This window comes from Curtobacterium sp. RIT-PI-V (genome assembly GCF_025642935.1).
Lineage (GTDB): Bacteria > Actinomycetota > Actinomycetes > Actinomycetales > Microbacteriaceae > Curtobacterium.
The window spans coordinates 54,648-96,318 of the sequence record NZ_JANZKM010000014.1 but is presented as its reverse complement, the minus strand read 5'-3'; the positions used below and the strand labels follow the sequence as shown (position 1 = coordinate 96,318).

Annotated in this window: 46 protein-coding genes; 20 read left to right on the top strand and 26 right to left on the bottom strand. The window is 71.9% G+C overall.

Annotated features, from left to right (window positions below; translation table 11 throughout):
- On the bottom strand, positions 1-217 hold a 217-nt coding region (locus OGL88_RS10565), incomplete at its 3' end, for a hypothetical protein (RefSeq protein WP_263091325.1).
- A gap of 111 nt (positions 218-328) precedes the next feature.
- Here OGL88_RS10565 and OGL88_RS10560 point away from each other — a divergent pair.
- A complete protein-coding gene (locus OGL88_RS10560; protein ID WP_263091324.1) occupies positions 329-760 on the top strand; it encodes a GNAT family N-acetyltransferase in 432 nt (143 codons plus the stop codon).
- Positions 761-773: 13 nt separating this feature from the next.
- On the opposite strand, the gene OGL88_RS18030 is transcribed toward OGL88_RS10560, so the two are convergent.
- Both OGL88_RS18030 and OGL88_RS10550 read right to left on the bottom strand, forming a co-directional pair.
- Positions 774-1,301, bottom strand: coding sequence for an Lrp/AsnC family transcriptional regulator (locus OGL88_RS18030; RefSeq protein ID WP_123292064.1), 528 nt, complete (start codon positions 1,299-1,301; stop codon positions 774-776).
- A gap of 9 nt (positions 1,302-1,310) precedes the next feature.
- Complete coding sequence (locus tag OGL88_RS10550; protein WP_205462818.1) at positions 1,311-1,877, bottom strand: TetR/AcrR family transcriptional regulator; 567 nt, start codon at positions 1,875-1,877, stop codon at positions 1,311-1,313.
- Between the two features lie 112 nt (positions 1,878-1,989).
- Here OGL88_RS10550 and OGL88_RS10545 point away from each other — a divergent pair, with 112 nt between their 5' ends.
- Together OGL88_RS10545 and OGL88_RS10540 are read left to right on the top strand one after the other, a co-directional pair.
- Positions 1,990-3,465 carry an MFS transporter gene (locus OGL88_RS10545; RefSeq protein WP_205462819.1) on the top strand — a complete coding sequence of 492 codons (1,476 nt, stop codon included), beginning with the start codon at positions 1,990-1,992 and terminating at the stop codon, positions 3,463-3,465.
- A gap of 197 nt (positions 3,466-3,662) precedes the next feature.
- Positions 3,663-4,103, top strand: coding sequence for a phage holin family protein (locus tag OGL88_RS10540; protein ID WP_263091323.1), 441 nt, complete (start codon positions 3,663-3,665; stop codon positions 4,101-4,103).
- A 20-nt stretch (positions 4,104-4,123) separates the two neighbouring features.
- On the opposite strand, the gene OGL88_RS10535 is transcribed toward OGL88_RS10540, so the two are convergent.
- Complete coding sequence (locus tag OGL88_RS10535; RefSeq protein WP_263091322.1) at positions 4,124-4,630, bottom strand: hypothetical protein; 507 nt, start codon at positions 4,628-4,630, stop codon at positions 4,124-4,126.
- 39 nt (positions 4,631-4,669) lie between these two features.
- The gene (locus OGL88_RS10530; protein ID WP_111084320.1) at positions 4,670-5,059 is read right to left on the bottom strand and encodes a DUF5997 family protein; all 390 of its coding nucleotides are present in this window, start codon (positions 5,057-5,059) and stop codon (positions 4,670-4,672) included.
- A 33-nt stretch (positions 5,060-5,092) separates the two neighbouring features.
- Between OGL88_RS10530 and OGL88_RS10525 the strand changes: the two genes are divergently transcribed.
- Positions 5,093-5,902 carry a LysR family transcriptional regulator substrate-binding protein gene (locus OGL88_RS10525; protein WP_263091321.1) on the top strand — a complete coding sequence of 270 codons (810 nt, stop codon included), beginning with the start codon at positions 5,093-5,095 and terminating at the stop codon, positions 5,900-5,902.
- Positions 5,899-6,369, top strand: coding sequence for a GNAT family N-acetyltransferase (locus OGL88_RS10520; protein ID WP_263091320.1), 471 nt, complete (start codon positions 5,899-5,901; stop codon positions 6,367-6,369). The genes OGL88_RS10525 and OGL88_RS10520 overlap by 4 nt, the downstream gene beginning before the upstream one ends.
- Before the next feature lie 50 nt (positions 6,370-6,419).
- Here OGL88_RS10520 and OGL88_RS10515 read toward each other — a convergent pair whose 3' ends face one another.
- Genes OGL88_RS10515 through OGL88_RS10505 form a run of 3 tightly spaced genes read right to left on the bottom strand, consistent with a single transcriptional unit; the run spans position 6,420 to position 8,411 of the window.
- Positions 6,420-7,232, bottom strand: a complete 813-nt coding sequence (locus OGL88_RS10515; protein WP_263091319.1) for a DJ-1/PfpI family protein — start codon at positions 7,230-7,232, stop codon at positions 6,420-6,422.
- Between the two features lie 50 nt (positions 7,233-7,282).
- Entirely contained in the window at positions 7,283-7,954 is a 672-nt protein-coding gene (locus OGL88_RS10510) for a DNA-3-methyladenine glycosylase I (RefSeq protein ID WP_263091318.1), read from the bottom strand.
- A gap of 49 nt (positions 7,955-8,003) precedes the next feature.
- A complete protein-coding gene (locus OGL88_RS10505) occupies positions 8,004-8,411 on the bottom strand; it encodes a VOC family protein (RefSeq protein ID WP_276583130.1) in 408 nt (135 codons plus the stop codon).
- Positions 8,412-8,516: 105 nt separating this feature from the next.
- Between OGL88_RS10505 and OGL88_RS10500 the strand changes: the two genes are divergently transcribed.
- Positions 8,517-9,041, top strand: a complete 525-nt coding sequence (locus tag OGL88_RS10500; RefSeq protein WP_263091316.1) for a DUF3800 domain-containing protein — start codon at positions 8,517-8,519, stop codon at positions 9,039-9,041.
- 217 nt (positions 9,042-9,258) lie between these two features.
- Here the strand turns inward: OGL88_RS10500 and OGL88_RS10495 are convergent, their stop codons facing one another.
- Entirely contained in the window at positions 9,259-9,588 is a 330-nt protein-coding gene (locus OGL88_RS10495; RefSeq protein ID WP_222658199.1) for a hypothetical protein, read from the bottom strand.
- Positions 9,589-9,618: 30 nt separating this feature from the next.
- A complete protein-coding gene (locus OGL88_RS10490; protein WP_222658200.1) occupies positions 9,619-11,289 on the bottom strand; it encodes a sodium:solute symporter family protein in 1,671 nt (556 codons plus the stop codon).
- A 142-nt stretch (positions 11,290-11,431) separates the two neighbouring features.
- On the opposite strand from OGL88_RS10490, the gene aroQ reads away from it, so the two are divergent.
- Positions 11,432-11,875: a type II 3-dehydroquinate dehydratase gene (gene aroQ, locus OGL88_RS10485; RefSeq protein ID WP_123313893.1), complete on the top strand. Its 444-nt coding sequence runs from the start codon at positions 11,432-11,434 to the stop codon at positions 11,873-11,875.
- Positions 11,876-12,014: 139 nt separating this feature from the next.
- On the opposite strand, the gene OGL88_RS10480 is transcribed toward aroQ, so the two are convergent.
- Positions 12,015-12,611 carry an NAD(P)H-dependent oxidoreductase gene (locus OGL88_RS10480; protein WP_263091315.1) on the bottom strand — a complete coding sequence of 199 codons (597 nt, stop codon included), beginning with the start codon at positions 12,609-12,611 and terminating at the stop codon, positions 12,015-12,017.
- Positions 12,612-12,699: 88 nt separating this feature from the next.
- On the opposite strand from OGL88_RS10480, the gene OGL88_RS10475 reads away from it, so the two are divergent.
- Positions 12,700-13,272: an MSMEG_6728 family protein gene (locus OGL88_RS10475; RefSeq protein ID WP_263091314.1), complete on the top strand. Its 573-nt coding sequence runs from the start codon at positions 12,700-12,702 to the stop codon at positions 13,270-13,272.
- Here OGL88_RS10475 and OGL88_RS10470 read toward each other — a convergent pair.
- From OGL88_RS10470 to OGL88_RS10440, 7 genes are all read right to left on the bottom strand, one after another.
- Positions 13,232-13,522 carry a hypothetical protein gene (locus OGL88_RS10470; RefSeq protein WP_263091313.1) on the bottom strand — a complete coding sequence of 97 codons (291 nt, stop codon included), beginning with the start codon at positions 13,520-13,522 and terminating at the stop codon, positions 13,232-13,234. The genes OGL88_RS10475 and OGL88_RS10470 overlap by 41 nt on opposite strands.
- Positions 13,523-13,746: 224 nt before the next feature.
- Positions 13,747-14,010: a hypothetical protein gene (locus OGL88_RS10465; RefSeq protein WP_222658202.1), complete on the bottom strand. Its 264-nt coding sequence runs from the start codon at positions 14,008-14,010 to the stop codon at positions 13,747-13,749.
- Positions 14,011-14,102: 92 nt separating this feature from the next.
- Positions 14,103-15,248 carry a cysteine desulfurase family protein gene (locus OGL88_RS10460; RefSeq protein ID WP_263091312.1) on the bottom strand — a complete coding sequence of 382 codons (1,146 nt, stop codon included), beginning with the start codon at positions 15,246-15,248 and terminating at the stop codon, positions 14,103-14,105.
- Between the two features lie 2 nt (positions 15,249-15,250).
- Positions 15,251-16,129: a carboxylating nicotinate-nucleotide diphosphorylase gene (nadC, locus tag OGL88_RS10455; RefSeq protein ID WP_263091311.1), complete on the bottom strand. Its 879-nt coding sequence runs from the start codon at positions 16,127-16,129 to the stop codon at positions 15,251-15,253.
- Complete coding sequence (gene nadB / locus OGL88_RS10450) at positions 16,126-17,757, bottom strand: L-aspartate oxidase (protein ID WP_263091310.1); 1,632 nt, start codon at positions 17,755-17,757, stop codon at positions 16,126-16,128. The genes nadC and nadB overlap by 4 nt, the downstream gene beginning before the upstream one ends.
- 12 nt (positions 17,758-17,769) lie before the next feature.
- Positions 17,770-19,041: a quinolinate synthase NadA gene (gene nadA, locus OGL88_RS10445; RefSeq protein WP_263091309.1), complete on the bottom strand. Its 1,272-nt coding sequence runs from the start codon at positions 19,039-19,041 to the stop codon at positions 17,770-17,772.
- Positions 19,042-19,049: 8 nt separating this feature from the next.
- Entirely contained in the window at positions 19,050-19,748 is a 699-nt protein-coding gene (locus OGL88_RS10440) for an NUDIX hydrolase (RefSeq protein WP_111084339.1), read from the bottom strand.
- 166 nt (positions 19,749-19,914) lie between these two features.
- On the opposite strand from OGL88_RS10440, the gene OGL88_RS10435 reads away from it, so the two are divergent.
- Together OGL88_RS10435 and OGL88_RS18160 are read left to right on the top strand one after the other, a co-directional pair.
- Positions 19,915-20,196: an acylphosphatase gene (locus OGL88_RS10435; protein WP_240347370.1), complete on the top strand. Its 282-nt coding sequence runs from the start codon at positions 19,915-19,917 to the stop codon at positions 20,194-20,196.
- 132 nt (positions 20,197-20,328) lie between these two features.
- Positions 20,329-23,100: a DHA2 family efflux MFS transporter permease subunit gene (locus tag OGL88_RS18160; RefSeq protein ID WP_263091308.1), complete on the top strand. Its 2,772-nt coding sequence runs from the start codon at positions 20,329-20,331 to the stop codon at positions 23,098-23,100.
- Between the two features lie 157 nt (positions 23,101-23,257).
- On the opposite strand, the gene OGL88_RS10425 is transcribed toward OGL88_RS18160, so the two are convergent.
- Positions 23,258-23,752, bottom strand: a complete 495-nt coding sequence (locus OGL88_RS10425) for a 2'-5' RNA ligase family protein (RefSeq protein ID WP_263091307.1) — start codon at positions 23,750-23,752, stop codon at positions 23,258-23,260.
- A gap of 147 nt (positions 23,753-23,899) precedes the next feature.
- Here OGL88_RS10425 and OGL88_RS10420 point away from each other — a divergent pair, with 147 nt between their 5' ends.
- The 3 genes from OGL88_RS10420 to OGL88_RS10410 are packed head-to-tail and all read left to right on the top strand — an operon-like array spanning position 23,900 to position 26,597.
- Entirely contained in the window at positions 23,900-24,853 is a 954-nt protein-coding gene (locus tag OGL88_RS10420; RefSeq protein ID WP_263091306.1) for a MetQ/NlpA family ABC transporter substrate-binding protein, read from the top strand.
- Entirely contained in the window at positions 24,853-25,929 is a 1,077-nt protein-coding gene (locus tag OGL88_RS10415) for a methionine ABC transporter ATP-binding protein (RefSeq protein ID WP_263091305.1), read from the top strand. The genes OGL88_RS10420 and OGL88_RS10415 overlap by 1 nt, the downstream gene beginning before the upstream one ends.
- Before the next feature lie 50 nt (positions 25,930-25,979).
- Entirely contained in the window at positions 25,980-26,597 is a 618-nt protein-coding gene (locus OGL88_RS10410; protein ID WP_111084480.1) for a methionine ABC transporter permease, read from the top strand.
- A gap of 475 nt (positions 26,598-27,072) precedes the next feature.
- Here OGL88_RS10410 and OGL88_RS10405 read toward each other — a convergent pair whose 3' ends face one another.
- Positions 27,073-27,849 (bottom strand): endonuclease/exonuclease/phosphatase family protein, encoded by a 777-nt coding sequence (locus OGL88_RS10405; protein WP_111084345.1) that lies wholly within the window; start codon positions 27,847-27,849, stop codon positions 27,073-27,075.
- A 163-nt stretch (positions 27,850-28,012) separates the two neighbouring features.
- Positions 28,013-29,422, bottom strand: a complete 1,410-nt coding sequence (locus OGL88_RS10400; RefSeq protein ID WP_263091304.1) for an MFS transporter — start codon at positions 29,420-29,422, stop codon at positions 28,013-28,015.
- A 159-nt stretch (positions 29,423-29,581) separates the two neighbouring features.
- Between OGL88_RS10400 and OGL88_RS10395 the strand changes: the two genes are divergently transcribed.
- Genes OGL88_RS10395 through OGL88_RS10375 form a run of 5 tightly spaced genes read left to right on the top strand, consistent with a single transcriptional unit; the run spans position 29,582 to position 34,979 of the window.
- Positions 29,582-30,802, top strand: a complete 1,221-nt coding sequence (locus OGL88_RS10395) for an alanine racemase (protein ID WP_263091303.1) — start codon at positions 29,582-29,584, stop codon at positions 30,800-30,802.
- Positions 30,802-31,647, top strand: a complete 846-nt coding sequence (locus OGL88_RS10390) for an IclR family transcriptional regulator (protein ID WP_240347750.1) — start codon at positions 30,802-30,804, stop codon at positions 31,645-31,647. Before OGL88_RS10395 ends, OGL88_RS10390 begins: the two co-directional genes overlap by 1 nt.
- The gene (locus OGL88_RS10385) at positions 31,644-32,621 is read left to right on the top strand and encodes a sugar kinase (RefSeq protein WP_263091302.1); all 978 of its coding nucleotides are present in this window, start codon (positions 31,644-31,646) and stop codon (positions 32,619-32,621) included. The genes OGL88_RS10390 and OGL88_RS10385 overlap by 4 nt, the downstream gene beginning before the upstream one ends.
- A 55-nt stretch (positions 32,622-32,676) precedes the next feature.
- Positions 32,677-33,336 (top strand): bifunctional 4-hydroxy-2-oxoglutarate aldolase/2-dehydro-3-deoxy-phosphogluconate aldolase, encoded by a 660-nt coding sequence (locus tag OGL88_RS10380; protein WP_263091301.1) that lies wholly within the window; start codon positions 32,677-32,679, stop codon positions 33,334-33,336.
- On the top strand, positions 33,333-34,979 hold the full coding sequence (locus tag OGL88_RS10375; RefSeq protein ID WP_263091300.1) for an N-acyl-D-amino-acid deacylase family protein: 1,647 nt from the start codon (positions 33,333-33,335) through the stop codon (positions 34,977-34,979). Before OGL88_RS10380 ends, OGL88_RS10375 begins: the two co-directional genes overlap by 4 nt.
- A gap of 50 nt (positions 34,980-35,029) precedes the next feature.
- On the opposite strand, the gene OGL88_RS10370 is transcribed toward OGL88_RS10375, so the two are convergent.
- Positions 35,030-35,431: a RidA family protein gene (locus OGL88_RS10370; RefSeq protein ID WP_205462845.1), complete on the bottom strand. Its 402-nt coding sequence runs from the start codon at positions 35,429-35,431 to the stop codon at positions 35,030-35,032.
- A gap of 206 nt (positions 35,432-35,637) precedes the next feature.
- Between OGL88_RS10370 and OGL88_RS10365 the strand changes: the two genes are divergently transcribed.
- Positions 35,638-36,879 carry a hypothetical protein gene (locus OGL88_RS10365; protein WP_263091299.1) on the top strand — a complete coding sequence of 414 codons (1,242 nt, stop codon included), beginning with the start codon at positions 35,638-35,640 and terminating at the stop codon, positions 36,877-36,879.
- Positions 36,880-37,031: 152 nt separating this feature from the next.
- Here the strand turns inward: OGL88_RS10365 and OGL88_RS10360 are convergent, their stop codons facing one another.
- The 3 genes from OGL88_RS10360 to OGL88_RS10350 all read right to left on the bottom strand — a co-directional run bounded on the left by OGL88_RS10360 (position 37,032) and on the right by OGL88_RS10350 (position 39,784).
- Complete coding sequence (locus OGL88_RS10360; protein ID WP_205462848.1) at positions 37,032-37,523, bottom strand: pyridoxamine 5'-phosphate oxidase family protein; 492 nt, start codon at positions 37,521-37,523, stop codon at positions 37,032-37,034.
- A 375-nt stretch (positions 37,524-37,898) separates the two neighbouring features.
- On the bottom strand, positions 37,899-38,528 hold the full coding sequence (locus OGL88_RS10355; RefSeq protein WP_263091298.1) for a hypothetical protein: 630 nt from the start codon (positions 38,526-38,528) through the stop codon (positions 37,899-37,901).
- 146 nt (positions 38,529-38,674) lie between these two features.
- On the bottom strand, positions 38,675-39,784 hold the full coding sequence (locus tag OGL88_RS10350; protein WP_240347373.1) for an LLM class flavin-dependent oxidoreductase: 1,110 nt from the start codon (positions 39,782-39,784) through the stop codon (positions 38,675-38,677).
- An 88-nt stretch (positions 39,785-39,872) separates the two neighbouring features.
- Here OGL88_RS10350 and OGL88_RS10345 point away from each other — a divergent pair, with 88 nt between their 5' ends.
- The gene (locus tag OGL88_RS10345; RefSeq protein ID WP_263091297.1) at positions 39,873-40,781 is read left to right on the top strand and encodes an SDR family oxidoreductase; all 909 of its coding nucleotides are present in this window, start codon (positions 39,873-39,875) and stop codon (positions 40,779-40,781) included.
- Positions 40,782-40,831: 50 nt separating this feature from the next.
- Here OGL88_RS10345 and OGL88_RS10340 read toward each other — a convergent pair whose 3' ends face one another.
- Complete coding sequence (locus OGL88_RS10340) at positions 40,832-41,623, bottom strand: NRDE family protein (protein WP_263091296.1); 792 nt, start codon at positions 41,621-41,623, stop codon at positions 40,832-40,834.
- Positions 41,624-41,671 lie beyond the last annotated feature (48 nt).

Below are 41,671 nucleotides of genomic sequence, written 5' to 3'. Positions count from 1 at the left end.
CGGACACGTCGTGCACGGTCTCGCCGAGCCCCTCGACCACACCGCTGACGAGCCCGCGCTGCTGCGTCTGGGCGGACGGAGTGGACGCTGCGTCGGCAGCCGAGGCCGGACGGGCCCCGAACGCCAGGGACAGCAGCACGAGGGCAGCGAGGGTCCCGACGCCCACCAGGGCGATCCGGAGCACCGCGAGCAAGGGTGCGCGCGACGTCGTGTCCATGCGCTCACCTCCTGATCTCGGCTGCGCACGTAGAGTGGTTGACCGGCAATGTACGCCGGTCCGTTCCGGAACGCACCCCGTTCTGGAAGAAATTCTCAGGAAAGGCCGTCCGTGGTCTCGATCTTCGCCGCCCCGACCCGCAACCTCGACATCGTCACGCTGCACGAGATCCTCCGCCTGCGACAGGACGTCTTCGTCGTCGAGCAGGGGGCCGCGTACGGCGACATCGACGGGCGTGACCTCGAGCCCGGCACGGTGCAGTTCTGGGCGGGCCAGGGCTCGGTGGACGCCACGCTCCGGCTCCTGCGCGAACCCGACGGCACCGAACGCATCGGCCGGGTCGCCACGGCGGCGCACGCCCGCGGACAGGGCCTGTCGGGGCAGCTGATCGAGGCCGCGATCGCCGAGTCCCGCTCCGCGGCCATCGCCCTCGGCGCGCAGTCGCACCTCGAGCAGTGGTACGCCCGCTTCGGGTTCGTGCGGTCCGGCGACGAGTACCTCGAGGACCGGATCCCGCACGTCCCGATGACCCGGCAGCGCTGAGCGAACCGGCGCGTCAGGCGCGCCAGCGGCGGAGTTCGTCGAACGAGCGGCCCTGCGTGGACCGGTCGGCGACGAGCCGCTCGAACACGATGTTCGTCTGGGTCGTCGCCACCGACGGGTCACCGCTGAGCTCGTCGGCGACGAAGTCCCGAAGCTGCTCGGTCGACTCGCACGCGATGTGCACGAGGAAGTCCTTGTCACCGGCCAGGAACGAGACGTCCTGCACGACGGGCACGCGGAGCAGTCGCTTCGCGAAGTCGCGGAGTTCGTGGCGGGCCGCGGCGTGGACCCGGACGGAGACCATCGCCTCGATCGAGAAGCCGAGGCGCGCGATGTCGACCTCGGCCCGGTAGCCGCGGATCACCCCGGCGTCCTCGAGGGCCCGGACCCGGGTCAGGCACGTCGACGGCGCGATGCCCACGGCGGCCGCGAGGCGGTTGTTCGGGATCCGGGCGTCGCCGGCCAGGGTCCAGAGGATGCGCTCGTCGACCTCGTCGAGGCGCGGGGCGGGGTCGGGACGGCGAGCTGGTCGGTCGGACACGGCTCGACGCTACCGCGACGGTGCGAGCAGGGCGCGGAGCGCGTCGTCGAGCGCCCCGGCCACGACGTCGTCGTCGGCCGACGCGAGCGGCTCCACCGCGGTGGACCGCCGGAGCATCGTCATCCCGAGCACCACCGACAACGCGATCTCGGCCCGGACGAGCAGTTCCTCGGTGGCCTCGCCGCCGACGGCCGTGGCGAGCCGTTCCGCGTACCGGCGGAGGGTCTCGCGGCGGATGGCGTCGGCACCGTCGTCCCCGGAGGACCGGAGCAGCAGCATGAGCTGGAGGGAGTCGTCGTCGGTCGGCGTACGGACCACGTGTGAGACCAGACCGGACAGCGCGCGCTCGAGGCCACGCTCGACGGGCTGCTCGGCCCCGAGGTCCTGCACCACCCGGTCGAGGCAGGAACGGAACAGCCCCTCCTTCGACCCGAAGTAGCGGTTGATCAGTGCGACGTTGACCCCGGCGTCGGCGGCGATGTCCCGCACCGTCGTCGCCTTGTACCCGTCGAACGCGAACCGGTGCCGTGCCGCCCGCACGAGCAGCAGTCGGGTGGCGGCGGCGTCCTTGCTCATGGTCGAAGCGTAGCGGCCCGGCCCGGGATGTAAGCAAGTGTTGACATCGCGTGAGAACTGCGTACCCTCGTCAAGTCAGCAATTGTTTACATCACCCGAGACACGGAGCACGATGACCGACACCATGCAGAGCCCTCGCACGGGCTCGCACCCCACCACCGCCGGGCACCGGCCGAACAGCACGGCGATCATCGTCTACCTGTCCCTCGGCGGTCTGTCGTTCGCGGTCCTGCAGTCGCTCGTCGCCCCGGCGCTGTCGACCATCGGACAGGACCTCGGCGCTTCGACGAGCGCGACGAGCTGGGTGCTCACCGCCTACCTGCTCTCCGCGTCGGTGCTCACACCGATCCTCGGCCGCCTCGGCGACATGATCGGCAAGCGCAAGGTCCTGATCGTCGTGCTGTCGATCCTGCTCGTCGGCGCCGTGCTCGCCGCCCTGGCACCGAACCTCGGCGTCCTCATCGTCGGCCGTGCGCTGCAGGGCGCCGCCGGTGCGGTGATGCCGCTGTCGATCGGCATCGTCCGCGACGAGCTGCCGAAGGAGAAGGTCAGCGTCACGATCGGCCTGCTCTCCGCGATCTTCGGCATCGGCGCCGGCGTCGGCATCGTCGCCGCCGGACCGATCGTCGAGCACCTGTCGTGGCACTGGCTGTTCTGGCTGCCCGCCGTGCTCGTCGTCATCGCCCTGCTCGGCGCGATCTTCGGCATGCCGGAGTCGCCGGTCCGCAAGCCCGGCCGCCTCGACATGGTCGGCACGTTCGTCCTCGCCGTCTCGCTCGTGTCGATCCTGCTGGCCGTCAGCGAGGGCGAGACCTGGGGCTGGGGTGACGGCAAGACCATCGGCCTGCTGGTCCTCGGCGCCGTGGCACTGGTCGCGTTCGTCCTGGTCGAGCTCCGCGTCGCCGAACCGCTCATCGACGTCCGCCTGTTCGCCGTCCGCGGCGTCTGGACGGCCCACGTCGTCGCGCTCGTCTTCGGCTTCGCGATGTTCGGCACCTTCGTGCTCGTGCCGACCCTGCTGCAGCTGCCGAGCGCACTCGGCTACGGCTTCGGCAAGGACGTGACCCAGGCCGGTCTCTTCCTGCTGCCGACCGTCCTGATGATGATCGTCGCCGGGCCGATCGCCGGCATCCTCGTCCGCAAGGTCGGTCCGAAGCCGCCCATGCTGCTCGGCGGGATCGCCATCGTCGCCGCGTTCCTGCTGCCCGCGATCGCGCACGGCGAGCTCTGGCAGGTCGTCGTGTCCGGCATCCTGACCGGCATCGGCATCGGCCTGGCCCTCGCAGCGTGCTCGAACGCCATCATCGAGAGCGTCCCAGCGAACCAGACGGGCGAGGCCATCAGCGCCAACACCGTCGTCCGCACGATCGGCTCGAGCGTCGGCACCGCGGTCATCGCGGCGCTCATCACCTCGCACAGCACCCCGCAGGGCCTGCCGACGGACGACGCCTTCACGATCGGGTTCTGGGCGTGCACCGGCGTCGCGGTCCTCGCCGTGCTCGCCGCCCTCGCGGCCCCGTCGATGCGCGCGCGCCGCGCAGCGGCGGCGGCCCGTGGCATCGACGACCTCGAGGAGATCGCCGACTAGGGCCCTCGGCCCGGCCACCCCGGGAGGCCCGTCCTGCGTCGTCGACGCGGGGCGGGCCTCCCGGCAGTCGCGCCCACCGCCGCCGGCGGCTCCGCAAGCTGGGAAGCGACCGAGCACGCCGCCGCCAGCGTGACGATCATCGGACCGGACGCGTCACAGGAGGTGGACGCGATCACCGCACCCCGGACAGGAGACCCATGAGCACCACGGACCACGACGACACCACGACCAGCAGCAAGCCGTCCTTCCGCGACACCGTCACCGCCGGCCTGGTGCAGAAGGCACTGGAGCCCGTGCTGCGCGCCGTCCGTGACGAGGTGGCGTCGGCTCGGCGGGAGATCAGCGAGCGGGCGAACGGCGCGAAGACCGGCCTGGTGCTCACCGGCGCCGCGGTGGCCTTCGCGCTGACCACACTCGTGCTGCTGGCGGGCCTCGTGGTGGCGCTCCTGGCTCTCGCGCTGCCGATCTGGGCCGCGACGGGGATCACGTTCGTCGTGTTCGCCGTCGTCACCGCGATCCTGTTCGTGGTCGGGCTCCGCGGCATCCGACGGGGCGTGCCGCCGGTGCCGAAGGACACCCTCCGCGCAGCGAAGGACCGTGTCACGCACACGGGCGACTCGTCGGCGACGACCGACTGAGCCCCGACGGCGCTCCAGCGCTACATCGCGAGGGTCATGCCGACGACGGCGACCGTCATCGCGAAGACCTCGCCACTGCGCACTGCCCGACGGTCCTCCTGCGCCCACTCGTGCCGCAGCAGCCACCCGCTGAACGCGCAGTAGCCGATCACGCCGGCACCGAGCACCGCGGACAAGGCCATGCCGTGCCCGCCGTGCCCCTCGGCGACGCCGGTCGCGTGGCCCATCAGGAGCATGCCGGCCATCACGACCGCCGACAGCGCGCGGTGCACGTCCATCGGCTCGGCGCGGCGGCCGTCGGCACGGCGACGACGCATCACCGGCAGCGGTGCGAGCAACAGCAGGAGCGTCGCGGCGAACAGCGTCCACACCGCGCCCGCGTGCACCACGGGCATGAGCATCGCGACGAGCATCACCGCGGCCGGCAGGATCACGCCGGGCCGCGGTCGGTAGCGGTCACCGACGATGCAGCACACCGACGCGAACTGCGGCACGACGAGCATGGCGTCGGCGACGGTCTCGTGCACGGCGGGTCCTCAGCTGCGCCCGGCGCGGTGCAGGGCGGGTCAGTCCTCGGCGCGGGCAGCGGCCTTGGCGGCGCGCTCCTGCTTCACACGGGCGTTCTCGGCGTGCACGGCGGCCTGGGTCTCGCGCTCGCGGACGAGCCACTCGGGCTTCTGCTCGAGCAGCGTCTTGATCTCCGCCGTGGTGAGCGCGTCGTCGATCCCCGCACGGGTCAGGCCCGAGATGGAGACGCCGAGCTTCTGCGCCACGACGGGTCGCGGGTGCGGGCCGTCGCGTCGGAGGTCCTCGAGCCACGTCGGGGGTTCGGTCCGGAGCTCGTCGAAGGCGGTCCGTGTGACGGGAGCGCCCTGGAAGGACTCCGGAGCGGCCGCCAGCAAGATGCCGAGCTTCTTCGCAGCCGTTTCGGGCTTCATGGTCTGTTCCTGCGCCATGCCCCCTAGAGTACGGCCCCTATGCTCGTCTGCATGACCGCGGCACTCACCATCGCATTCGTGCCCGGGGTCTCCCCGGCCAAGTGGGCCCGTGTCTGGCGGGATCGACACCCCTCGATCGAGCTGCGGCTGCGGCCGATCGGGTCCGACGACGTCGACGACACGCTCGACGGCGAGGTCGACATGGTCTTCGCACGCATGCCCGTCTCCGACCGCCACAACGCCATCCCGCTCTGGACCGAGACGGCCGTGGTCGCGATGCCGAAGGACTCCCCCCTCGCCGACCTGGCCGAGGTGGACCTCACCGACGCCGAGGTGCACGTCGTCGACGCCGGTCCGGTGCCGGCCGACATCGCCGCCGCGCTCGACCTGGTCGAGGCGAACGTCGGCGTCGTCGTGCTCCCCCAGTCGCTCTTCCGCGCGGCGAGCCGCAAGGACCTCGTCGCGCGCCCGCTCTTCGGCGCCTCCGGCACCCAGATCGCGCTGGTCTGGCGTGACGAGGACGCCACCGAGACGACCGAGGAGTTCATCGGCGTGGTGCGTGGACGCACCGCCAACAGTTCGCGGACCCAGCCGACGGGCACCGATCGCGACGTCGAAGCGGCCCTGCGCGCGGGAGCCGGCGGCTCCACGGCCGGCGGCGGGTCCGGCAAGGGCGCTGCGGGCAAGGGCGGGTCGGGCAAGGGCGGATCCGGCTCCGGCGCCGGCGGCAAGGCGAAGGCCAAGTCTCCCGGCAGCGGCAAGTCCGGCAGCGGCAAGAAGTCCAACACCGGCAAGGGCCCCACCCCCGGCCGCGGGAAGATGCGCGGCAAGCCGAGCCGGGGTTCCAAGGGCAACCGATGACGGACACGCGCCTGCGGGAGATGCCGGCCACGCGCCTCCCGGCCTGGCTCGACCGGACCATGGCCGAGTACGTGGCGTCGCGGATGCAGGCGGGCGAGACCCGCGAACAGGCCGAGGCGAACAAGCAGAAGTCGCTCGACCAGTGGTTCCCGGACGGGTCCCCGGCCGACGGGCACCTGGTGTGGGACGTCCTCGACCAGGACGACACCGCGGTCGGCTACCTCTGGATCGGGCCGTTCGCTCCGGGCGGGACCGACTGGTGGGTGTTCGACGTCGAGATCGACGAACCGCACCGTCGTCGCGGGCACGCCCGACGTGCACTCGAGCTCGGCCAGCGGGCGGCAGCGGAGCACGGCGCGACGAGCATCGGGCTCAACGTGTTCGGCTACAACACCGGCGCGCAGGACCTGTACGCCTCGCTCGGGTACGAGGTCACCGCGACGCAGATGCAGAAGCCGCTGGTCTGAAGGTTCTGCCGCTTCGTCGCGGCAGGTGCGTCGTCACGGCAGCTGCGTCGTCACGGCAGGACGGCAGCTGCTGCGCGGGTGACCCGGTCCCCGCGCGCTGCCTCGGCCGCGGCCCGTGCACGGGCGACGACGACGGCGTCGGCGCGCTCCGCGGAGCCGGCGTCGAACGGCGGTTGCGGGTCGTACTCGATCTGCAGCTGGATCGCCTCGGCCGCTGCCCGCCCCGCGAGCTCGGCCGCCAGCCACAGCGCCATGTCGATGCCGGCACTGACGCCGGCCGCCGTGACGACCGCGCCGTCGTCGACGATCCGGTCGTCGACCGGCTGCGCACCGAACGCCTCGAGCATCGGCTTCGACGCCCAGTGGGTGGTCGCCCGCTTGCCGGCCAGGAGTCCCGCGGCACCGAGGACGAACGCACCCGTGCAGACCGAGGTCACCCAGGTGGCACGTTCGGCCTCGCGCCGCACGAACCCGATGAGCTCGGGGTCGAGCATCGCATCGAAGGCACCGTCACCGCCGGGGACCACGAGGACGTCCGCCGGACCCGCGTCGGCGATCGTCGTCGTCGGGACCAGCGCGAACCCGCAGTCGGTCGGCACCGGGTCGAGCGTCGCCGCCACGTACTCGACGCGTGCGCCGGGCACACGGGAGAGCACCTGCGCCGGGCCGGTGAAGTCCAGCTGCGTCAGGTCCGGGAAGAGCAGGAAGGCGATCCGGATCTCGGTGGGGTCGTGGTCCGGCGTCGTCGCCGAGTCCCCGGCCGGGTCCGGCGTGGGGGCGGGCACGTCGACGGGCACCTCGACGACGTCGGCGTCGACCGGGTGGACGGGACGCACGCGCGGGTTCGGCTGGTCGGTGCTCATGCCGCGACCCTAGCCCGGTGCGGTCGCCGGCGGCGGGGTCGGCGTCCTGGTCAGTTCCAGACGCCCGAGGTCCCGCGCCGGTGGCTGCCGAGCAGGTGCGTGTCGACGATGCCGAGCGCCTCCATCAGGGCGTGCATCGTGGTCGGACCGACGAACGCGAAGCCGCGCTTCCGCAGTGCCTTCGACAGTGCGACGGACTCGTCGGAGGTCGTCGGGACCTGGGCGTACGTCTCCGGCTCGGGCGTCGCCTCCGGACGGAACGACCAGACGAAGTCGGACAGCCCGCCGTCCTGCCGCAGGGCGACCGTCGCGTTCGCGTTGGTGATGGTCGCGAGGATCTTCGCCCGGTTCCGGACGATGCCGGCGTCGGCCATCAGCCGAGCGACGTCGTCCTCGCCGAAGCCCGCGACGGTGTCGGGGTCGAAGTCCGCGAACGCCGCACGGAACGCCGGACGCTTCGCCAGGATCGTGCGCCAGGACAGGCCGGACTGGAACGCCTCGAGTGACAGCCGTTCGAACACCCCGCGCTCGTCCCGCACGGGCATGCCCCACTCGGTGTCGTAGTAGTCGCGGAGCAGCTCGTCCGTCGATGCCCACACCGGCCGGGCGAGTCCGTCGTCGCCGGTCACCAGGTCGGAGTGGGGCGCGGGCTCGGTGGCTGCGGGCTCGGTGGCTGCGGGCTCGGTGGCTGCGGGCTCGGTGGCTGCGGGCTCGGTGCTCATCGCACCATCCTGGCGTGCGCCGCCGACACCGTCGTTGCCAGCCGTGTGGTCACTCGGCCGGCGGGCCGTCCTGGGCGGCCTGCGGGTCCATCCACACGTACTCCCACCGGTGGCCGTCCGGGTCGGTGAAGCTCCGCTGGAACATGAAGCCGAGGTCCATCGGCGCGCGGTCCTCGCTCCCGCCGGCCGCGACGGCGGCGTCGACGATGCGGTGCACCTCGTCCTTCGACCCGGCGGTGAGCGAGTTGATCACCTCGACGGTGCCGGCGTCGGCGATCGTCTTGTCGGTGAAGTCGGCGAACTTCGCGTGGGTGAGCGCCATGACGGAGATCGTGTCGCTGATCACGATGCACGCAGCGGTGTCGTCGCTGAACACCGGGTTGATCGAGTAGCCGAGGGCCTCGTAGAACGCCTTCGAACGGTCGAGGTCGGTGACGGGCAGGTTGATGAAGACCATCGTGTCCACGGGGAGGTTCCTTTCGTCACGCTCAACCTGGCGCGCCCGAGGACGAAGCGCAACCGTTTCATCCGCGAAGCAACCGGTACGCAATATACTGGTTCGATGCAGACGGCGTACGTCGACGAGTCCGAGCCCGGCGGCGGACTCGATCACACGGTCTACGTGCTCGCTGCCGTCATCGTGGCGGATGCCGGAGCCGACGATGCGAGAGCCGCCGTGCGTCGGAGCACACCCCCGCGCATGCGGAAGCTGCACTGGTACGAAGGCCTGCCCGCGCAACGCATCTCGTGGCTCGATCTCCTGCGGCACGCGGTCGAGGTGGTGGTCGTCCGCTACGACGGCGCGGTCGCACGAGCGGAACGGCGTCGCCGGCGGTGCCTGGAACGTCTGGTGTGGGAACTCGAGCAGCGCGGTGTCGAAACACTCGTGCTGGAGTCTCGCGGTCCGGCGAGGGATCGTGACGACCGCTCCATGTTCACGACACTCCGCGACCGAGGCGTCGGGCTCCGACTGCGCTGGGCACACGCGCGACCGTCGGACGAGCCGCTGCTCGCGCTCGCCGACATCGCCTGCGGGGCGCACGGTGACGGCGCGGGACGGATCCCGCCGCCGGTGATCGTGGCCTGATCACGGCGCGGAACCCCCGCGGCACGGGTCCGGACAGCGCAAATCCCCGGGCCCGCGCTGGCTGCAGGACATCCGGGGATCACTTCCGACCGAGAGCACCCGGTCGACATATCAATACTAGGACCAGCGCCGAACTGCCGTCAACAGGCACGGGGACGGACGGGAGTCGCGGTGCCAGCCGGCACCGCGCCTCCCGTCCGTCGATCAATTCAGCTGGTCACGCGAGGTCGCGGCCTTCGCCGGCCGCCTTCTGGTGCTCCTCGGCCTCGGCCTGGCCGATGATGTCCTCCGCCGGCACCGGGTTCAGCCGGTCCCAGAGGAAGAAGAGCAACCCGCCGACGAGCATCGACAGCCCGACCCACAGGTTGATGTGGATGCCACCGGTCTTCTCGGGGTCGGTGTTCCAGTGCACGATGCCGACGATGGTCACGATGACGCCGTACAGGACGAACAGGCCACCGAGGATGCGACGCAGGTCGAGTCGGCGGGTGGAGCGGACGAGGGCGGCCTTCTGCTCCTCGGTCATGGCGGTGTTGGTGTCGCTCATGGGAGATCTCCTTCGCGGGTCTTCGCGGGCCTAGAGGAACGGGAGGTACAGGACGACGCACAGGATCAGTGCGACGGTGCCGAGCAGGGCGGGCGAGCGGTACCAGGCGGTGTCGGTCGCCACCGAGTCGCTGTGCAGGTCGATCTTGCCGATGCCGTACACCAGCCCGCCGAGCTCCTTCTCGTCCTTGGGCGTGGTGAACATCGAGACGATGAACCCCACGACCAGGACGGTCACGAACGAGATGATGGCGCCGTACAGGGTCTCCGCGGTCGCGGTGGCGAACAGGTCCGGGTTCACGAGGTACGCGATCCACGTGATCGTCGGCGTGACGATGCCGAGGACGTAGCCCCAGAGCGCACCGGCGGTGGTCATCCGCTTCCAGAGCAGCCCGAGGATGAACACGGCGAACAGGGGCGCGTTGAAGAAGGAGAACAGCGTCTGCATGTAGGTCATGATGTTCGACGCCTGGGCCGCGATGAACGCGGTCGCGATGCCGACCAGGACACCGACGACGGTGACCCAGCGACCGGTCTTCAGGTAGTGGACGTCCGGCATGTTCGGCTTGATGTAGCGCTGCCAGATGTCGTACGTGAAGACGGTGTTGAACGACGAGACGTTGGCCGCCATGCCGGCCATGAACGACGCGAGCAGGCCGGTCACCGCGACGCCGAGCACACCGGTCGGCAGGTACATCTGGATGAGCTTCGGGATCGCGTCGTTGTAGGTGAGCGAGCCGTCGGCGAACTGGTTGCCGACGACCGCCGCGGCGATGAGACCGGGGATCACGACGATGGCCGGGATGAACAGCTTCGGGATCGCGGCGATGAGCGGGGTGCGACGAGCGGCGGACATGTTCTTCGCCGAGAACGCGCGCTGCACCTCGGTGAAGTTGGTGGTCCAGTAGCCGAAGCCGAGCACGAAGCCCAGGCCGAGGACGATCGCGAGCCAGTTGGCGCCGATCGGGTTGGTCACGTCGCCGAAGCCGGTGCCGGCCCAGGCCTGCAGGTGCTGCACGCCCTGGGTCTCGGTGATCGCCTTACTGAGGCCGTCCCAGCCGCCGACGCGGTGCAGACCGACGATCGTCAGCGGGATGAGCCCGGCGATGATCACGAAGAACTGCATGACCTCGTTGTAGATCGCGCTGGAGAGCCCACCGAGGGTGATGTAGACGAGCACGAAGCCGGCGGACACGACGATGGCCAGCCACTCCGGCCAGCCGAGCATCGCCTCGATGACGATGGCCATGGCGTAGAGGTTGATCCCCGCGATGAGCACGTTCGACACGGCGAATGCGATCGAGTTCACCAGGTGGGGGGCCTTGCCGAAGCGGCGGAGCATGAACTCCGGCACCGATCGGACCTTCGACCCGTAGTAGAAGGGCATCATCACGAGGCCGAGGAACACCATGGCCGGCACCGCGCCGACCAGGTAGTAGTGCAGGGTCGCCATGCCGATCTGGGCACCGTTGGCGGCCATCCCGAGGATCTCGGTGGCGCCGAGGTTCGCGGACACGAAGGCCAGGCCCGTGATCCACGCCGGCATCGAGCGCCCGGACAGGAAGAAGTCCATGCTCGTCCGGACCTGTTTGCGGGCGGTGAACCCGATCCCGATGACGACCGCGAAGTACACGATGATCATCAGGTAGTCGACCCAGCCCAAGTCGAGCCGGATCCCTTCGTTCGCTGCAGCGAGAACCATTCAACATCTCCACGTCAGTGTGTTGCAGTCGACAACTCCGCCGACCCGGACGGAGACGTTACACCGAATTGTGACCGTTCACATAGCCGGGGCATGTGTCTACCGACAGCGCCCCGCGGTCCGCAATCGCTAGGCTCGCCCCATGACCGACCAGGCGCGCATCCTCGTCCTCAACGGACCGAACCTCGACATCCTCGGTCGGCGCGACCCGGAGCAGTACGGCACCGTGACGCTCGCCGAGCTCGAGGCGATCGTGCACACCGAAGCGGCAGTGCACGAGCTGGACGCCGACTTCCGCCAGACGAACCGCGAGGGCGAGCTCGTCGAGTGGCTGCACGAGGCGCTCGACGACTTCGCCGCCGTGGTGATCAACCCCGCGGCATACGCCCACACCTCGGTCGCGCTGCACGACGCGGTCGAGGCGCTCTCCGTCCCGGTCGTCGAGGTGCACCTGTCGAACACGTGGAAGCGTGAGCCCTTCCGCCACGTCGACCACGTCGCCACCGCCGCGACCGCGGTCATCGCCGGCGCGGGTGCGGACGGGTACCGCTTGGCGGTCGCGCACGTCGCGTCCCTGATCGCCTGACGCCGCGGCACGGCACCGGCGGTTCTCGACCCGCCGAGGTTCCGAGATCTCGGAACCTCGGCGCCGCTGCCGTCCCGGAGTGGAACCTCGGCGTCACGCGGACGGCAAGTCGTGGAACCTGGCGGTCGAGCGCCCCGGCTCAGAAGTCGGCGGGGCGCCGCACGTCGGTCAGGCCCGCCGTGGCGAAGCCGCCGCGGATGATCGGGATCGCCCGGCGCACGGCCTGGTCGATGCGGAGCTCGAGGTCGACGTTGCCGATGTCGTAGCCGCCCTCGCGCTTCGTGAAGTCGCGCTCGTTGCCGAACACCCCGATCGGCAGCGTCGTGGACTGGAAGAAGCCGAACAGCGGCCGCATCTGGTGCTCGACGAGCAGGGCGTGGCGGTCACTGCCACCCGTGGCGGTCAGCAGGACCGGGGTGTCGACGAGGTCGTACTGCCCGATCCAGTCGAAGAACAGCTTGAACGCGCCGGAGTACGCCGCCCGGAACGCCGGGCTGCCGACGACGAGCACGTCCGCGGCCTCGACGGTCTCGAGTGCCGCCCGGGTGCGGTCGGACATCGCCTCGCGCGACGACGCGGCACCGAGATCGGCCAGCAGCGGGCCGATCTCGACGGTCTCGGTGCGGGCACCCTCGATCTCCTGCCCGAGCCGAGCCACCGTGGCGGCGACCAGGGTGGACGTCCGCGAAGGGTCCGATGGGCTACCGCTGACACCGACGACCAGTTCTCCACTCATGCGGTCGATGCTCACACGCCTGCCACCGAGGCGGCCGGCGTGTGACGACATGTGTCGGGTGCCAGAGCCCGCGGGTACCGTCCGCGGCATGCAGACGTTCTTGCCGTACGCCGACTTCCGGGCCTCTGCCGAGGTCCTCGACGACCGACGTCTCGGCAAGCAGCGCGTCGAGACCCTGCAGGTGATGCGGGCCCTCACGCTGCCGGGGTACGGCTGGCAGCACCACCCGGTCACCGCGATGTGGCGCGGGTACCGTCCGGCACTGATGGCGTACCAGGAAGCGACGTGCCGCGTCTGGCTCGAGCGCGGGCACGTGGACACGTGCCTGGAGAAGACGTTGCTGGACCTCGGGCGGGTGCCGGAGGACCTGGCGGCGTACGAGCGTGGCGAGGTGCCGATCCCGCCGTGGAACGACGACGAGGCCCTGCACGAGTCGCACCGCTCGAAGCTGGTGCAGAAGGCACCGGAGCACTACCGCGAGCTGTTCCCGGACGCACCCGACGACCTGGACTACGTCTGGCCGGGCACACCGGACAGCCCGGGCACACCGGACAGCACGGGCGCACCGGACGGCCCGAGCACACCGGACGGCCCGGTCACACCGGGCAGCGCGGCGGGCGTCACGCCACCGGGACCCACCGCGCACCGTCGCGGCGCGTGACGACGTCGGACCGGATCTCGACGACGTCGCGGAGGCCGTGCACGGTCGCGTCGCGCACGACCGCGGCCGTGGCGTCGTCCTCGGACTCGAACCGGACGACCGCGCACGGCACACCGCGCAGCAGGCGGACGTCCTGGGCCTCGACCACGGCGTGCTCGGCGACCAGCCGGGCCGCAGCGGGCAGGACGGCGTCGGGGGTGGTGCCGACGGCGAGCGCGCCGATCGCCAGGGTCACGCGGTACGAGGGCATGCCCCGACGGTAGCGGGAGCGGGAGACACCGGGAGCCCGCCGTGGGCTGCAGGGGAACTGACGTCGTTCAGGGGGGTCGACGTCGGCCCACGGCGGGTCGCGGTGTGCGGCGGGACGCGACGACAGGGGGAACGTCGCGCCCCGCTCCGGATGTCGATCAGGGGTATCGACATCCGGTCTGGGGCACCGTCCGGGTCACTGGAGGAGCCGGGCGGTGTCGGACCTCAAGGGTGTTCGGTGTCCTCTCGGTACCGGTCCGTCTCGATCGGTGCGGGCATCGATCGAGCGGCAGCGGGTCGGATCATGGGGAGCAGGGCACTCCCGACCGTCGCGAGGGCTCCGACGGCGGCGATCAGCCCGAGGGGGGCGGTGCCGAGGTCGTGCTGCGCGGCCAGGGCGAGCGCGACGAGGGTCGCCGGCGCGGGCAGGAGCTGCACCGCTCGGAAGCGGTCGTCCTGTCGTGTCCGGGTCATCGTCACGTTTGCCATGTGGACACTCTGGCGCAGATTCCGTGTCCGCATAAGGGGGGACACGACCCCACTCATGGAGTAGAACGTCTAGTACACCCCGGGGCGACCCCTCAGCCGAGTGCGCGGACCGTCGCCACGGCGTCCGCGACCGCGCCGACGACGACCGGCACGTCCTCGACGCCGAGGGAACCGTCGAAGGTGAGTCGCAGCGCGGTCCGAGCGACCTCGTCCGGGATCCCGAGCGCGGTGAGCACGTGCGACGCCTCGGTGCTGCCGGCGGCGCAGGCACTGCCGGACGAGGACACGACGTCGCGCTGCTCCAGCTCGAGCAGCACGGTCTCGCCGTTGACCCCGGGGAAGCAGAACGACGCGTGCCCGGGCAGTCGGTGCTCGCGCGACCCGGTCACGAACGCGCCGGGGACGGCGGCGAGCACCCCGTCGAGCACGGCGTCACGGACGGTCGTCGCGGCGGCAGCGGCGGAGGCAGCAGCGCCGCCGGCGGCCGCCAGCCCGAGCGCCGTCGCGACCGCCACCGCCCCGGCGACGTCCTCGGTGCCGGAGCGTCGGCCCCGCTCCTGTCCGCCGCCGTGCAACAGCGGTTCGACGGGCACCCCCGAGCGGACCGCGAGCACGCCGGTCCCCTTCGGTGCCCCGAGCTTGTGCCCGGAGAGCGACAGTGCGTCGACCCCCAGGACGTCGAGCCCGACCGGCAGCCACGGCGCGGACTGCACGGCGTCGGTGTGGAAGCGCGCGCCGACCGCGTGGGCCTCGGCAGCGAGCGCCGGGACGTCCTGCACGGTGCCGATCTCGTTGTCGGCGTGCGCGATCGACACGAGGGTCGTGTCCGGCCGGAGCGCCGCGCGCAGCACCGACGGGTCGACCAGACCGTCCGACGCGACGGGCAGCACCGTGACGTCGAAGCCGTGGAAGCGTGCCAGGTACGCGCAGCTCTCGAGCACGGCCTCGTGCTCGATCGCACTGGTGACGACGTGGCGTCCGCGTGGGGCGGCGAGCGCGATCCCCTTGATCGCGGTGTTCGCGCCCTCGGTCCCACCGGTGGTGAAGACGACCTCGGCCGGTCGGCAGCCGAGCACGCCGGCGACCGTGGCCCGCGCGGCCGCGAGCCCGCGCGCGGCCGCGTCCCCGACACCGTGCGTCGACGACGGGTTGCCGAACACCCCGGTCAGGTACGGCCACATCGCCTCGAGGACCTCGCGGCGGACGGGGGTCGTGGCCGCCCGGTCCAGGTAGAACACGGTCAGTCCCCGGCCGCCACCGCGATGTCGAGCCCGAGGTCGAGCGCCCGGGCCGAGTGCGTGAGCGCCCCGACCGAGATGACGTCGACCCCGGTCGCGGCGATGGCCGCGACGGTGTCGAGGGACACCCCGCCCGACGCCTCGACGAGCGCGCGACCCGCGACGATGCCGACACCCGTCGCGAGCTCGGCCGGCGTGAAGTTGTCGAGCATGATCGTGTCGACGCCCGCCGCGACGACGGGCTCGATCTGGTCGATGCGGTCCACCTCGACCTCGACGTGCACGGTGTGCCCGAGCCGCTGCCGTGCTGCGGTGATCGCATCACCGATGCCGATGCCACCGGCGAGCAGCACGGCCAGGTGGTTGTCCTTGGCGAGCACGGCGTCGGACAGCGACGTGCGGTGGTTGTGGCCGCCACCGCAGCGCACGGCGTACCGCTCGAGGGCGCGGAGGCCGGGCGTGGTCTTCCGGGTGTCGACGATGCGCGCCGAGGTGCCCGCTGCGGCCGCGACGTGGGCCGCGGTGGCGGTGGCGATGCCCGACATGCGTTGCACCAGGTTCAGCGCCACCCGCTCGGCGCGGAGCACCGAACGCGCCGACCCCGTCACGGTGGCGAGCGTGTCACCGGCGGTGAACGCGGCCCCCTCGTCGGCGTGCACGGTCGCCCGGATCGACGGGTCGACCGCGTGCATGACGGCCACGAAGACGGTCCCGCCGCTCAGCACCCCGGGTTCACGGGCCGCGAGCGTCGCCGTCGCGGTCGCGTCGGCCGGGATGAGCGTCTCGCTGGTGACGTCGCCCCAGGGCGCGTCCTCTTCCAGCGCGGTCTCGATGACGCGGCGCAGGGCGTGCGGCGGGATGGTGCCGGGGTCGATGGTCATGCGGGAACCTCCTGCGGGACGGCGATGTGTCGAGTGACCGTCTCGGCGACCCAGGCGTACGAGGCCGGAGCTGCTGGATCGGTGTCGGGGTGGTCGGTGCGGGCGTGGGCGCCGCGGGACTCGGTGCGGGTCTCGGCGGCGAGCGCGACCAGCCGTGCCAGGTCGAGCAGTGCGCGGTCCTCGTGCTCGCGCACGCCGCCGGTGGCGGACGCGGTGAGCGCGTCGAGGTCGCACCGGGCGCTCGCCAGTCCGGTCGCGTCACGCAGCAGCCCGACGCGGTCGGTCATGACGGCCTGGACCGCCTGGCGGACGTCGGTGGACCCGTCGCGGTGATCCGGGCCTCCTGGCCAGGTCTGACGGGAAACGCGGATCACGTCCGCCGTGCGGGGAACGCTGGTCACGCGCAGGTCTGCGTTCCCCCGCAGGCGGAGCAGGCCGGGCCTGGGTGCGGCGACCGCGTCCGCTGCGCGGACCGCGAAGACGAGTCCCTCGAGCAGGGAGTTCGAGGCCAGACGGTTCGCTCCGTGGACCCCGGTGCAGGCGGCCTCGCCGATGGCCAGCAGCCCCGGGAGGCTGGTGCGCCCCTCGGCGTCGGTGGCGATGCCGCCCATCGAGTAGTGGGCCGCCGGCGAGACCGGCACGCCCTGGCGGGTCCAGTCGAAACCGGCCGCGCGGGTGGCCCGGGTGAGTCCGGGGAAGCGTCCGGTCAGGAAGTCCGCGCCGAGCCCGGTGGCGTCGAGGAGCACGGGTGCGCCGCCCTGGTCGCGGACGGCGGCGGCGATGCCGCGGGCGACGACGTCGCGCGGAGCGAGCTCGGCGTCCGGGTGGACAGCCGTCATGAAACGGCGTCCGCGCGCGTCGCGGAGGACGGCTCCCTCGCCGCGGACGGCCTCGGAGACGAGCCCGCCGTCCGGTACTGCGAGGCGGGTCGGGTGGAACTGGACGAACTCCAGGTCGGCGACCACCGCTCCGGCACGCCACGCGGCGGCCACGCCGTCCCCCGTCGCCACGAGCGGGTTGGTGGTCTCGCGGTACAGGTGTCCCGCTCCCCCGGAGGCGATCACGACGGCGTCGGCGTCGATCCGTCTGGGTTCGCCGAGCAGGTCGAGGACGTCGACGCCGACGACGGCACCGTCGCGCACGACGAGGTCGGTGAGGCAGGTGCGCTCGAGGATCGTGACGTGCTGGCGGTGCAGCGCGTCGATGAGCGTGCGCTCGATCGCCGCGCCGGTGGCGTCGCCGTCGGCGTGCACCACGCGCCAGCGTCCGTGTGCGGCTTCGCGCCCGCGGGCCAGGTCGTCGCCGTACCGGTCGAGGGCCGACGGGTCGGTCGAGCGGTCGAACGGCACACCGAGGGCGAGCAGGTCGCGGACGCGGGCCGGTCCGTCGCTGCAGAGGACCTCGACGGCGCGCGCGTCCGCGCTGCCGGCCGCCGCGACGTGGGTGTCGGCCTGGTGCAGTGTCGGCGAGTCGTCGGCGCCGAGCGCCACCGCGACTCCGCCCTGGGCGTACGCGGTGGCACTGTCGGCGAGCGCACCCTTCGTCACCAGCGTGACGTCGTGGACGGCGCTGGCACGGATCGCTGCGGTCAGTCCGGCGATGCCGGAGCCGACGATGACGACGTGCACGGTGGCTCCGCCTCAGTCCCGCGGCTTCGCCGCGAGCATGCGCTCGAGCGCGACCTTGGCGTCGGCCTGGACCTCGGCGGGGACCACGATCTCGTTGAGGACCTCGCCGCGCACCAGGGCCTCGAGCACCCAGGCGAGGTAGCCCGGGTGGATCCGGTACATCGTCGAGCACGGGCAGACGACCGGGTCGAGGCAGAAGATCGTGTGCTGCGGGTACTCGGCGGCGAGCCGGTTCACCATGTTGATCTCGGTGCCGATCGCGAACGTGGTCGGTTCGGTGGCCGCGGCGACGGTCTTCCGGATCAGGTCGGTGCTGCCGGCGTGGTCGGCGGCGTCGACGACGGCCATCGGGCACTCCGGGTGGACGATGACCTGGACGCCGGGGTGCTCGCGTCGGGCCTGGTCGATCTGGTCGACGGTGAAGCGGCGGTGCACCGAGCAGAAGCCGTGCCAGAGGATGACCTTCGCCGCTTCGAGGTCGCTCTCCTCGTTGCCGCCCAGGGGCTTCCGGGGGTTCCACATCGGCATCAGGTCGGTGCTGATCCCCATGGCCTTGGCGGTGTTGCGACCGAGGTGCTGGTCGGGGAAGAACAGCACGCGCTGCCCGCGCTCGAACGCCCACTCGAGCACCGTCGCGGCGTTCGAACTGGTGCAGACGATGCCGCCGTTGCGCCCGCAGAACGCCTTGAGGTCGGCAGCGGAGTTCATGTAGGTGACGGGGATGACGGGCGCCCGGCCATCGGCGTCGGGCTCGGTGCCGTAGACGGCGGTGAGCTCGGCCCAGGCGGCCTCGACGCTGTCGATGTCGGCCATGTCCGCCATCGAGCAGCCCGCGGCCAGGTTCGGCAGGATGACGCGCTGGTCGTCGCGGGCCAGGATGTCGGCGGTCTCGGCCATGAAGTGCACACCGCAGAACACGATGGCCTCGGCGTCGGGCTTCGTCAGCGCGGCGTTGGCGAGCTGGAACGAGTCACCGAGGAAGTCCGCGTGCCGGACGACCTCGTCGCGCTGGTAGAAGTGCCCGAGGACGACGACCCGGTCGCCGAGCGTGGCCTTCGCCCGCTCGATGCGCGCGTGCAGCTCGTCGGTCGGCGCGGTCTTGTACTCCTCCGGCAGCACGCCCTGCCGCGGTGCGCTCGTCGGGATGACGTCGGTCATCGACGAGCCCGGGCCGTACCCGGGCCGGGAGTCGAAGTCCCACGTGGGCATGGCGAGGTCGGGCGTGCAGGTGCTGCCGCCGGCCTTGCCGTTCGAGATGAGGTCGATGGTCGTCGCGATGGACACGGTGGTTCCTATCGGTTCTGCGGTCGTGTGCCCTGCTGCAGCGGGCCGTTGTCCGCGTAGGCCAGGTCGGGGTTCGAGCGGTACAGCCGGGCCGGACGGTGCCGACCCCCGCTCGTGGTCTCGTCGGTCGGCAGGATCGCGTCGGTCTTCTCGACCTGCCGACGGAAGTTCGCGGGGTCGAGCGCGCGCCCGAGCACCGCCTCGTACACCCCGCGCAGCTCGGCGAGGGTGAACCGGTCCCCCAGGAAGGCCTGGGCGATGCGGGAGTACGACATCTTGGTGCGGAGCCGCCAGAGCGCGTACTCCACGATCCGGTCGTGGTCGAAGGCGAGCGGCGGGTGCTCGTCGGCGAGGAACCAGCGGACGTTCCAGTCGTCCGGCACGACGTTCGCCTCGTCCGGGTGCACGAGCGCCCAGTACACGATCGACACCACCCGGCTCGGTGAGCGGCCGACGTCGCCGAACGCGTAGAGCTGTTCGAGGTAGCGGGGCTGCACGTTCGTCGTCTCGCGCAGGCGGGCTGCGGCGGAGTCCTCGAGTCCCTCGTCGACGCCGACCCAGCCGCCGGGCAGTGCCCACGACCCCTCGAACGGTTCGGCCACCCGGCGCACCAGCGGCATCCACAGCGCCGGCGCCCCGGTGTCGGGGTGCGGGCGCAGCGCGACGATCACCGTCGAGACCGCGACGCGGATGCCTGCTTCGTCCATGGTGGACCTTAATGTCAGTGTGACTCGAAGTGTTCGGGTTGCGATGACACTATCACCGCTGCGCGGTGTGTTGCGCCCGTGCGGGACTCCGGGTCGTCACGAACCGGAAACAGATCGTCACGAGGCCGAAAACTCCGGGAGGCCCCGCGTGGATACGGTGAGCACCATGACGACGGTGACGAGGATGCATGCCGTGGTGTCGGGGACCGTCCAGGGGGTCGGCTTCCGGTACTGGACGGCGCGGAAGGCCGACGGGCTCGACCTCGTCGGGTACGCCAGGAACCTCTGGGACGGCACCGTCGAGGTCGAGGCCGAGGGACCGTCGGTCGCGGTCGAGACGTTGATGGAGTGCCTGCGGAGCGGGCCGCCGTCGGCCACCGTGACGGACGTCGCGCTCCGGCCGGTCGTACCGCACGGCGACGCCGACGGGTTCGCGATCCTGCACTGACCCGGTCGCACCGACCGTTCCCGTGCGGATGTCGGTGCGGAGCGGAATAATCGAATCCACTCAGGCGGTTGCCCTGTCTGCGCGTCCTGCGCCACCTCGTTCCACCAGTCGTGATCCACCAGGAGCTCCCGCATGACCCAGGCCGTCGATTCCGCCCCCCGCACGGGAAGCGTCTCGAAACCGACCGCTGCCGAGACCCGTCTCGTGATCGGGCTGCTGCTCGTGTCCGCGTTCGTCGTCATCCTCAACGAGACGATCATGGGCGTGGCGCTGCCGCGGCTGATGGACGACCTCGACATCAGTGCGGCGACCGGGCAGTGGCTGACCACGGGCTTCCTGCTCACCATGGCGGTCGTCATCCCGATCACCGGGTTCCTGCTGCAGCGGTTCAACACCCGCCCCGTCTTCGTCTGGGCGATGGGCTTGTTCTCGGCCGGCACCCTGATCGCCCTGCTCGCACCCGGGTTCACGCTGCTGCTCGTCGGCCGCATCGTCCAGGCGAGCGGCACCGCGATCATGATGCCGCTCCTGATGACGACGGTGCTCACCCTCGTCGACCCGGCCCACCGTGGCCGCATCATGGGCAACATCTCGATCGTCATCTCGGTCGCACCGGCCATCGGCCCGACGATCTCCGGGCTCATCCTCAACGCGTTCTCGTGGCGCTGGCTGTTCGGCTTCGTCCTGCCGATCGCGATCGCCGCGCTCATCCTCGGCATGGTCAAGGTCCGCAACGTCTCGACGCCCCGCAGGGCACCGCTCGACGTGTTCTCGGTGATCCTGTCCGCGTTCGCGTTCGGTGGGATCGTCTACGGCCTGTCCAGCATCGGCGAGGCCGGCACCACCGGCCTCTTCGTCCCGGTCACCGCGCTCGTCGTCGGTGCCGTCGCCCTGGCGGTGTTCATCCTCCGACAGACCCGCCTGCAGCGCACCGACAGCGCCCTGCTCGACCTGCGCACCTTCCAGACCCGCGGCTTCACCGTCCCGATCGTCGCGATGGCGCTGAGCTTCATGGCGATGTTCGGCACGCTCATCCTGCTGCCGATCTACCTGGAGCGCGTCCTCGGGCTCGAGGTCCTGAACGTCGGACTGCTGCTGCTCCCCGGCGGGCTGCTCATGGGGCTCCTCTCCCCCATCGTCGGACGCATCTACGACCGTCGCGGACCGCGCGTGCTGCTCATCCCCGGCTCGATCATCGTCAGCGCGGTGCTCTGGGCGCTCTCCACGGTCGGCGTGGACACCAGCGTGTGGTTCGTCCTCGGCGCGCACGTCGTCCTGAGCATCGGCCTGGCGCTCACCTTCACCCCGCTGTTCACGGCGGCACTCGGTGGCCTGCCCCCGAAGCTCTACTCGCACGGCAGCGCGGTGCTCGGCACGGCGCAGCAGCTCGCCGGAGCCGCCGGCACCGCCCTGTTCGTCACCCTGCTCACGATCGGCGCCGCCACGGCAGCGACCGGCGCGGGTGCGGACGCCGTGGCCGCAGCGACTGCCTCCGGCGTGAAGACCGCGTTCCTGGTCGGCGCGGTGATCTCGCTGTTCGGCATCCTGGCATCGGTCTTCGTCACCCGTCCGGCGGTGCCCGAGGGCGCGCCGACGCCCCCCGCCCGCGCACTGACCGCGGTGCCGCCCACGGGTCCACGTGGCATCGTGGGCGGCATGCGGTCGACGGCGAGCGAACTGAACTGGTCCGGCACGGTCACCTACACGGCCGAGCAGGTGCTCCGACCGGGCTCGATCGACGAAGCAGCCGAGGTCGTCGCGCGGTCCCCCCGGGTGCACGGGCTCGGCACCCGGCACTCGTTCAACGACGCCGCCGACGCCCCGGGGGTCCTGCTCGACCTGACCGCGATCCCCACCGACCTGGTCGTCGACCCCGACCAGCGGACGGCGACCCTCGGAGCCGGCACCCGCTACGGAGTCGTCGCTCCCGACATCGAGCGCGCCGGGTTCGCGCTGCACAACCTCGGCTCGCTCCCGCACATCTCCGTCGGCGGCGCGGTCGCCACCGGCACCCACGGCTCCGGCACCACCCTCGGCTCGCTGACCACCGCGGTCCGGTCCCTCGAACTGCTCGGCCCCGACGGTACGCTCCGGACCGTCGACCGCACCGACCCGGCGTTCCCCGGCACCGCCCTGCACCTCGGGCTGTTCGGCATCGTGACCCGGGTCACGCTCGACCTCGAACCCACCTACCGGATGCGACAGGACTCGTACGGGCCGTTCCCGTGGAGCACGTTCACCGACCACGTCGCCGCGGTCCACGCAGCCGGGTACTCGGTGTGCGCCTACACGGTGTTCGGCGACGAGATCAGCGAGGCGCTCGTGAAGTCCCGTGTGCCCGACGGCGCCGACGACGTCGCCGTGCCGGACGACCTGTTCGGCGCACCCCGACTGCCGGGTTCCCCCGGCGACGGCCACCACACGGCGCGCGACGGCTCGGTGGGGCCGTGGTGGGACCGGCTGCCGCACTTCCCCATCGAGTCCGTGCCGAGCCACGGGTCCGAGGTGCAGAGCGAGCACTTCGTCCCGCTCCGGCACGCGGCGGCGGCGCTCGAGGCCCTGCGCGGGTTGGCCGACCGCATCCAGCCGCACCTGCACGTGTGCGAGCTCCGGACGATGGCGGCCGACGACCTCTGGCTGAGCCCGACCCAGGGCGAGGACGTGCTCTGCATCGCGTTCACCTGGCAGAAGCACCCGGAGGCGGTCGCTGCACTGCTGCCCGACCTCGAGGCGCGGCTCGCACCGTTCGACGGGCGACCGCACTGGGGCAAGATGAGCTCGCTCGACGGCGACGCGATCGCGGAGCTGTACCCGCGGGTGGCGGACGTCCGTGCGCTGATCGCACGAGCCGACCCGGACCGGACGTTCGCATCCGCGTTCGGCGAGCGGGTGCTGCGGGCCTGACCCGGGCCTCCCGTCCGACGCCCCGTTGCCCCGTTGCCCCGTTGCCCCGGAACCAGGTTCCGGACACAGCACCACGCGATCGCGCAGTTCCGTGTCCGGAACCTGGTTCCGCAGGTGCGTCGCGACCGGGAGGCCCGGTGCCGGTCCGCAGCGCGCGTCAGCGCAGTCGGGTGACCACCTTCACATCCCCGTCCCAGTGCCGGAGACCGCCCACGGTGAGCACCTCGGGCAGGGGCGCGTCCGCAGCGAGGACCCGGAGCGCCGCCGGCAGGTCGACTTCGCGGATCCGCCGAGCGAGGGTGACGTGCGGTGCCCAACGACCCGGCAGCGACGAGTCGAGCGAGCCGGGAGCGGCGGCGTCGACCGCGCGGTGGAAGCGGGCGAGTGGCTCGTCGACGACCACGCCGAGGCCGAGCACGTGCCGACCAGGGCCCGCGGGGAACAGCAGGACACCGGCGACGCGCAGGGTCTCGGGCACCGCGACGTCGAGGTCCGGCGGCACGGGAACGGCCTCGCCGGCCACCAGGGTGACGTGCGGGTCGTTCGTGCCCGAGTGGCCGAGGCTCGGCAGCTCCGCGGCGACGAGGGCCTGCCAGAGCGCCCGGACCGCCGCGTCGGAGGGGCCGTCGAGGACGAGTTCGATGCTGCGCACGTACCGAGTGAACCAACGCACCCCGTGACGGCGATGTAACACGGCGGAACCGAACTCGCACCGGGGACCCGCGCCCGTCACACTCGACTCCACGCCGCGTACCCGACGCGGCTCCCCCGCACAGCACGGCCCACGAGGAGCACCAGCATGTCCGCAGCCCCCGCACTGCCCGAGAAGCCGAAGGGCAAGCGCCCGATCGGCTGGATCATCGCCGCCGTCATCGTCGTCGTGGCGATCGTCGTCGCCGTCATCGTCGGAGTCGTGCGCTCCGGTGGCGACAGCGGTGGCGCTGCCGCCGGTGACGCGGCCCCGAAGACCGTCACCATCGGCGTCTCGGACAAGTCGCTGCCCTACTGGAACACCTACGTGAAGGCCGCCAAGGAGCAGCTCAACGTCACCGTCAAGCTCCAGAACTTCTCGGACTACTCGCTGCCGAACCCTGCGCTCAAGGACAAGCAGATCGACATCAACCAGTTCCAGCACATCCAGTACCTGGCGAACTACAACGTCACCTCGGACGACGACCTGCAGCCGATCGGCGCGACGGCCGTCTACCCGCTGCCGCTCTACTCGACGAAGGTTTCCGACGTCAAGGACTTCGAGGACGGCGCGAAGGTCGCCATCCCGAACGACGCCATCAACGAGGCCCGTGCGCTCCTGGTCCTGCAGGCCGCCGACCTGCTCGAGCTCAAGGGCGGCGGCAACGCCTTCTCGACCACGGCCGACATCACCTCGCACAAGGTCGACGTGCAGACGCTCGACGCCTCGCAGACCGCGAACGCCCTGCAGCAGGGCTCCGTCGAGGGCGCGATCGTCAACGTGAACTACGCCACCTCGGCCGGGCTCGACACCAAGGACGCGATCTTCCAGGACGACCCGAAGAGCGCCTCCGCCGCCCCGTACGTGAACGTCTTCGCCGTCCGCGACGCCGACAAGACCAACAAGACGTACCTCGACCTGGCGAAGCTGTTCCAGGACGACGCCGTGCAGAAGGTCTTCGCGAAGGACTACCCGGACGCCGTCCCGAGCGACGAGAGCGCCGCCTCGCTGCAGAAGGAGCTCGCGACGGTCGAGTCCGACGCGAAGGCGGCAGCGGAGTAGTGCCGGTCCTCGTCGAACTCCGCGGCGTCTCGAAGCACTACCGCCGCGCCGACACCGGCGAGACCGTGGTGGCCGTCGAGGACGTCTCCCTGGACGTGCACCAGGGAGAGGTCCTCGGCGTCATCGGGTACTCCGGTGCCGGCAAGTCCACCCTGGTCCGTCTGGTGAACGCCCTCGAGCTCCCCAGCTCCGGGACGGTCACCGTGGCGGGCAAGGAACTGACGGCGATCCCCGAGCGGGATCGCCGTCTGGCGCGTCGCAACATCGGGATGATCTTCCAGCAGTTCAACCTGTTCCGGTCCCGCACCATCGCCGGCAACGTCGCGTACCCGCTCAAGGTCGCCGGTGTGCCGAAGGACGAGCGGGACCGCCGCGTGGCCGAGCTGCTCGACTTCGTCGGGCTCCTCGAACGCGCCCACGCATACCCGGAGCAGCTGTCCGGCGGTCAGAAGCAGCGCGTCGGCATCGCGCGGGCCCTCGCGGCGTCGCCCGACCTGCTGCTCGCCGACGAGGCCACGAGCGCCCTCGACCCGGAGACCACGTCCGAGGTGCTCGGGCTGCTCCGCCGGGTGAACAAGGAACTCGGCGTCACGATCATCGTCATCACGCACGAGATGGACGCCGTCCGCCAGATCGCCGACCGCGTCGCCGTGATGGAGCAGGGTCGCGTCGTCGAGGTCGGGGACGTCTACGACGTGTTCTCCGCGCCGAAGACGGGTGCTGCGCAGCGGTTCGTCCGCACCGCGCTGCACGACCGCCCCTCGGTCGACACGCTCGCTCGCCTGCGCGAGCGTCACCCCGGTCGCCTGGTGACCGTGCAGATCACCGACGAGGCCGGGCTGCAGAACCGGATCGACGCCGTGTTCCGGTCCGCCGGGGTCACCGCCGAGCTCGTCTACGGCGGGGTCGGCGAGATCCGCGAGCGGCGGATCGGTTCGCTCACCTACGAGCTGACGGCCGGCGATGGTGCTGGTTCTGGTTCTGGTTCTGGTTCCGGTGCGCCGGACGCCATCGACCGCGCCGTCGCCGCACTGCGCGCCGACGGCGTCACGACCGACGAGGAGGCAGCAGCGTGAACAACTCGTTCCAGAGCGTGATCGACACGTTCGACGTCTTCCTCGCAGCCATGCGCGACACCATCGTGATGTCGCTCGTGTCGCTCGTCATCGCCGGCGTCATCGGGCTCGCCCTCGGGCTGCTGCTCTACGCGACCCGGCCCGGCAACCTGCTCGGCAACCGCACCGCGTACACGATCATCAACGTCGTCGTGAACCTGGTCCGGCCGATCCCGTTCGTGATCTTCCTCGCCGCGATCGCCCCGCTGTCGCGCGTCGTGGTGCAGACCACGATCGGCGTGCCCGCGGTCACCTTCGCGATCTCGCTGGCAGCGGCCTTCGCGGTGTCGCGCATCGTCGAGCAGAACCTGCTCGCGGTCGACCCCGGCGTCGTCGAGGCGGCGCGAGCATCGGGTGCGCACCCGATCTCGATCCTGCTGACCGTCCTGATCCCCGAGGGCCTCGGGCCGCTCATCCTCGGCTACACGTTCATCTACATCGGCATCGTCGACATGACGGCGCAGGGTGCGTTGATCGGTGGCGGTGGACTCGGCGAGTACGCGATCACCTACGGATCGCAGCGGTACGACTGGTGGATCGTCTACGTGTCGGTGGCGGCGATCGTCGTCATCGTGCAGCTCGGCCAGTTCGTCGGCAACCGGCTGGCGCGCGCGACCCTGCGACGCTGACGCGGGCGCGCCGTCCGCGGTGTGCTGCGACCTCGGCACGTGCCGTGGTCGTGACTGCCTGGAGGCCCGGTGCCGGTTCCTGGAACCGGCACCGGGCCTCCAGTGCGTTGCCGCGTTGCGGGCGCGCCCGGCGTCGTCCGCCGAGCGGTCACGGGGCGTCCGCGACGCGCCGCTCACGTCCGCCGAGGTTCCACGCACGCATGCTGGGGCTCCCGAGGTTCCGAGATCTCGGAGCCTCGGCGGCTGCGGGCGTGGCAGGCGGAGCTTCGGCGCCGCTCGATGCCTTTCGTGCTCGGTTCCGGTCGCCGAGGTTCCACGACTCGCCGGACGCGATCCGCCGAGGTTCCACGAACGCCCGCTGCGAGCGCCGAGATGCCGGGATTTCGGAACCTCGGGGCAGCGGGGAGGGCGCGGCGGGCGCAGGCTGCGCGGGTCAGGCTGCGCGGGTCAGGCTGCGCGGGTCAGGCTGCGCGGGTCAGGCGGCCGGGGACTCCACGGTCTCGATCGTGCCGGTCGCTCCGGGGTGCTCGTAGTGCGCGCGCACCAGGATCGGACGGTGGTCGGAGATGCCCGCCGGTAGGGTCTCGACACCGGCGATGTGCAGCCCGACGCTCGTCGCGAAGTCGAAGTGGCCCGTGAACTTGCGGTAGCGCAGGTACGTCGGCTGGTCGGACAGCGACAGTGCGAACCCGCCCTGCTCGATCTTGCGACGTAGGTTCGTCTGGAACCAGGGGTAGTTGAAGTCGCCGACCATGACCGCGGGGACGTCCTTCGCGAGCTCGCGGAGGAACTGGTGCGCCGCCTCGATCTGCTTGCGGCGGAGGGAGTTCGTCGCGGTCAGCGGTGAGGCGTGGAACGAGGCGACGACGACCTCGGCATCGGCCTCGGTGTCGCGCAGGTGCATCGCGATGAGCCGTTCGTGCGCGGGTGCGAGGACCCGGTCGTGCAGGGACTTCTGCAGCGAGTGGATGCTGAAGTCCTGCACCTCGAAGCGGTCGTCGCGCTTGTAGATGGCGAGTCCGAGGCGGTTCGTGCGGGTCGACGCGGCGAGCGAGAGCCCACCGATCGACGGCGCGAGGTCGTTGCTGTCGCACTCCTGCACGCAGAGGACGTCGGCGTCGGAGGCCTCGGCCAGGGCGGCGAGTTCCCCGTTCGCGGTGTGCTCCCGGAGGTTGTAGCTGACGACCCGGAGGGCAGTGGGCGGCACGCCTGCGTCGGTGGCGATCGTGCTCTGCTGTTCTGGCGCGGCCATGCTGCCTTCCTGTCCGGGTGGTCCGGTCACCCTGCCGCGGCAACCGTACTCGGCGTTCGCAAACGGATGCTGAGACTGTAACGCCTGTCGGGTTTCGCGCGTGTGACCGTGACGGAAACGGACAGCCGCGAGCCGGGCGCTGGGCTGCGCGGAACCGCGCGGGTCAGACGCGGACCCGGCGGGCGGGCCGGACGGTGTCCCCCGCTGTGCGGCTCATCAGGATGCCCTCGACGCACGCGACGGCGAGCAGCGCCGCGATCACCCAGAACGCGACGGTGTACGGACCGTCGCCACCGAGCCCGCCGGCCGCGCGGATCACCACCGCTGCGACGGCGACGCCGAACCCGGCGGCGGTCTGCTGCAGCGTCGACGAGAGCGTGTTCGCCGGGGTCATGTCGGCCTGCTCGACGTCGGCGAAGGCGATGGTGTTGTACGCCGTGAAGCCGACGGAGCGGGCGGCGCCGCTGACGACGAGCAGCACCGCGAGCAGCCAGAACGGGGCGTCCTCGGTCATGAACGCCATCGCGACGACGGTCAGCGCAGCGATCGCACTCGACACGATGATCACCGGGCGGTAGCCGAACCAGCGCAGGAACGGCGTCGTCATCGGCTTGATGCCGAGGTTGCCGACGAAGACCCACAGCACGGCGGACCCGGCGAGCACGGCGCTCCAGCCCCAGGCGTCCTGGAACAGCAGCGGGAGCACGAACGGCACCGCGGAGACCGCCAGGCGGAACAGGCTGCCGCCGGCGTGCGACACCCGGAACGTCTCGAGGCGGAACGCCTCGAGCCCCATGATCGGGTGCGGTGCCCGGCGGAAGTGCCGGATCGCGAACCAGCAGCAGACGGCCCCGACGACACCGGACACCACGACGGCCAGGACCGGGATGACGTCGAGTGCGAGCAGGGACGCCATCACGACGAGCGACCCGAGGCCGAAGCACGCGAGCAGCGATCCGAACCAGTCGAACGGCACGCGTTGCGCGGCGCGCTCCTGCGGGACGAGCACGAGCGCGGCGACGAACGCGATGACGCCGAGCGGGATGTTGATCAGGAAGATCCAGTGCCACGTCAAGGTGTCGACGAGCACGCCGCCGATGAACGGGGCGATGATCGGCGCGGCCAGGGCGGGCCAGGTGAGGATCGCGATGGCCGTGACGAGCTGCTCGCGCCCGGCGCTCCGGAGCACCACGAGGCGGCCGACGGGCACCATGAGCGCACCGCCGAGCCCCTGCAGGATGCGCCAGAGCGTCAGGTCGACGAGGCCGGTCGACATCGCGCAGAGTGCCGACGCGATCGTGAAGAGCGCGATCGCACCCGCGAAGACGGTGCGGGACCCGATCCGGTCGGTGAGCCAGCCCGAGACGGGGATGAAGACCGCCAGGGTGACCAGGTACGCGGTGATCGCGACGCCCACGGCGGCCGAGTCGACGCCGAGGTCACGCCCCATCGCGGGCGCCGCGGTCGCCAGGATCGTGCCGTCGAGGAGCTCCATGAAGAAGGTCCCCGCCACGAGCACGGCGACCGCCGTGCTGCCCGTCCGCCGTCTGGGTGTCGTCATCGTCGTCGCCATGTCGCGTCAAAGGCTATGCCCGGTGCCGGGTCGCGCGGGGATGGTGTCGGGAGGTTCCCCGATCGTGTTGTGCATTGCAGAATGATGCGCACCAGTGCGTTGCCCCGCGGGTCCGCCGAGCGCGAGCGTGGAGGCTGCGCGACGACAGGAGGCTCACCGATGACCGACGCCGACACGACGACCGGGACCGTGACCACGAAGGGCGCCTGGGACCCGGCAGCGGGGACTCCGCACCACGTCTTCGACCACGCCCACCTGCCCGTGATGACCGTGCGGGAGTCCGCCCTGGCGAACAACACCGCCGTCATGCAGGCCTACGTCGACCGCCACGGGCTGCTGTTCGCGCCGCACATGAAGACGCACATGGCGCCCGACCTCGCCGCGCGGCAGATCGACGCCGGAGCGTGGGGCGTCACGGTCGCGTCCGTGCAGCAGGCGATGGTCGCGTGGGAGCACGGGGTGCACCGGATCCTGGTCGCGAACGAGGTCCTCGACCCCGCCGGCCTCGCCTGGCTCGGGTCGCGGCGCACGGTCGACCCGGACGCCGACGTCCTCTGCTACGTCGACTCCGCAGCGGGCGTCACCGCCGCCGTCGCCGCGCAGAGCACCGTCGCCGGCGAGCTGCACGTCCTGGTCGAGCTCGGGTTCCCGGGCGGGCGCACCGGGGTCCGCTCCCCCGACGACGCTCGTGCCCTCGCGCTGCTCGCCCACGACGCCGGGCTCGTGCTCCGCGGTGTCTCCGGGTACGAGGGCGGGCTGCCCGGCGTCGACGCTGCCCGCGAGTACGTCGCCGGCGTGCTCGACGTCGCCGAGGACGTCCGCGGGCTCGTCGACGGTCGCGGGCTCCTCAGCATGGGTGGCAGCGCCTGGTTCGACGCCGTCGTCGACGCGGTGGCGCACCGCACCGACGACCTCGACGTGCTGCTGCGGTCGGGTGCGTACCTGACCCACGACGACGGCTTCTACGCCGAGCGCACGCCGTTCGGCCGCCACCCGGCCGAGGGCTCGCTCGTCGCCGCGATCGAGGTCTGGGGACGCGTGACGTCCTGCCCGGAGCCCGGGCTCGCGTTCGTCGCCGTGGGCAAGCGCGACATCTCCTTCGACGAAGGGCTGCCGGTGGTGCGGTCGGTGCGGCCGGCCCTGCCAGGAGGCCCGGCGGGCGCCACACAGGTCGTCCCGCCGCCCGGGGCGGTCACCGTCACCCGCCTCGACGACCAGCACTGCTACCTCGCGCTGGCGGACGGTGCCCCCGAGCTGACGCCCGGTGACGTCGTCGTGTTCGGCATCTCGCACCCCTGCACGGTGTTCGACAAGTGGCGGCAGGTGCACGTCCTGGCCGACGACGACACCGTGCTCCGGACGATCGCGACGTGGTTCTGATGCGCGCGACCACCGCGGCCCCGGTGCCGACGGACGGCGACGGTCCTGCCCGGAACGCCGCACTGTCCCTGCGTCGTGGGCTCCGCCTGCTCGACTGCATCGCCGACCGGACCCGCAGCGGCGCGGTGTCCGTCAGCCTGTCCGTGCTGGCCACCGAGCTCGGCGCCTCGAAGTCGACGGTGCTCCGCCTGACGGCCCCGATGCTCGAGAACGACCTGCTGCGCCGCACCCCGGACGCCGGGTTCACGCTCGGCCTCGGCGCGCTGCTGCTCGGGCAGAGCTACCTCGAGGGGATCGACCTGCGCTCCGCCGCCGCGCCGTTCCTGCGTCGGACGGCGGAGCAGACCGGGCTGACGTGCCACCTCGTCGTGCCGGACGGCACGGACATCGTCTACGTCGACAAGGTCGAGACCCGCGGCACCGTCCGCATGGGCTCCCGGATCGGGAACCGCCTGCCGATGCGGAACACGGCCTCCGGCAAGGCGATCGTCGCGTTCGGTGAACCGGAGCTGCTCGACCGCGTGCTCGCCGAGCCGGCCCAGGTCATGACGGAGCACACCATCACGGACGACGACCGCTGGCGGCACGAGGTCGACCGCACGCACGGACGGGGCTACGGCATCGACGACCGCGAGAACGAGCCGGACATCCGGTGCGTCGCCGCCCCGGTGTTCGACCACGCGAACCAGGTGGTCGGCGCGATGAGCATTTCCGGGCTGGCCTCGCGGTTCCCCGCAGCAGCGGTCCGCGAACTCGGCGACGGCGTCGTGCGGACCGCCCACGAGATCTCCGTCGCGCTCGGGTCCTCGTCGGCGCAGCTCGCCCTCGCGCGGGGTGCCCGGTGACCGGCTCGGTGCTGACGTTCGGCGAGACGATGCTGCTCCTGACCGGGCGCGACGTCGGCGCGGTGCCGGACCTGGAGCACATGCGGGTGGACACCGGCGGCGCCGAGAGCAACGTCGCGATCGGCCTCGTCCGCGCCGGGGTGCCGGCCACGTGGATCGGTCGGGTCGGCACGGACCCCGCCGGCGACCGGGTCGCCGCCGACATCGGTGGTGAGGGCGTCGACGTGCTCGCGGTCCCCGACGCCGAGCGATCCACCGGCATCATGATGAAGGAGCGGCTGCTCGACGGCCGTACCCGGGTGACCTACCACCGCCGTGGTTCGGCCGGCTCGGCGTTGGCCGCGACGGACCTGCCCGGCGGCGTCGTCGAGACCGCTGCGCTCGTGCACGTCACCGGGATCACCCTCGCGCTCTCCGAGTCCGCACACGACACCGTGACCGCAGCGCTCGACCGGGCGTCCGCCGCCGGTGTGCCGGTGTCGTTCGACGTCAACCACCGGCCGAAGCTCATCGGCGCCGACGCTGCACGCGACCGGTACCGGGCCGTCGCAGCACGGGCCGCCGTGGTGTTCGCCGGCGACGACGAGGCCCGGCTCGTGCTCGGCCGCGACGACCAGGACGACGACGAGGAGTCACTCGCGCACGAACTCGCCGCACTGGCACGGGGCCGCGCGGTCGTGAAGCTCGGCTCCCGCGGTGCCGTGGCGTCGATCGACGGCGTGTTCGTCCGTCGGCCCGCGACCCCGGTGCGCGTCGTCGACCCGGTCGGTGCCGGTGACGCGTTCGTCGCGGGCTGGCTCGCAGCGAGCCTGGGTGGAGCGGACGCCGCCGAGGCCCTCGACCGGGCCGCCGACGCCGGCGCACTCGCCTGCACCGTCGAGAGCGACTGGCGCCGTCCGGACCCAGCCGCGTTGCACCACGCCCCGCACCCGTCGGACACCGACCACACCGTGCACGACCACGTCGACCGCTGACGCCGTGTCCGCCGACACTGTGCCCGCCGAACACCACCACTCGAGGAAGCGCACCATGACGAACGACACCACGAGCACCGAAGAGCACGCCGCCGCACGGCACCGTCACCAGGCCGGACCGGCGATCGCGATCCTCCGCGGCGGCACCGGCGACCACGTCGAGGACGTCATCGCCACCCTGGTCGACTCCGGCGTGACGGCGATCGAGATCACCACGAACACCCCGCGCTGGCGCGAGGGCATCGCGTGGGCGGTCGAGCGGTACGGTTCCGCGGCCTCCATCGGTGTCGGCACGGTGCTCGACGTCCGACAGCTCGACGAGGCCGCCGCTGCCGGAGCCTCGTTCGCCGTCAGTCCCCACCTCGACGCCGAGCTCGGCGAGCGCGCGCACGAGCGTGGCCTCGGCTGGTACCCCGGTGCCGCGACCCCGACCGAGATCGTCCGCGCGTGGCGGCTCGGCGCCCGTGCGGTGAAGGTGTTCCCGGCTGCGCAGCTCGGCGGCCCCGCGTTCCTGCAGCAGGTCCTGGCACCGCTCGACTTCGTCGACGTCATCCCGACCGGTGGCATCGGCGTCGACGACGCCCCGGACTACCTGGCCGCCGGTGCGGTCGCCGTCGGACTCGGGTCCCCGCTCGTCGGTGACGCGCTGACCTCGGGCGACCTCGACGCCCTGCGGGGGCGGGCCGGCCGCCTCGTCGCGGCACTCGACCGATGACCGGGCAGCAGCCCACCGGCGAGCAGTCCGCCGTCGGCGTCGTCCTGCTGCGCGGCGGGTCGGTCCTCGGTGCGGACGGGTCCCCGGTGCGCGCCGACGTCCTCGTCACCGACGCCGTCATCCGCGCCGTCGGTGCCGATCTGGGCGCCCCTGCCGACGCGCACGTGATCGACTGCGACGGACGCCTGGTGCTGCCGGGCTTCGTGGACGCGCACTCGCACGCCGGATCGCTCGTGTTCGACGAGGGCGTGCAGCTCGCGCTCCTGCGCCAGGGCGTGACGACGATCGTGACCGGACAGGACGGCGTCGGACCGGCTCCGGGCGACGGGTCGTACGCCGACACGTACTTCGCCGCCATCGACGGTCCGCACCCGACGTACCGCGGTGGCGGGGTCGACGGCCTGCTGACGACCTACGACGGCACGACCCCGATCAACGTCGCGACGCTCGTACCCGCCGGCACGGTCCGTCACCAGGTCATGGGCGACGATCCTGGACCGGCGGACAGCACGCAGCTGGCCACGATGCGAGGGCTGGTGCGCACCGGCCTCGCGGACGGTGCGGTCGGTCTGGCGACGGGGCTCGACTACGTCCCCGGTCTGTTCGCCGGCACCGCGGAACTCGCGGCACTCTGCACCGAGGTCGCTGCCGTCGACGGCCTCTACGTGTCGCACATGCGCGGCGGGTACGAGGGGAACGCCCGTGCCGGCCTCGACGAGATCGCCGACATCGTCCGCGCGTCGGGCGTCCGCGCGCACGTCTCCCACCTGCACGCGCCCGTCGACCTCGCGGTGACCGCACTCGCCGAGCTCGAGGCCGAAGGCGCCCCGATGTCGTTCGACGCCTACCCGTACTCGCGTGGCTGCACGATCCTGTCGATGCTGCTCCTGCCCGCGGCCCTCGCCCGCCCCGGCACCGAGGACCTCGCCCACGCCATCGCCGACGACGAGGGTCGCGCTGCGGTCCGGGCGGCCGTGCTCGACCGCGTGCTGTCCCGCGCCGACCTCGGCACCGGCTGGGCGGAGCAGATCACGCTGTCACACGTACCCGCCGCCGAGTTCCACGCGCTGCAGGGCCGCACCCTCGCCGACGCCGCCGAGGCGACCGGGACGGACCCGGTGGACCTGGCCCTCGACGTCCTGGTCGACTCGGCACTGCAGGTCACCGCCGTGATGCGCGTGCCCCGTCCCCGGACCGCCGACGACCTGGCACCGCTCTTCCGGCTGCCCGGGCACACGGCCGGGTCCGACGGGATCTTCGTCGGCACACACCCGCACCCGCGGGCGTACGGCACGTTCGCCCGCTACCTGCAGGACTTCGCCCGCACAGGGCTCCTGTCGTGGCTCGAGGCCTCGCGGCACCTGTCCACCACTGCGGTCGAACGACTCGGCCTCGGTCGACGTGGCGCGGTCGCCGTCGGGGCGGTCGCCGACCTCGTGGTCGTGGATCCCGATCGGGTCGCGGCGCGGTCGTCCTACGACGAACCGATGCGCCTGGCCGAGGGCATCGACGACGTCCTCGTCGCCGGTGTCCCCGTGCTGACGGACGGCGCCCTGACGCACGCGACCCCCGGCGCCGGGCTGCGTCGCCACCCGGGTCGGATCGACCACGAGCAGGGAGCAGCCGGCACCGGGGGTCGGTGACCCAGCGCGGTGACGCGCCTCGGTGAGGCTTCACACAGCCTGTACCGGCGTCACGCAGCGCTCGGCAGCACCGCCACGACGTCGATCTCGACCAGGATGTTCGCCAGGTGCGACTGCACCGTCGTGCGGACCGGGTACGGCTGCGAGAAGTGCTTCGCGTACTCCTCGTTGAAGGCCGGGAAGTCGCGGTCGGAGTGCTCGAGGTGCACCGTGGACTTCACGACGTCGTCGAGGGTGGCACCGTGCTCGGCCAGCACCGCTGCGACGTTGGCCAGCACCTGCGCGGTCTGACCGGCCACGTCGTCGGCGATCGCCCCCGTGGCGGGGTCCTGCGGGCCGAACCCGGCGGTGTAGATGAAGCCGTTGGCGACGATGCCCTGGCTGTAGGGCCCGGCGGGCTTCGGGGCGTCGTCGGTCACGATGGCGGTCTTCGGCGCGGTGGAGTTCGGCACGGTTGCTCCTGGGGTTCGTCGGTCGTCGGCGGAGACTCCAGGCTAGGCGGACGCCACGCGGTGGGGCCGACCACCCGGCCAGCGCATTCCGCATTGCAGAACGCGAGTCGGGCCTCCCGTCCGGGTGCCGCACCGACCACCCAGGCGGAGGGCGGCTACCCTGGCCGGGTGCCGTCCTCCCTGCCCGAACGCCGCGGAGCGCGCGCGTGAGCCGGCTCGACGGCGCGGTCACCGGGACCGCCGCGACCGGACGACGCCGCGCACGCGACACCGTCACCTCCCTGCCGGCGTGGGCGGCGGTGCTGCTCGTCTGGACCGGCGGCCGGATCGTGTCGACGCTGTGGCTGGCACTCGCGTACCCGCTCATCGGACGTGCGATGCCGGACAACGCCATCTGGGGCAACGGGCACGGGTTCACGGCGTTCCTCACCGCCTGGGACGGCCAGTACTACGAGCAGATCTCGTTGCACGGGTACCCCGACGTGCTGCCGCTCGACGCCGCCGGCAACGTGGCGCAGAACGCCTGGGCCTTCCTGCCGGCGTTCCCGTTCACGATCCGGATGCTCACCGCCTCGACCGGGCTGCCGTTCACCGTCGGCGCCCCGCTCATCTCCGTGCTGGCCGGTCTGCTGGCGACCTACCTGCTGCACCGCCTGGTCCGCGACCGTGCGGGCAACGCCGCGGCGATGTGGGCGGTGTTCTTCTTCACGTGCGGGCCGCTGTCGTTCCTGTTGCAGGTCGGCTACGCGGAGAGCATGTTCCTCGCGCTCACGTTCGGCGCACTGCTCGCTCTGGAGCGTCGCCGGTACGGGCTGCTCACCGTGCTCGGGGTCGCTGCTGCCTTCACCCGTCCGGGGGCGCTGGCCGTCCCCCTCGTGCTCGGGGTCATCGCCCTGGTGCGGTGGGTCCGGGCTCGCCGTGAGACCGGGCGGGTGCTCGACACCTTCCCGCTCCGCGAGCAGGTGCAGGTCGTGGCCGCCGGTGCCGTGATGGTGCTTGCGGGCCTCGCCTGGCCGGTCATCGCGTCGCACGCGACCGGCACGCCGAACGCCTACCTCGAGACCGAGATGTCGTGGTGGGTGAACTTCATCGGCCGCGTGGACTTCGTGCCCTTGTCGCCGTGGTTCCTCATCGCCGGGCGCTGGCTCGGCGTCGGCGGGATCCTGATCGTGGTGTTCCTGCTCGTCGGGTTCCCGATCTGGCTGCTCCGCCGGTCGACGAAGCGGCTCGGTTCGACGACCGTGCTGTACTCGGCCGCCTACGCGCTCTACATCTTCGCGGTGTCGCTGCCGATGGCCTCGACCCCGCGATTGCTCATGCCCCTCGCGCCGTTGTTCGGTTCGCCGGAGCTCGTCGCGAAGCCGTGGATGCGGTGGACGTTCGTCACCGCGGCGCTGGCCGGGCAGCCGGTGCTCGTCGCGGTGCTCTGGCTGCTCGGGCCTCCGTAGCGGGGACGGCGGCAACACCGACACCACGGACACCTCCGACGCCACCTCCGACTCGGAACGACGGAACCGACGTCGTACGACATCGATCCCGTCGTTCGGAGTCGGATCGAGCCGAGCCGAGCCGAGCCGAGCCGAGCCCGACCCGTCCGCTCCTAGAGCTCGACGGTCCCGTGGTCCCCGGTGTCCGGCTGGCTCTGCTTGCGCAACGCTGCCTTGAGCGTCTGCACGAGGCTGCCGACCGGACCGGTGTCCTGCGTCCAGTACTCGACCGAGTCGCCCGACACCGTGAGCAGCCGGATCGAGGGGTCGTCGCGGCCGTCCGGGAACCAGGCCTCGGCGAACGGCGACCACAGCTCGTCGATCACGGCACTGTCCTGCGTCACGGTGGCGGTGCCGGCGATGGACAGGTAGCCGCCCTGCGACTCGATGGAGACGTTGACGTGCGGGTTCCTGGCGATGTCGTCGACCTTCTCGCTGCCGTCCTGCACCAGGAAGCGGAGGGTCCCGTTGAACGCCTTGTCCTGCACGGCGAGCGGCCGGGCGTGCAGCTGGCCGTCCTCGCTCACCGTCGTCAACAGGGCCGTGTGGGCGCCGTGGACGATGTCCGAGATGGCGGCGCGCTGGTCCGTCTGCGTGTCGGTCATGATGCTCCTTTGCGTCGTGCGCCCCACCCGTCCCGACGTTCGACAGCGGGTCCGGCGGGGCCGTACCGTTCCCGCCAGTGTGCCCCTCGACGCTGGGCGCGTCCGGCACGCGGCAGCTCCACCCCGACCGGGAGGCCCGTCTCGACTCCCCCGGACACGTCCGGCCACGCAGGCGGCCGGTCCGCAGTGCCCGCGCCCGGTCCGGCGCACTCCATGCGTCCGCACACAGCGACACTCCACCAGACGATCACCGCGTGCATCGTCGGAACATGCACACGCACCGGATGCATGCGCAACGAGCGACACTCCACGAGTCGATCCGCGGGTGGTTCGTCGGAACATGCACACGCACCGGATGCGCCCGCACGGAACAGGTCAGGCTGGCTCGCGGATGGTGGTCTCGACGTCGACGACCTGCGGCACCCGCGGCATCGAGGCGAAGCCGAACGCCACGGGTGGGTCGAGCGGCGCCAGGGTGCCGAGGGGCTCCCCCGCCCAGGTCCCGCGCACACCGGTGACGTCGTGGGCCCCGGTCACGCCGTAGTACTCGCGCCGACCGTTCCCCGCCGAGCCGGCGGTACCGGATCCGGGAGCGACGAGCCGGGCGATCGGGTCGATCGCGGCGAGCCAACGGGGGTCGCGGGCGATCGGCTTCGGGACGACGCGCAGGATGCGTCCGAGCGGGGAGATCGTGCCGACGTCGACCGACATCTGCAAGGCGCCGGCGTCGAGCTCCAGGCCACGGGCCGTCCGTCGCGCCCGGACGTCCACCACGGACACGGTGTCGAACCGGTAGGTGCCGGAGACGTAGGCGGCGACGATCTCGTCCGGCGCGAGCAGCACGCTGGTGCCGTCGGGCAGCTCGAGGAACACGTCCGTGAACGCTCCGAAGGGCGAGCGGTCCCACATCCCGACGACGATCCGGACACCCGAGGTGGTGCCGACGCCCATGATCCGGCCGCGGAACCGGCGCTCGACGGGAGGGGTGCTGGGACGTGACGGCATGCCGTGGACCGTACCCGGCGCGCCCGTGAGGCGGACCGACGGAGCTGACCCGCGCATCCCGGCTGACGGGTTCGCGAAAGCGACGGATCGCCGCGAACGTTCCACGGCGATCTGTCGCTCTCGCGGGGTGGGCCCGGGGTGACCGTCTACGGGACGGGGACGGGCTCGGCGAGCAGCTCGCGCACGCGCGGCGCGACCTTCGTGCCGTAGAGCTCGATGGACCGCAGCATGTCCTCGTGCGGCAGGCGACCGGTCGCGTACCGCATGTCGAACCGCGAGGCGCCGAGGATCCGCATGTTCCGGGCGATCTTCCGTGCCACGGTCTCCGGCGACCCGACGTACAGCGAGCCACCGGCGGACAGGCCCGCGTGGTACCCGGCGACGTCGAGGGGCGGCCAGCCGCGCTCCCGGCCGAGCTGGTCGGTGACGGCCTTGTGGTACGGCCAGTAGCGCTCGGCGGCTTCCTCGTCGGTCGCCGCGACGAAGCCCGGCGAGTGCATCGCGATGGGCTGCTGCGGCAGGTCGAGCTGGGCGAGCGCCTGACGGTACAGCCGTGAGAACGGGGCGAACTGCGCCGGCTGCCCGCCGATGATGGCGAGGAAGAGCGGCAGGCCGTAGGACGCCGCACGGATCACCGACTGCGGCGAGCCGCCGACGCCGATCCAGGTGGGGATGGCGCCGTGCTCGAGCTTCGGGAACACGTCCTGGTCGACCAGGCTCGCGCGCTTCGTGCCGGACCAGGTCACGGCGTCGCCGCCGCGCAGGGCCGCCCAGAGCTGCAGCTTCTCCTCGAACAGGACCTCGTAGTCGGACAGCTCGTAGCCGAACAGCGGGAACGACTCGGTGAAGGAGCCACGCCCGAGGATGACCTCGGCACGACCGTCCGAGATCGCGTCGACGGTGGCGAAGCGCTCGTAGACGCGCACGGGGTCGTCGGACGACAGCACCGTGACGGCAGAGCCCATCCGGATGCGGGAGGTCGAGGCGGCGATCGCGGCGAGGACGACCTCGGGTGCGCTCACCACGAAGTCGGCGCGGTGGTGCTCACCGACGCCGATGAAGTCGATGCCGACCTGGTCGGCGAGGACGGCCTGGGCGACGACGTCGCGGATGCTCTGTGCGTCGGACTTGAGACTGCCGTCGGCGAGTTCGGTGACGTCGCCGAAGGTGTCGATGCCGAGCTCCACGGGGCCGATCCGTTCGGGTGCGGGCGGCGGGACGTCCGAAGGGCGGTCGGTGCCGAATGCGTTGCTCATGGTTCCTCCTGATCGCACTTCCATGCGTTTGCATCAAACTACCACGGCAAGGCCGGCACGGCCAGCGCCCGCGTGTACGGTCGCCCGCATGCCGAAGCTCCCTGACCAGACCGGACGCAGGATCGTCGTCACCGGCTCCAACAGTGGCACCGGGAAGGAAGCCGCGACCCGTCTCGCGGCCGCCGGCGCGAGCGTCGTGCTCGCCGTGCGCACGACCGCGAAGGGCGATGCCGCCGCGGCCGAGATCCGCGCAGCCCACCCGAACGCCGACGTCGAGGTGCGCGAACTCGACCTCGCGGACCTGGCGAGCGTGCGCCGCTTCGCCGAGGGCATCGTCGGCGAGGACCGCCCGGTCGACGTCCTGGTGAACAACGCCGGGGTCATGGCGCCGCCACAGCGCTTCGAGACGGTCGACGGCTTCGAGCTGCAGTTCGGCACGAACTTCCTCGGTCCCTTCGCGCTGACGAACCTGCTGCTGCCCTCGCTGTTGCGCGCCGAGACACCGCGGGTCGCGACCATGTCCAGCCTCGCCGCGATCCCCGGCCGGATCCGCTTCGGCGACCTCCAGTGGGAACGCGGGTACAACGGCTGGCGCGCCTACGGCCAGTCGAAGCTCGCCGACCTGCTCCTCGCACTGCACCTGCACCGGCTGACCGTCGAGGCGGACGTCCCCCTCGTCAGCACCGCCGCGCACCCCGGCTACACCCGCACGAACCTGCAGTCGGCCGGACGCTCGCTCGGACGCGCGAAGCCGGTGCGGCCCAGCAACCGCGCACTCCCCTTCACGCAGGCGGTCGAGCAGGGCACCGAGCCGCTGCTCTACGCCGCGGTCGGCCCGAACGCGGTCGGTGGCGCCTACTACGGCCCGGCCGGCCCCTTCGGCCTGACCGGACCGACGACCGCCGTCTCGATCCCCGGGTCGGCACGGAGCGCCGACCTCGCCCGCTCGCTCTGGGCCGTCGCCGAGGACCTCACCGGGACACGCCCGCCCCTCTGAGCGCGGGGCGCGGCCGGGAGGCCCGTGGCACGTCCGGCGCACCGCCCGCGTCAGGCGCGGTGCAGCTCCACCGACCCGTCCAGCCGTCCGGGTTCGGTCAGGCGGGCGTGCTGCAGGACCGTGCGGCCCGGACCGATCGCCGCGGCGACGATGGACAGCGTCGTCATGTGCCCCTCGGACTCGTGCGCGTCGCGGAGGATCGCGTCGGGGTGGTCGCTCGGCAGCGCAGCGGACTCGGCCAGGACACCGAACCAGCCGCCCCACCCGTCCCCGGCGTCGTCGCCCGCGTCCACCGTCCGGAGTTCGTCGAAGGGCCCGAGCACGGGTGGTCCGACCGGGGCGCCCGCCGCACGGAAGGCCTCGAGCCACCGGCCGATGCGCGGCGCAGCCGGGTCGTCCGGTTCGCCGTGCGTCACCATGTGCACGCCGGGGCCGAGCTCGGTCGTGCGGACCCGTGTGCCGTCCCAGGTCAGGACCGCGGCGCCGTCGGCGGTCGCCCGCACCAGGTTGAACGCGCGCGTGGTCGGCAGCGTGCCGTCGTGTCCGGGCAGCAGGTCGTCGGCGACGGCGTCGACCGGCACCACGCCGCGGGTCGTCCACGTGCCGTCGACACCCGGCACCGGTTCGCCGCGGTTGAGCACGACCGCCAGCCCGGCGCGGTCCGAGGCAGCGAGCCATGCACCGCCGGCAGCGCGGTCGCGGACACCGCGGACCCCGGGGTCGCGATCGGGCCACCAGGCCGCCGGCGGGTCCCACGGACGCTCGGGCGACTCGTCCCGCAGGGCGAGCACGGTGACGGGCCACGCGGACCCGGGGTCGACGCGGACGACGACGGTGCACATGCCGTCGATCCTCGCACGTGCCCCCGGTAGCGTGAGCGGCGTGAACGC

What these genes read in the sequence shown, in the direction of transcription:
- OGL88_RS10435 (WP_240347370.1), top strand. Translation starts at nt 19,915, where the DNA reads ATGACGACGGTGACGAGGATGCATGCCGTGGTGTCGGGGACCGTCCAG.
- OGL88_RS10480 (WP_263091315.1), bottom strand. Translation starts at nt 12,611, where the DNA reads ATGAGTGGAGAACTGGTCGTCGGTGTCAGCGGTAGCCCATCGGACCCT.
- OGL88_RS10495 (WP_222658199.1), bottom strand. Translation starts at nt 9,588, where the DNA reads ATGAGCGACACCAACACCGCCATGACCGAGGAGCAGAAGGCCGCCCTC.
- OGL88_RS10520 (WP_263091320.1), top strand. Translation starts at nt 5,899, where the DNA reads ATGACGGACACGCGCCTGCGGGAGATGCCGGCCACGCGCCTCCCGGCC.
- aroQ (WP_123313893.1), top strand. Translation starts at nt 11,432, where the DNA reads ATGACCGACCAGGCGCGCATCCTCGTCCTCAACGGACCGAACCTCGAC.
- OGL88_RS10395 (WP_263091303.1), top strand. Translation starts at nt 29,582, where the DNA reads ATGACCGACGCCGACACGACGACCGGGACCGTGACCACGAAGGGCGCC.
- OGL88_RS10390 (WP_240347750.1), top strand. Translation starts at nt 30,802, where the DNA reads ATGCGCGCGACCACCGCGGCCCCGGTGCCGACGGACGGCGACGGTCCT.
- OGL88_RS10440 (WP_111084339.1), bottom strand. Translation starts at nt 19,748, where the DNA reads ATGGACGAAGCAGGCATCCGCGTCGCGGTCTCGACGGTGATCGTCGCG.
- OGL88_RS10475 (WP_263091314.1), top strand. Translation starts at nt 12,700, where the DNA reads ATGCAGACGTTCTTGCCGTACGCCGACTTCCGGGCCTCTGCCGAGGTC.
- OGL88_RS10360 (WP_205462848.1), bottom strand. Translation starts at nt 37,523, where the DNA reads ATGACCGACACGCAGACGGACCAGCGCGCCGCCATCTCGGACATCGTC.
- OGL88_RS10380 (WP_263091301.1), top strand. Translation starts at nt 32,677, where the DNA reads ATGACGAACGACACCACGAGCACCGAAGAGCACGCCGCCGCACGGCAC.
- OGL88_RS18160 (WP_263091308.1), top strand. Translation starts at nt 20,329, where the DNA reads ATGACCCAGGCCGTCGATTCCGCCCCCCGCACGGGAAGCGTCTCGAAA.
- OGL88_RS10510 (WP_263091318.1), bottom strand. Translation starts at nt 7,954, where the DNA reads ATGAGCACCGAGCCCGCAGCCACCGAGCCCGCAGCCACCGAGCCCGCA.
- OGL88_RS10470 (WP_263091313.1), bottom strand. Translation starts at nt 13,522, where the DNA reads ATGCCCTCGTACCGCGTGACCCTGGCGATCGGCGCGCTCGCCGTCGGC.
- OGL88_RS10345 (WP_263091297.1), top strand. Translation starts at nt 39,873, where the DNA reads ATGCCGAAGCTCCCTGACCAGACCGGACGCAGGATCGTCGTCACCGGC.
- OGL88_RS10550 (WP_205462818.1), bottom strand. Translation starts at nt 1,877, where the DNA reads ATGAGCAAGGACGCCGCCGCCACCCGACTGCTGCTCGTGCGGGCGGCA.
- OGL88_RS10530 (WP_111084320.1), bottom strand. Translation starts at nt 5,059, where the DNA reads ATGGCGCAGGAACAGACCATGAAGCCCGAAACGGCTGCGAAGAAGCTC.
- OGL88_RS10525 (WP_263091321.1), top strand. Translation starts at nt 5,093, where the DNA reads ATGACCGCGGCACTCACCATCGCATTCGTGCCCGGGGTCTCCCCGGCC.
- OGL88_RS10350 (WP_240347373.1), bottom strand. Translation starts at nt 39,784, where the DNA reads ATGAGCAACGCATTCGGCACCGACCGCCCTTCGGACGTCCCGCCGCCC.
- OGL88_RS10375 (WP_263091300.1), top strand. Translation starts at nt 33,333, where the DNA reads ATGACCGGGCAGCAGCCCACCGGCGAGCAGTCCGCCGTCGGCGTCGTC.
- OGL88_RS10545 (WP_205462819.1), top strand. Translation starts at nt 1,990, where the DNA reads ATGACCGACACCATGCAGAGCCCTCGCACGGGCTCGCACCCCACCACC.
- OGL88_RS10420 (WP_263091306.1), top strand. Translation starts at nt 23,900, where the DNA reads ATGTCCGCAGCCCCCGCACTGCCCGAGAAGCCGAAGGGCAAGCGCCCG.
- OGL88_RS10465 (WP_222658202.1), bottom strand. Translation starts at nt 14,010, where the DNA reads ATGGCAAACGTGACGATGACCCGGACACGACAGGACGACCGCTTCCGA.
- OGL88_RS10540 (WP_263091323.1), top strand. Translation starts at nt 3,663, where the DNA reads ATGAGCACCACGGACCACGACGACACCACGACCAGCAGCAAGCCGTCC.
- OGL88_RS10505 (WP_276583130.1), bottom strand. Translation starts at nt 8,411, where the DNA reads ATGGTCTTCATCAACCTGCCCGTCACCGACCTCGACCGTTCGAAGGCG.
- OGL88_RS10490 (WP_222658200.1), bottom strand. Translation starts at nt 11,289, where the DNA reads ATGGTTCTCGCTGCAGCGAACGAAGGGATCCGGCTCGACTTGGGCTGG.
- nadC (WP_263091311.1), bottom strand. Translation starts at nt 16,129, where the DNA reads ATGACCATCGACCCCGGCACCATCCCGCCGCACGCCCTGCGCCGCGTC.
- OGL88_RS10500 (WP_263091316.1), top strand. Translation starts at nt 8,517, where the DNA reads ATGCAGACGGCGTACGTCGACGAGTCCGAGCCCGGCGGCGGACTCGAT.
- OGL88_RS10340 (WP_263091296.1), bottom strand. Translation starts at nt 41,623, where the DNA reads ATGTGCACCGTCGTCGTCCGCGTCGACCCCGGGTCCGCGTGGCCCGTC.
- OGL88_RS10410 (WP_111084480.1), top strand. Translation starts at nt 25,980, where the DNA reads ATGCGCGACACCATCGTGATGTCGCTCGTGTCGCTCGTCATCGCCGGC.
- OGL88_RS10515 (WP_263091319.1), bottom strand. Translation starts at nt 7,232, where the DNA reads ATGAGCACCGACCAGCCGAACCCGCGCGTGCGTCCCGTCCACCCGGTC.
- OGL88_RS10405 (WP_111084345.1), bottom strand. Translation starts at nt 27,849, where the DNA reads ATGGCCGCGCCAGAACAGCAGAGCACGATCGCCACCGACGCAGGCGTG.
- OGL88_RS10400 (WP_263091304.1), bottom strand. Translation starts at nt 29,422, where the DNA reads ATGGCGACGACGATGACGACACCCAGACGGCGGACGGGCAGCACGGCG.
- OGL88_RS10355 (WP_263091298.1), bottom strand. Translation starts at nt 38,528, where the DNA reads ATGCCGTCACGTCCCAGCACCCCTCCCGTCGAGCGCCGGTTCCGCGGC.